Below are 57,671 nucleotides of genomic sequence, written 5' to 3'. Positions count from 1 at the left end.
ATAATAGGACAATGCATTTGCCATGCAGCCTATTAAATCTTCCCGTTTCTGGCTCAGGCAAGCCTCTACATAGGTATATTGGCTCTTGGGCAATATGGCTACAAAAACCTCAACCGGGATGATTTCTCCAGTTTCCTGATTAATAATTTGAAGTTTCTTGCCTGTAAAATCGATATAAACCTCATGCCCGGCCTTATGCTCGAGTTTCATGGAACCTTTTTCCTTGGGGAACTTTCGGTGGTAATGCTCCATGAATTGAGTGTAGCTGTAGGGCTCTTTTGATTGCTGTCGATACTCATTGTAGTGAAACAGAAACGTAAATCCCGGGTGATCAAGTTGCTGATTCATTTTTTCAAAGTAGCGCATTAATTCATCATAGCGCGGATTTTTAATGGTCGTATGCGAAGGGAAAAGTTTAAGTAGCTCTTCATTATCTTTGGCCAGAAGTTCTTCTTTTGTGTATTTGCTGGCATTAAATAGCTGCACATAACCGTTAATAGTATTTCGATGAATGCATAGCATATCGCCGATCTTGCGATTGCTCAATCCATCCAAATGAAGCGTCAGAATCTGTTTTAAATCCATAAGATCAAGTGTATTGGCCATAGCGCTTTTTTATTTGCGATATAGCAGTTTTAACCTGATCTCTCAAACTGGCACAAGTCGAACCGAAAAAGTTGGCACAAGTCGAACCGAAATTCTTTAGCCACGCCGTCCGATAATTTGGCACATTTTAAACCGAAATCACTGGCACAATAACTCCGAAATCGGTGGCACATTTTGAACCGTTATAACCAATAATATCCAGAAGCATATTACATTGCTTATTGTCAATTTTGCGCAATCCAAAATCATCTATAATCAACAGTTTTGCTTTTGAGATTGAATCAAGCATTTTAAAATACGTTCCATCAGCTTTCGCATATGTCATTTTATCCAATAGGTTATTGGCCGTATAATAAAGTGTTTTCAATTCGTTAATACATGCCTGCATACCAAAGGCACAGGCTAAGAAAGATTTTCCTGTACCAGTTGCTCCTGTTATTAATAAGTCCCTGGCTTTATTAATCCAGTCACAACTTTGAAGTCTGAGAACAATGTTTTTATCAAGCGTTCTTGGTAAATGATAGTCAACTTGTTCAATGCTTACCTGCTGCTTGAAATTAGCTGTTTTAATGAGTCGTTTTAATTTTCGATTGTATTTGTCATCAAACTCGGCATCAACCAGATGAGCAATCAGTTCATCCGGTGTGAATTTTTCTTGCACAGCGCTATCCAGTATGTTACGATAGGCTTGTTCAAACCCCTGCAAACGCATGGCGTTTAGTTTTTCTAAAGTTGCTGTAATGTTCATAGTTAGCGATTTATTAATTAAAATGTTCTTTTCCACGTAGATTTTCGTGCTCTGAAATTCTGAATAATTCCATTTGTTCTTCACCTGTCATATCGAAAGCCTTATTTTGCAAGACGTTTTTCACAAATTTGTACTGGATACAGTTTAGGATTAGAGCTTTTTTGCATGCCTTGATGAAATCATCGGTGTCATGTTTTTTCGCCAGAGACAATAGTCCCATGCAGCTTTTATAGGCTTGTTCGGGATGTTTTCTGCTGTCGAGGAGTGCCGTGACAAGCTCTTGTACTTCAGGGCCAATTTTAGCGGCCCAATTGATAAACCGTTGTGGAGTCCATTCTGCAACAAATTTATGCCCCGAGGGCCTATGCTCATCTTTGGTCGTATAGCGGTATTTTGTGGATTTTCTTGTGTGAAGGGCTACCCGTCGATTGTTAAAATAGACCTCTACATTGCGCGATGTATAAGTCACTAGCACCTTCTTACCGGTAAGCTGAAAAGGTGCACTGTAGTAGTGTTTATCGTCTTTCAGATAAATATGATGATTGTACTGGACGGTAAGACAACAAAAAGTTTTTAGGTCATATCTGGATGTGGTAAGTGGTTTTAAGGCATCTTTTTCTACATCGTCAAAAAGTTCTTGGCGTGAATAATCGCACTTTTGAAATTTCTTTCGGTTGTAAATGTCTAATTGCACCCATAAAGCAGCATTTAACTCTTCTATGGAAAAGAAGGTTTCATTACGCAATGGCGCGTAAATGGAATTGTAAGCATGTTTTACGAAGTTTTCAGCAAGGGATTTATCCTGTGGCTTGAGAGCACGGGCAGGCAGAATTGCTGTGTTGTAGTGACAAGCAAAATCATTATAGGTTGAATTGACCTGTGGCTCATATTTATCGGCCTTTGTAACGGCTGATTTTAAACAATCCGGAACTATAGCCCTGGGAGCGCCACCAAAGAAGTGAAGTGTATTTTCATTTACGGAAATAAAATTATGTTTCTCTTGTGTGGGCGTGGCTTCGATGTACGCCAATTGGCTGGAGCCCAAAACACCTACAAAAACTTCGCACTCGATAATTTCTCCGGTTGAAGAATCCGTGTAGCTCATTTTTTTCCCAGCATAGTCCACAAAAAGCTTATCACCTGCTTTATGCTCCATGTGCATGCTAACCTTACTTTCTTTCCGCCAGTTGTAATAATGGTGACAGAACTGGCTGTATCCGTAACAATCAGTATGCTTTTGTTTATATTCCTGCCAGAGCAATTGCAGGGTCACTCCCGTTCTTTGCAATTCCTTATAGTAGATTGGGAACTGCTCATAAAGTGTTTGATATCGGGGGTTTTCGGTCTTTTTCCGGCTGTGTATCGCGGCAATCAGGTCAGAATCGGACAAGTCCTTAATAAGTCGGTATTCAAGCCCGCTGGACTTAAATCCAGCTAAGTAGTCGCTGGCAGTACTTTTCCCCATACCCGCCAGTTTTGCTAGTTCTCTGGCACTGATGATGCCTTGTTCGTAATGAAGTCGTAATAACTCTCGTACTTTTCTCATATCGATTCGTCGTTTGGCCATTTTTTATGTTTTTAATTAATGGCCTAAAGTTGACGAGAAAAGTGTCCGGAATGAAACGGAACAACTGTCCGGAATACTCCGGAATAGGTGTCCGCAATAAAACGGAACGGGTGTCCGGATTAAAACGGAATGATTGTCCGCAATGAAACGGAATAGCTGTCCGCATTAAACCGGAATGGGTGTCCGGATTGCTCCGGAATATGCATTTTAGTATTGTTCGTGGTAATATCATCGTATTGCGCTTAATATTATTCTACTTCATTTTGATGGTTGTAAAATTATATTATAAATCACAAAACTAGCGACTTATAGCTATGCCAATTTGTGACACAACTTTGCCAAGTAACGACAATTTGAATTTTTTTTAGTTTCATGCACGACAGACCATACAATTCCCTATAAAGTGCTCAAAATGCACTCTTAAAAAACGAAGCATTTTCCTAATTCAACTTTGGTGCTGTTTTCATATTGGTGGAGATTTACACCAAGCACTATTGATAACGAGCAAAGCATCCTAAAGGTACTCTCATAAATTTTGAAAGCATTCAAAAAGCACGCTTAATATTCTCTGCAAAATACACAAAGTGCTCAAAAGCAAGTGAAATATACTCTAGATATGGTCTGTATATACTCTGAAAGTATTCAGAAGCATGAAAAAGCACTCAAAAGCTATCTAATTATTAGTGTAGATAGTGCTTTGGAGCTTGTTTTTGCTAGGTTTTCTTTAAGTTTTATCACGATTTTCCCCAAAGAAATCCTTATAACAACTCAAATTCTTGCTTACTAATGCAAAAATGATCCAGGATAACTTGTAATTCTTTGTGGGTATAGTAGTGGGCTCGTCTATTTCTTGTTAGCATATCGAGTTTGCTATTTAATTCCGGTGATAGTTTTATTTCTTTTCGGAGCAACTGCATCGCTGCATTTATATTTGAGCTTTGTGGATATAATTTAATGGCCAAATCTTGTTTCAATATCGTTCTTTTAAATATCATTTTAGTGAGTTCTTTTTGCGTTTTTCTAATTCAATTATAGAGAATTAGAATGCAATAAAAAAGCAATAGTAAAACATAGTAACATAAGGTAATATTAAGCAAATAGCTTGAAAACCAAAAGGTAATAAAACGAAATAAACGGATGAAAACGATTTTGTTAGACTGATTGAGAATATATCTTGTATTCAATACTATTTACTTGCGCTCAATTAAAAACCGCAAAAACGATAAAATACGATATAAAACAATTTTTTACTTGCTTTTACTCTCCTTTACTTTCCGTTACTATCTTTTACTAGGAAGTGAGTGTACCGTATTGCTTAGGTTTGACGAAATAAAATTTAATAACACGTTAAAATCGTATAAAAATGAGCAAGACAGTTGTAATTGTAGATGAGCATCTCTTTAATAAGTTAATGGGCAAGATCGACCATATTAACGATAAGATTGATAGTATCAATGTGGCCAAGAATGATGGCTTTAAAGATCGTTGGTATGTTACCGAAGAAGTATGCAAGTTGTTAAACGTCAGTAGGCGGACTTTGCAAACTATGGTACGCCTTGAAAAGCGTGCGTTAAATATATAAAACCCAGTGATATGAAAGGATTACACAGGCCAATTTGTCGTTCAGCCTGAAGCAGCCATGAGGTGCGTGCGGGAAACCAAACGTGCTAAGTTCGTGGTTTGCGTCCATGCAGGCCGTAATGGAAATGAACCCAGTCAGGCCTCGTTATGCAACTTTGCAGTGGTCAACCTCCCTTTGTTGGTGAAACCTGAAACATACCGGGAAGCAACGACAACAAGCACCGATATGGCTGCACGGGGTAGAATGGGATGGCATGCATGGAAAGGGAAACGCATGAACAAGGGAAGCCCTAACGGCTTACCAGCCGAGTAAGTGTCGAGGGTGGCGGATATGCCCGTAGTACTGAAGATAATCAGGACAACATAACCTGGAAGGAGGGAAGGGGCATTACTATAAACGAAAGAATCAGATAAGAGACACATTATCCAATTGAAGAAATGAGTACTCACGAAAAGATAGAGCGCGAAATAGCCCGGTTATCGCAAAAGAAGCGTAAAGAACGGACTACGCAGGAAAAAGTGCGTCTCTTACAACTGAAACTATATCTTAAGGCCAAGCAGGAGAAGAAGTATAAATTTTACATTCTCTATGACAAGATATTTCTACATTACGTATTAAAGGAAGCGTACAATCGCTGCAAAAGAAGTAGCGGGAACAGTCCGGGGATAGATCGTCAAACCTACACTGATATAAGACAGTATGGAGAGACCAAATTCCTGAGAGAAATAGAGGAAGAACTTCGGCAACGGAGTTACAAGCCTCAGGCTGTAAGGCGGGTAATGATAGAAAAAGAGAATGGTGGAGAACGCCCCTTAGGAATACCTACCATAAAAGACAGGGTTGTGCAACAAGCCTGTAAAATAGTGATAGAGCCTATATGGGAGGCAGACTTTGACAACTCTTCCCATGGATTTCGTCCGAAACGCTCGGCACATGGAGCAATAAGGGAGATCAGGGACAACCTGAAGTCAGGAAAACAAACAGTCTATGATGCAGACCTGAGTAAGTATTTTGACACAATTCCCCACGACAAGCTACTAATAGCCTTGAAAGAACGTATAGCCGATCCACGGGTACTTGATCTGATAAAAACATGGCTGAAAGTACCCATAGTGGAAAAAGACGGACGATATACAGGGGGGAGGAAAAACAGAAAAGGTACGCCACAGGGAGGGGTAATCTCGCCCCTGTTGGCCAATATCTATATGAATTTGTTAGACCGGCTGGTTAACAAGCCAGGCGGGTACTTTTCAGGAGAAGGGATTCGTATGATACGCTATGCCGATGATTTTATATTAATGGCAAAGCACATCAATCAAGAAACCCTCGTAAGGATGCACGGTTACCTGGCACGCATGGGACTTATTTTAAATACAGAAAAGAGTAAACTGGTAGAAGCCAGAGAAGAGTCATTTGATTTTCTGGGATTTACATTTCGATACGACCGAAGTATATTCAAAAACGGGACAAGGTTTTGGAATATAATGCCCAAGGCCAAATCACGGAAGAAAATACGACAAAAGGTCAATGAGATGCTGAAAAAGCGAGGACACTTCAATACACAAATGCTGGTATATGAGTTGAATCCCATGATAACAGGTTGGATGAATTATTATCGAGTAGAAAAAGTCAGTTATACACAGGTAGCGTTCAGGGAATTAGAAGAATACCTTCGTTATCGTCTGAATCGCTACTACAATCGTAAAAGCCAGCGCAAGTCCCGCTTGTTCGGCAAACAAGCATTTGAGATACTGGTCAGGGACTATGGATTAGTTCGACCATACAGGACTTCTGGCATACGACCTGTGAATGCCCGGAGATGAACGTTATAGGAAAGCCGTATGCGGGAAAACCGCACGTACGGTTTGACGAGGGGGCTACAAAGTCAACAAATGGTTGGCTTTGTACTCTACTCTACCGTGATAATAAGGTTATTGCATATAAAAAGACCGGGCGCAAAATTTACTATAAGGCTTCTGAAATAGAAGCTTACCTTGAAAGTATTAATGGATAATCCCTTTAAATCGTATGGAATCATTTGAAAATGAAAAAACGGAACTGGGGAAAGCGCATCTGAAATATGGAAAGATGTCGATCCATGAAGCCAACCTCAGACTTAAAATGGCAGAGGAGTCGGAATTTCCATTGACCATCTTTCCAAAGTTTATCCAGGATACTATTATTGAATTGCATGACCACGGGAATTATAACATCGACTATACATCGGTAAGTATTTTTACAGCATTGGCCGGCATTATAGGCAACTCGTATCATCTGCGTAAACATATTGAATGGGTAGAAAATCCATCTATGTGGGTAGTGTTGGTAGGTAAGTCAGGGCAGAATAAAAGTGCACCCTTAAAAACAGCTTTTAAAGCCATCAAAAACCTGCAGAAGCAATACGATCAGGAATATGAATCAGCCATTGCCAACTATGACCCAGATAGCGGAGAAAAGAAACCCAGTAAGAGAAAATTGTATTCCACTGATCCGACTTTTGAGGCTCTTATCAATATCCATAAGCAAAATCCAAATGGTATGATATTGATGCCCGATGAGTTTAAGAGCTTTATATTGAATTTGATTGGATATAGCGGAACCTCAAAACAAAGTCAGTTTTTATCCATATGGGATGGTGCACCTATTTCACTGGATCGTAAAGAGGTCGAAAGTTCGTCATTGAGTATGCCTTGTGTTTCAATCATTGGCAGTATTCAGGACGATGTGATTGCATCCTTTAAGGCCAAGGATATAAAAGACGGGTTCTTTGAGCGAATTCTATTTGCTATTCCGTTAAAAATGGAGAAGAAATTGATCGGAAGAAAAAATCCTGATGATTATATGGTTGAGAAATTTCATTCGAGGATGAAAGCATTAATGGATAAAGTCAATGAGAGCATTAATACGATAGAGTTACCATTATCTGAGAAGGCAGAGGACTTGTTTATTAATGAAGTAAACAAACACGTAAAGCCTTCCAATAAGGATGCTGCCATATCAGGAATCCTGTCAAAATTGGATAGGTATATATTGCGGTTTGCCCTGGTTCTTGAAGTCTCCAATAGCTTTTTTGAAGGGCAGGCGATCAAGCAGATAAGCGAAAGTTCAATGAAGAAATCCATTATGCTTAAGGATTATTTCTTTTCGAATGCATTAAAGCTAGATCACATGGTTTTAAATGTGTATGAAGACAACTCAAAGGAAGGTAAGGTATTTCAGGTTTTAAAGAAGATTGGTAAACGGGAATTCACCAATAAAGAGTTTATTGAAATGGCCAACAAACTCAATATCGCCAAAGAATCATACGCTTATCAATTGCTGAGCAATACCAAACTGGCGCATAAAAAGCAGAAAGGCGTGTACGAAACTGATGTACTCAATTAATCTTACTGCTGCCATAAAGGCTGAGAAAAATATGGAATACTGTAGAGTTTGCGGAGTTGTGGAGTTTGATTGATTCACAATGCTTTATGTGTGGAGTTTGAGTGGAGTAAGTGTGGAGTAGCGGAGTGATAATCCTCAGTCAATATTATATTCAATTTGCGAAAATGTATTAGAATTCAGGCCATTGGCTGAGTGTTATAGGGCAATTGTATCTATAAGTGCGATGTTCCAAGTCAAGTGTCCGACATCATCAACGCAGCTTGGGACCCACTTTCCTTATATTTTGATAAGACAGAAAGCTGTTTGAGCGATAGCGAGTTCTTTCTGTCTCAATATTAAGGAAATAGTGGGTAAGTGAGTGATGCCGTCGGCGGGCTTCTTTGTTTCCTTTCTTCGGCTGAAGGAAGAAAGGAAAAGCCCTTGCGGCTCGAGCAAAAGAAAGGCTTAATTAATATGGATTCAATCTTTAATAATGAGGTAATTTATCAAATAAATGATCTAATCGTGGAGTGAGTGGAGTTGTATGGAGTAGTAAGTGCCTGAAAAACAACAATCCTCCACAATTCCACAAACTCCACTAAAACAAAAAAATTTCCTTTATGTCAGATATCCGCTATTCATTGGAAAAATACAAAGGTCGATCAACCAGGTATCATTGTCCGCAATGTCATCAGAGGACTTTTACCAGGTATTTAGATAACCATAGCAAAAAGCATTTGTCTGATTATGCCGGAAGATGTAACCGGGTAGAAAAATGTGGCTATCATTTTACACCCAAGTTGTACTTTGAAAAGAATGGATACGAATCCGATGATTTTCATAAGCCTGCACCAAAAACCAAAATAATCATAAAACCTCCTTCTTGTATTGATAAGAAGTTAATGCAAGCGTCTCTTACCAGTTATCACCAAAATAACTTTGCTATTGGCTTGAGTAAATATTTTCCTGAAAGGATGGTTGTGGAGGTATTAAGGAAATATTACGTTGGAACTGCCAAAGGGAATAAAACCATATTTTGGCAAGTCAATCGATCGGGACAAGTAAGAACGGGTAAGGTAATGCAGTATAATTCAGCTACACTAAAGCGAGTCGGTTATATTAATTGGGTGCATTATATCACTAAACAAAAGGACTTCAATTTAAAGCAAGTATTCTTTGGTGCGCACCTGCTTATTGATAAAACAAGACCCGTTGCCGTTGCTGAAGGTGAAAAGAATGCCATATTCGGAGCATTGTATTATCCACAATACAATTGGATTGCCGTTGGTTCAATAGAAATGTTGAATGTAAAAAAGCTAAATGCCCTCAGAGATTATCAGGTGACTTTATTCCCTGATAAAGGCAAAGCATTTGATAAGTGGCGCAAGATTGCAGAAAACACTTGCTTTAATGTTCATGTAAATACTGTTTTGGAGAATACGAATTTAAATGAAGGCGATGATATTGCAGACTTGGTTATTTCTATCAAAAAGGAACAGTATCTGGCAGGTCCAGAAGCTATAATTGATAAGCTTAAAAGGAAAAATAAGCACCTGAACTTATTGATAGAGAAGTTTGATTTGTGCGTTACGCAATGCCCTGAATTGGATAGTTCCTGATTATAATAGTCGAAGACCCCATAATTTATTAAAAGGATTGACCCGCTATGAAGCTTATACTGGGAAAAATTTTGAGATTGAAGAATATAGTGATAAAATGAAGCAATCCAGACAGAATAGGTTGATAGAAAACAAGAAAAGGTTGTGTGCGATATGCTGATACAAAAAAAGGTAGCATTAAAATAAGAACTAACTACAATGGTCGTTCTCCTTTTAATAATGCACCGGAAAATTACAACAAGTTATCTATTAGGATGAAACAGTGGTTGTGTTGCAATATTGCAACACTTTATTCCAAGTTTACCGTGGGATTTCCTCTGCAGGCTTGTTAATTGACACTTAAAAAGTAAAATAATGCAACACTGAAGTGTTGAGGAATGTATACCTTTGATGCGTTTTTAACTATGCTATTATGAATTCAGATAAGAAAATATGGGATGATTTTAGGAATGGGGAGAATTATGCCCTTTCGCATATTTATTATCAGCATGTTCAAATTCTTTATCGTTATGGTAAAAAAATCAGTCATGATGAAGAACTCATAAAAGATACTATCCAGGATCTGTTTTATGATTTAATTCGTACCCGTGAGAATCTAGGAGAGACGGATAATATTAAGTTTTATCTCTTAAGATCTTTTCGAAGAAAACTGGCACGTGGCTCGCAATCTCCCAATGAGCGCCTCGAATTGGGACCTGTAGATGATTTAACTACCCGGATAGTGTTTTCTGCAGAACAAGAAATAATTGATAAGGAAGAATTGTCACATCGAGAAAAACAGGTGCAGGAAGGATTGAGAACCTTAAGTTCCAAACAACGCGAGATACTTTATTACCGTTATACATGCGAGATGGATTATGATGAGATTTGCGAATTGATGCAACTCAAATACGATTCAGCAAGGAAGTTGGTGTTTAGGTCGGTAAAGGCACTTAAAGACAACATGGGAGGAGCAAGCATGCTGTTGTTTTTCCTCAGTAATCTTTGGTGATTTCTAAAAAAACAAAAAACTTGCTATTTTTTGTCCACAAAAAACAAACTGCTGTCTTTCTATAATAAAGAGGCCTTAAAAACCATTTAATGAAAAGCGATTTTTTAAAATATAATCTTGAAAAACTCATTGAGGATAAATCCTTTGTTGATTGGGTCTTGAAAGGGGATAAAAACGATGTGTGGAATGCATTCATTGAAGAAAATCCGGGATTTAAGCCTTTGGTTGAAGAGGCGCGTGAGATTGTGTTGTTGATAAAAGATGACAGTGAAGGTTTGGATGAACAATCTGTATTGGGGATTTGGAGAAATATTGAGCAATTTGATGCTAATAATAAGAGACAAATAAAGAAGCTTAGGATTAGGAGAAGTATAAGTTGGGCAGCTTCAATATTATTGATTATTTCTTTAGGGATTTTAGGTTTGTACGAAATAACAAATGAGGAAGTTTATCATTTTGCAGAATCAGAGCTTAATATATCCAAAGATGCTCGTCTTGTACTTTCTACGGGAGAAGAGATTGCTTTAACTATGAATGAATCTTCCATTCTGTTAGATCAGAAAAACCAGCAATTGATCGTTAATGATAGTATTATTGATTTAAAAAGCAAAGATGGTCATAAGGTTAAGATGAATGAAGTGATTGTTCCTAAAGGAAAGCGTTCTGAATTACTTCTAGCAGATGGAACAAAAGTATGGCTTAATGCAGGTAGTAGATTGGCATTTCCTTCTAAATTCAGTGGCAAAAGAAGAGATGTATACCTTGAAGGGGAAGCTTGTTTTAAGGTTGCCAGAAACAAGCATAAACCTTTTATCGTTAATGCCGGAGATTTGGATGTTAAGGTGTTAGGTACATGGTTTGATGTGTCAGCTTATGGTTCTGACAATAAAATAGAAACCGTATTGTTAGAAGGTAGTGTTGCTGTATCAAGACCTACGTCGCTTGGAATTGGTAAAAAAGAATATCTTTTAAAGCCTAATCAGAGAGCATCCTTTCACAAGGAAAATAATATCATTGAAATAGAGGAAGAATATAATGTCCAAAAGGTTATTTCATGGACAAAAGGTTGGTACGAGTTTTCCGGTGAAAATGTAAGAACCATCCTTGAAAGAGTGGAGCGTTATTATAATGTAAGATTTATAGTGCCTGAAGGGCTAGTTTTTACAGAGACCATATCCGGTAAGTTAGATTTGAACGACTCTTTGAAAGATGTGATAGAGGTATTGGAAGATGTAGCTCAAATACAGTGCCGTGTTGAGGGTAATGACATATACATAGGAGGAGGAAAATAGGCTCAATTTAATAGTTTGAAAGTATTACCAGCCACAGGCAGCATGGGAGAGACATGTACTGTTGTTAAATAAATTGGCATAAAAAAAACCGAAGGCCTGGCCGCCCCCGGTTTAAACATTAAATATTATAAAATATTCAATCTAATTAAATCAAAAGTATGAAAAAAAATCGAGTAGTATGGAACTTTTCGAGTAGAAAAGTTCTCAGTTGGAGCTTGAAAAAGAAGGTCGCATTACTCTTGCTGGTGATGATAACAGCATTATCCTCTACGCAAAACTGTTATTCTCAGAAGACAAGTTTCAATTTAAAACTTGATAATGTATCTGTTAAGCAAGCTTTTCAGGAGATTGAAAAGAAAAGTGATTATATATTCATTTACAGCGATCAGGTTGTCGATTTAAACCGCAAAGTAATTGTAAATGTGCAGAATGGTGATGTAGGTGCTGTTTTACAGCAAGTCTTTAAGGGAACAAACAATACTTATAAGATTAACAAGCGACAAATTACTATTCTTGTAAAAAGTAAGGAGCAAATAGAGAGTGAAAAAAAAACAGCTAATGATCAAACAAAGAAAATTACCATCACAGGAACCATCACAGATGATACCGGAGAATCGCTACCGGGTGTTAGTGTGGTGATAAAAGGAACTACTAGTGGTACTATAACAGATATTAAAGGAAATTACTCCATTTCAAATGTGCCTGCTGATGGTGCTTTGCTTTTTTCCTTTATTGGTATGGCCGATCAAGAGATTGTAGTTGGAAAGGAATCCACCGTTAATGTAACTATGTTAGCAGATGTGTTTGGTGTTGATGAAGTTGTTGTGGTTGGATATCAAACGATTCAGAAAAGTGATCTAACGGGCTCTTTGGGATCAGTTAAAGCAGGTGACCTGACCAAAATTGCAAGTAGTTCTTTTGAATCTTCTTTAGCAGGTAGGGCAAGTGGCGTTCAGGTAACGTCAAGTGAGGGTGCGCCTGGAGCCGGAATGAATATAACCATCCGTGGAGCCAATTCAATTTCGGCAAGTAGTGCACCATTGTATGTAGTTGATGGTTTTCCTATTACGGTTAAAGAGTCTGAACTAGGAGGTTCTGGGGTTAGTTCTAATGCCGTGAATCCTCTTTCTGCTATCAATCAAGAAGATATCGAATCTATTGAGATATTAAAAGATGCATCAGCAACAGCCATTTATGGTTCTAGGGGAGCAAATGGTGTTGTTTTAATTACCACTAAGAAAGGAAAAAAAGGAGAACTGAAATTAAGTTATAGCGGGTATGCTGGTATACAAAATCTGCAAAATAGCAGAAAGATTGAATTGCTTAATGCACAACAATACCTCGATTATGTAGAAGAAATAGAGCCTGGCTCTTATCTTTTTTGGGAAGATGAAGATCAGACTATTCCCAGAGATAATTCTAATGCCGAAACAATAGATTGGCAAGATGAAATGTATAGAACGGCATTAATCCAAAACCATCATATTACATTAGGAGGAGGTAAAGGAGGTAGCTTTTTTAATGCATCTATTGGTTATTTTAATCAAGAAGGTATTTTAAAAGGGTCAGACTATGATCGATTTACCTCAAAGGTGGCATTTACTCATCAGTTTAATAAAAAACTTAAAATACAGAATGTGATGAGTTTTGCTAGTTCTGAAAACAATGGATTAGTAGCTGCAAATAAACAGGGTATATATTCAGGAATTGTTACGGCAACACTAAAATTCAGGCCTTATCTTCCTGATTTTGAAGATATTCCATTTGATCCAACCATAAATACAACCTCTCCAAAATCAATGGCGGAAAGGATTACAAAAAACCTTAGATATCATAATTTCAGTAATATGTTACAGCTGAATTACGATATATCTCCGTCGCTTAAGTTTACAGCGAGATTGATGCTGAACCTTCAAAATATCTCTTCCGAGGAGTTTTATCCTCCAGATGTTGCACAAGGTACTATTACTAATGGTCGTGCATTTAATAGTAACCGAGAGACAACCCGGTGGGTGAATGAGAATCTTTTGAATTATGTAAAAAAACGGGGTGACCATAAAATAAATGCAGTAGCTGGGTTTACTATAGAAAAGTATAATCTTAGTGAAGTATTAACATCAGTAACAGATTTTCCAATATATGATCTTGGGTCAGGAAAACTTAACGCTGGTCTTAATCCGGGTATACCTGATAGTAATATCCTCCAAACGAGTTTGGTAAGTTTTTTAGGTAGAGCTAATTATGTGTTTAAGGATCGCTATTATTTGACTGCAGGAATTAGAGCTGACGGTTCCTCTAAATTTACAGAAGGAAATAAATTTGGATATTTCCCTTCTTTAGCTCTGGCATATCGATTAAGCGAAGAAGATTTCATTAAGAATTTGAATTTTTTTGACAATCTAAAAATAAGAACAAGCTATGGTAAAACTGGAAACCAGTCAATACCTGCATATTCTAGTTTAGGTATTTTAAGAGATGCTAATTATAGCTACAATGGAAACTTAGTGTATGCTGTGTCTCCTTCTAAAATGCAGAATAATGATTTAACATGGGAAACAACTGATCAATTTGATGTTGGATTAGATTTTATGATTTTGAATAGAAGGCTTACCCTAACAACAGATGCCTATTATAAGAAGACATATGACTTGTTATTAAATTCGCCAGTACCTTATCATTCCGGTTATTCAACATATTTTAACAATATTGGAGAATTGGAGAATAAAGGTGTAGAATTTTCAATTGAAGGAACGATTGTAAGTAAACCTGATTTTCAATGGAAAGCGTCTTACAATATGACATTCAACCGTAATAAAATTATAAAGTTGGCTGACTCTGACTTTATAGATATTGATGTTCCAAGTGACACTAGGACTTTAAATGAGTACCGAATTATGGAAGGAGAATCCATTGGTTCTATGTGGGGACTAGTTTGGGATGGGGTTTATCAATATGATGATTTTACCAACTTTGATGAACTGTCAAGTGTTCAAGATAAAGCGGATCTTTACCAAGAAATTTTGGATGCTAATGGAACATTTAATTTAAGAGATGGTGTAGATTACCTAGTAGGTAATCAAACAACTACACGCCCGGGTGAAATAAAATATAGAAAGACAAATGATGATGGAACCAATGAAATAACTGAAGATGATAAAACCATCATTGGTGATGCAACACCTGACTTTTTTGGAGGGTTTACCAATGATTTTAAATGGAAAAACTGGGACCTAAGTGCATTAATTTCTTTTTCATATGGTGGTGATGTATATAATGCCAATCGATACAGTTTAGAGGCCATGGATGCCATATACGCCAATTTTAGTACCAGTATTCTCGATAGGTGGACTCCTGATAAACCAAGCGAAAAAATGCATAGTAGTTCTGGGTTTACGAAATATGTTTCAAGTAGTTATGCTGTAGAGGATGGGTCGTATATACGATTAAGTAATCTGACATTGGGGTATAATCTACCCAAAAAGGTGGTTAAAAAGTTAGGTATTGATAATTGCCGATTCACCCTAAGTGGAGACAATATATACGTATTAACTAATTATTCGGGATATGATCCTGAGGTAAGCGTTTCAAGAATTGGTCTTGCTCCCGGTTATGATAGTGGAGCATATCCAAGGCCTAGTGTTTATAAGTTGGGGCTAAAAGTAACATTTTAAAATTTTAAGTTATGTATAGTAAAAATATAGTAAATTTCGTTTTAATTCTCTTCTTAATATTATTTTCTTCATGTAGTGATTTCTTAGAAGAAGATCCTAAAAGCTTTTATAGTACAACAAACTTTTATAGCTCCGAGAAAAATATAGAGATAGCTGTAAGCGGATGTTACGATGCCTTGGGAGCTACTGGTCAGCCTACAGTGTACGGTAGTTATTTTCATGGTCTTCGTTTTGTTGGAGTAGTTGGTACAGATGAACTAATGACTAATGCTGGGCTTAAGAATGTAAATTTTATTGCGCCATCAAACTATAGCCATACCTCAGAATCCTTAATGATCAAAGAAATTTGGAAAAACCAATACCTTGGTATAGAAAGTTGTAATTTGGTGATTGATAAAATTGAGGGCGTCGCATTTGAGAGCCAAGAATTAAAAGAAAGGCTTTTAGGTGAAGCCTATTTTTTAAGGGGATTTTATTACCTACATCTGGTGAGGTTATATGGCCCTGTGCCACTTAATCTAACTCCTACCGTCTCGCTTGATCTGATTAATGTACCCCGTAGTTCGTTGCAGGAGGTATATACACAAATAGTTAGTGATATGGAAAAGGCAACTGAATTATTATGGGAAGATGTGCCTGAAGGTGATAATGGACGTATTAGTAAATATGCGGCAAAAGCAATTCTTTCGAATGTTTATTTAACGATGGCCTCTTTGGCAGAACATAAACCATACGAAGGGCTTGACCTTAATGGAGTGGACATGAGCTGGGTAAACACAAGTGAATTTTATCAAGAAGCTGCCGATCTAGCGATGGAGGTTATTAGCTCTACAAAATACGACCTATTAAGTGCATCTGTTTCCGAAGATTACGGACAGATATTTAGCCACAATAATGAGTATAACAAAGAAATATTGTTTGATGTTCAGTTTATAAGTGGCACAACAGAAGGTGGTGCTGTAGCCGGAAACTATGGATATGAAAACTCTTATGGTAATACGGCTCAAAATAGTGGTGCTTATCAAATAGCCAAACCGGTTGGTGATTTTGTATATCGTTTCCAACAAAAATCTTTACAAGATGGGGATATTCGTTACGCTTGGAACTGTGCATCCACCAGGATTGTTAAGAGTGGCGCTGTTGGCGGACAAAAAAGTTATCAGGATTTTGGAGCTACAAAATGGCAAAAGCCTGACGCACCGGGGTTCAATATATATGACAGTCCTATCAACTTTCCGTTAATGCGATATGCTGAAGTATTATTGACTTTTGCAGAAGCCAATGCCAGAGCAAAAGGAAGCGTTGATGCCGAAAGCCTTGAGATGATGAATAGGGTAAGAAGAAGAGCATTAGGTTTAGATTATACTATTGCTGATGTTAGTGCCGATTATACAAATACTGATTTAGATGCTTTTCTAGAACAGATATTTATTGAAAGATCTTTTGAATTATGCTGGGAAGGAAAAAGATGGTATGATTTAGTGCGAACAAACAAGCTTATTAGCACCATTAAGGAAACATCTACTTTTCATCAATATACATTAAAATCAGTGGATGATAAAATGTTGCTTGAAGCTCAGAAAAATATTCTTCCACACCATGTATTGTTTCCAATACCTAAAAATGAGCTTAGTACAAATCCTCTATTAACACAAAACCCTGGGTATTTATAAGGTTATATGATGCCCATGTGCTATATGAGTTTGATGACAACTTAGAAGGACGAGTATATCCCCTCCTTCTAAGTTAAATCGCTCCACAAAAACGTTTTGAAATTTGCTCTGCTTTTTGATTGTATCATTAAGATAGGAGAATGCTGTCCCGAATCTTCCATAATGGAGTGAAATGGACCTTGGGTTTTTAAAATGTGGCAATGAAAAACGATAACGAAAAATAGAATATAAACTATTGAAAGAGAATGGTCACGGGTTCAACTTCTGTTTCAATATTTAATAAATATAGGGGATCTGATTTTCTTTCGCTAAGTATTAATCAGTTCTTCAATTATAAATATGATAAGTTTAGGTTATGATATCTAATGCACATCAAATAAAAAGAGTTTCAAGTTTTGGAAAAATAGAAATATTACGAATTGAGTTTGTATCTATTTTTTATACTAACGGGCACTCCTCTCATGTGTTAAGAGATCAGATAAATCATAATCTTCTCCAAACTATTAATGATGCTCCTTTTCTTTATGCATTTGTTAATATGATAGGAGGCGAATTTATAATTGTGGATGGAAATATTTAGGAATGAACTTCTTTTTTTAGTTAAAGAAGTTGGTTAAACAATTCGCGGATAATGATTGAATACCTCATTTTAGTAAATAACAATAGAACCCAGTTAAAATTTTGTACAATGAAAAAAATATTATTATTAAGCGCAATTATACTAGTGACGGTATGCGCAACAGGTCAAGAAAAGAAAAGTGATTTAATGCGCAAGTGTTACGTAGAAACTGCTGCAGCCAGATACGATTTAGATGAAGCTCAACAAAAGACTCTAAGTGAGGCTTATGTTGCTCGTAAAAAAACTGCTAATGAGATTAATAAGAAGAAGAAGAGCGGAGAGGTATCTGCGGAGATGATTCAATCTCAAAAGCAAGCAAACTATTCAACGTTTATGGATGTTCTCAAGGCCCTTACCGGTAAAAAACAAAGAGAACTAACTGCATTTGATACCGAAACTTATAAAAAGTGCGCTCAGTAAATACTTTACTTGTATCTGCATTTATGAGTTAATCTTTTGTGTTTTAACGTACTATAAAAATTATTGAAATGAAAAAAATAGTGTTGATATCGTTTTTGATACAAACCTTTGTGTTTAGCTATGGAGCAACTGTAATAACAGGAGATGATTGTTTGCAAGATTGTGGCACTAAGGTGACGTTTAAAGAGTTGAAACCAGTTTCTGATATCGATGGAGATTGGGTGTTAGATCCTAATTACTCGGATGAATTTAATACTACAGTTCTAGACTCCGATAAATGGGATGATAATATTACTTCATGGGGGCTTTGGACCTGGAGGCCTGAGAATATTGTTGCAAATGGATCGTCATTAACGATAAGAATGGATTATGAACATCATTCAAGGGTTGGTTTTAATGGAGACTTATTGGAAGACCTATATTATTATAGTGGGGCTATTAGATCTAAGGCACCAAGTGTAAAATATGGCTACTTTGAGGCCAAAATTAAGGGTTCAGAAAAATATCCTGGAGTTTGCCCTGCTTTTTGGTTGTATCATAAAGAAGGTGGCTTAGCTAACAAGAATCCTACTTACTGGACTGAAATAGATATTGTTGAGCTTACTCAAAATGTTAATTATGGAGAAAATGCGATTGGTTTAAATATACATGCATTTAATCATCCTAATCTTGTTGATGAGATTCATGAAGGGTATGAGTGGCATGCACCGTGGAATCCAGATGACGAATACCATGTGTATGGAGTTGAGTGGGACGAAAATTCTATCAAGTGGTTTGTTGATGGTGTTTTACGTTTGGAGAGAGAGAATGATTACTGGGATCAGCCATTAGATGTTGTTCTCTCATTTGGTTTGCGTAAACCATTAAAAGATGTTCCAAGTCCTGAAGGATTTCCAGCCTCGTTCGATATCGATTATGTAAGAGTGTGGTCAAAGGTTGTAAAATAAGCATTAAAAAAATGAATAAACAATTTCGTATTATGTCATATTTGTATTGTTTACTTGGCTTTCTTTTTTTGAATTCATGTCAGCAAACGCAAAGTATACAGATAAAAAAGAATGTGCTATTTATTTTGGCAGATGATTTTGGGTACCATGATATGAGTGGTACAGGAAGTAAATATTATAGTACTCCTAATATCGATCGTATTGCTTCAGAAGGGGTAGCCTTCTCTAATGGATATGCTACGTGCCGGGTATGTAGTCCATCGAGGGTAAGTATAATGAGTGGAAAGTTTCCTGCCAGACATGGGGTAACCGATTGGATTGGGGCAAAAACGGGTGTAGATTGGCGCAAAGCGGGTCGGTACAATCAATTATTGCCACCTGCTTATGAACCCCATCTGTCACATGAGTATGTAACTCTGCCAGAGGCTATGCAAGAGGCAGGCTACAAAACTTTTTTTGCCGGAAAATGGCACATGGGAGACAAAGGGTCATGGCCTGAAGACCACGGATTTAATATAAATATTGGTGGTTATGATAGAGGTGGTCCTGTTGGCGGATATTTTTCTCCTTTTAAGAATCCTAAATTAACTGATGGAGCTGATGGTGAAAACTTATCAATGAGATTAGCCAAAGAAACCTCAAGTTTTATTGAAGAAAATAAGGACAAACCATTTTTTGCCTTTCTTTCCTTTTATGCTGTACACAGCCCAATTGAAACAACCAAAGAAAAATGGTTGAAATACCGAAACAAAGCTGAGCAGATGGGTATTGCTGAGGAAGGCTTTAAAATGGGGCATTTCCTCCCAATCCGACAGCATCAGGACAATCCTGTATATGCCGGATTAGTAGAATCTATGGATGATGCCGTAGGAGAAGTGCTTAAGTCGCTGGATAGGCTCGGTCTTGCTGATAATACGATAGTTGTTTTTACTTCTGATAACGGAGGTGTAGCAGCTGGAGATAATTATTCAACATCAAACCTGCCCTTACGTGGAGGAAAAGGCTATCAATATGAAGGCGGAATTCGGGAGCCTTATTTTATAAAGGTACCTGGAATTAAAGGAGGGAAAAAAGTGGATGTTCCAGTTACTGGCACCGATTTTTACCCAACATTATTGGAACTTATTGGAGTTAAACAGAAGCCCGAGGAACATCTTGACGGAGTTAGTTTAGTGCCATTGTTAAAAGGGAAAAGCATTAAACAACGCGAATTAATTTGGCATTATCCGCACTACGGAAACCAAGGTGGTGAACCTTCATCAATTATACGCGATGGTGACTGGAAACTGATACATTATTACGAAGATGAGCGCGAGGAATTGTATAATTTAAAAACAGATATTTCAGAGAGAGCTGACGTTTCAGAATTATATCCTGACATAAAGATCAATTTGCATAACAAGCTCTTTAATTATTTAAATGATGTAGGTGCAAAGTTTCCTGAAAAAGATCCGGAATATGATGCTGAAAAGGAAAAGGAATATTTAAAGAGTATTGCTACAAATAAGAAGCAAGCTCTTGATAAACAACGAAAAGAGTATTTGTCAAAAGAGTTTAATCCTGACAATAATTGGTGGGGTAGCGAACAAACAATTGACTAAAAGAATAGAATTTAATAAGTGAATTTTAATTTAAAAATCAAAAGTTATGAAACAGTTTTATGCAATACTAGTATTATTTATGTGTGTGGCTTTTAATACCTTAAATGCACAACCCCGTTATGTAGAAAATTTCGAATTATTCCCACAAGACTGGACCACCTTTAGTGATGGTAGTTTTGTTGGGAATAATGATGTGACTTGGACTTATAAAAGAGCTAGAAAGTCAGAGGTTATTGATGGAACAAAAGGTATTAATCTGAAGAATAATTATGGCGAAGTAAAATCTTCGACTCTAGGCAATGGATTAAAATCACTTTCATTTGTTGCCAAACCTGTTGATACTAACAGTACAGCCGATAGAACGATAATAGTCCGAATACTTGATGGTGCAGGCGTTACGAAAGTAACAAAGAATTATACCTATGTTTATGATGCGTCCCATAATGAAGTGCAATTTACTATTGATGATATTAATTTAACAGGTGATTGTGTAATTTGGATAATGAATACTTCAGCGACTAGCGCTGACGCAGAAATATCTATTAGTGATCTAGTTTATGTAGATAACTCTACACCAACTTATATGGCTAATTTTTTTGTAACTGTTGATGGTGTTGCTATAGGTGATGCTTCATTAGTATTGAATGGCTTTACATATTTCCCCAACGATTTTGGTGTAATTAAAGTGATTGGCTTAATTACAGATAATTATGCTTATACAGTATCTGCACCTGGTTGTTACGACTCACAAGGTTCTATTACCATTGTGGGAGAAGATATTAACGAAGGTGTGGAATTACAAGCTATTCCTACTGCTGCAAATGAATTAAGCACTGAACTTTCTAAGGCTAATGTGTTTGTAAAAGGGCGAACAATCACGGTTGATGTTAAAGAACAGGTAACTGGACATGTGTATGTATATTCTGTTTCGGGTAATCTTATTGCACATAGGCAATTGCATTCTAATAGTATAGATATTCCTTTATCGGAATCTGGCTTATATATAGTTAGGGTCGTTAGTGTTAATAATTTTCAACAAATAGATAAGGTTGTTATTAGGTAACTGCTAAGATATGGAATTGGATAGATTCCAGATCCTTTTTAGGCTCTATTACAATTAAGGTTCAATTCGATCTAGAATATCCATTCTTGGTAAGAATGTAAAATGGCTTAAGTAATTAGGACTTATTTGGTTAATAATAGCACGAATAGGACACATTACCTTTATCCTAACCCTCTCTTCATAGGGAGGGATCGCTTTCTGCTTGTTTAGTAAATGGTCATTAATTGCTTCAAATCTCACAGCACATATCTTTTTCATGAAGAGAGGGCAGAGGTGACGCGTTTTTTAAGATTCGAGCTATAATTGTGTCTGAGCCTTTTTGTTTTTTAGAGAAAAGATTTGGATGTAAGTGTCAAAGGGTAGAAGTGCTATGGAAAATAAAAAGTTTAACATGTTAAAATTAGCTGATCGTTATTTATGAAAACAATAATCTTAATAATAGCATTTGTTTGCAGTGTTGTGCTGCATGGCTATGCGCAAGGACGGATTGAAATTCCATATAATTCAGGCTGGGAATTTAAAATGTCAAAAGAAAGTAAAGAGGTGGTGCTTTCAGAAAAAAAAGCTTGGACTAAAATCAATATTCCACATGATTATAGCATGGAATTAGATTTTTATGCACCTGTTGAGGAGTCTGAGCATCCCGAAAATATTGGAGATTTAGGACTTATGCTGGGAAGCAGATCAACAGCATATTTGCCCTCAGGTATTGGGTGGTATAAAAAATCAATTGAATTGCCTGATGATTACAAGAACAAAAAAGTACAAATACTCTTTGATGGCGTTTACAGAATGTCGGATGTTTGGATTAATAATAAGTATCTAGGGCATCATAATAATGGATATACAGCATTCTACTATGACTTGACCCCTTATTTGAAAGAAGGAGATAATACCATCGTTGTCAAGACAAAGAATGAACTTAAGAGTCGTTGGTATTCAGGAAGCGGTATTTATAGAGATGTTAAATTACTTGTTACGGATAAAACGCACATCCCAATTTGGGGAAGATATGTTACAACACCTCAGGTCTCTCAAGAACAAGCCGAAGTGTTAATCGAAACTACACTGAAGAATGAGAAATTTTCTGATGTGGAGGTAACCTTAATACATAGGGTTGTTGATTCCAACGGAAAGGAAGTTGCCCAGGTAAAGGTTGTTCAGGAAATTAAAAAGGGAAGGGAAATAACCAGCGAATCATCACTTACCGTTAGTGATCCAAAGTTGTGGAGTTTAGAGTCGCCAAATTTATATGAGCTCGTTACCGATGTGTTTTCGGATGGGAAGCTTATAGATAATTTCTCTTCTCAGCTTGGAATCAGAAGCCTGGAATTTTCTGTCGAAAAAGGATTTCTTCTTAATGGGAAATTTACAAAATTGAAAGGCGCATGCATTCATCATGCAAATGGTCTTCTGGGCTCTGAATCTTATGTACGCTCTGAAGAAAGAAAAATACTTGCCTTAAAAGAGATGGGATGTAATGCCATTCGCTGTGCCCATAATCCACCTTCAAAAACATTTCTCGATTTATGTGATAAATATGGAATGCTTATTATTAATGAGGCTTTTGATGAATGGAAAAGGACCAAAACCGGAGGTGGCTATTCTGTATATTTCGAGGAGTGGTGGGAGAAAGATTTAACCGCTATGTTACTGCGCGATCGTAACCATCCGAGCATTATTATGTGGAGTATTGGTAATGAAATTCCAGAACAAGGTTATCCAGAGGAAGGGCCTGAAATTGCGAGAATGCTAGCTGCACATGTTAAAACTTTGGATGTAACAAGGCCTACTACATTAGCAGTTCAACCTGGTACTACTGAAATGTGGGCAAATAGATTTCCTCCTGAAGCCTTTTTTGATGCTGTTGATATATCTGGATATAACTATGAAGAATTCAGTATAAAAAAAGGGGGTGGTTTTGTCGAAAATCATGTGGAGTTTCCTGATAGGATAATGTACCATAGTGAATCGCGTGTTCCTAAATTTTATGACAATTGGCAAAAAATCAACAGCCTCAATTATGTGTTAGGCGATTTTATTTGGACTGGTATAGATTATTTGGGCGAAGTTGGATGTGGATATGATCGTAAAGATCAAAGTAAATTCCCTACCTATTTTGCTATGTGTGGTGACCTTGATATTTGTTTGAACCGCAAGCCACGTTCTTTTTATAGGAACATTGTATGGTCTAATGTTGATGATGTTTATATGCAAGTCCGTCAACCAAAAGGTACTGGTTATGACACCCCCCACAAATGGGCATTTACTCCAGGTTTGCACTCTTGGGAATGGAACTTGCCTGAGGGAAAAATGATGACTGTAGATGTTTTTAGTGCAGCCGATGAAATAGAGTTGTTTCTGAATGGAAAGTCAATTGGAAAGAAGAAACCTCTTGAAAAAATTGCAAGCTTTGAAGCGCCATATCTAGCAGGAGAATTAAAAGCAGTTTCTTATAAAAATGGAAAAAAATCAGGTGAAAATTTTTTAAAAACACCTGGTGCGTCCAAAGTGCTTGTTATAAAGGCTGAAAGAGAAAAAATAAAGGCTGACATATCAGAAGTTATATATGTGAATTTTGAAATTATAGGAGAAAATGGCACTCGAAATATTCTTAGTGATAGGGAAGTGACTTTTCAAATTGACGGTCCGGCAACAATTGCAGCTATTGGTACTGCTGATCCAAGTGCGCCTATTGGTTACCGTTTTCATGGCACAAAATGTAAAACATTTCAAGGCAGAGGGCAATTGGTTCTCAGGTCTAATGGCAAAGCGGGTGTGATTAAAATAAACGCAAAAGCAAAAGGCTTGAAAATTAAACCAGTTAGAGTAATTGCAGAATAAACATATTGGAGAATTAGAATTATGAAAAAACTTATATTTTTTACACTTTGTATTGTCTCGTTTAGCTTTATTAAAGCAGCGGATACAGATGATGAAAAGGACTCTTTTCAGTTTGCTAAACTTTCCAAGGACGTTAAGGATAATTTTATGAAAGGAAATGCTTCTGCAAATGTTTTAGTTGATCCTGATTATTATGTTTGGGGTCTTTCGGTCATAAAATGGAGCGATGGGAAATACCATTGTTATTATTCTCGTTGGCCTAAAAGTGTTGGTTTTAATGGCTGGCTTACTGATTGTGAAATAGCTCATGCCATTTCCGATCGGCCAGAAGGTCCGTTCCTGTTTGAAAGTGTTGTGCTAGAAAGTCGAAATAGTGCGGGCTGGGATGTACTTACGTCACATAATCCATCAGTCTGTATTGCTGGCGATAAGCTGTGCTTATATTATATTTCAAACGATATGGGACAGGATTTTGAGGATTTGAGTGCACCTATGAACCTTGATTTTCGCAAAGAAAATTGGAAGCTAATACGTAATAATCAACGCATTGGAGTTGCCATTGCCACTGATCCATCTGGGCCTTTTATACGTTCTGAAAACCCGGTTGTAGAACCGGACAACAAATTATTCAAAAATATAGCCGTAAACCCTGCAGTAACTTATGTAAATGGAAAGTTTACTATGATTATGAAGGGCGATGATGTAGGTGAAGATAAGTGGTTTCGAATTCAATTGGTAGGCCATGCTGATAACCCACAGGGGCCGTTTTATTTTGAAAATAAACCGGTATATGACAAAAAGCAAACGGAAGATGCCGGAATTTGGTATGATTCATCTCGACAAACATATTATATGACTTGCCATGTACTTGGTTTACCCGATTTAGCCTTGTTTACTTCAAAAAATAGTTACCAATGGCAACCTGCATCACAACCTGTGTTGATGAAGAAGGAATTCTTACTAGACAATGGAGAAATATGGAAGCCTAAAAGAGTGGAACGTCCTTTTGTATTAACCGATGACAATGGAAAACCTGTGATGTTATATGTTGCAGTGTCCGACAATGGTATAACTGGGAATATTGCCGTTCCATTTACTGATAATTAAACTAAATGGAGTTCAGTAGTTAACTACATATTAAATTTGACTGATAAATTTTATCGGCACGGATCATTCGGCCAATCAAATTATTGAAAATATTTTCTTTCATTTGAGAACGGTTGATCCGGAAACAAAACTCGCCCAAATATCGGTCTATATTGTAATCGCTTACCCATGAATACGTTGTTCGTATCCATGATTTCAGTTGATGTATCATGGTGTGTAAGGCTTTAAAGTTTAGCCCGCCATCACTTTCTGTTTGGGTTATGCTGTAGTCTTTCATCAATGGCCTATAGCCTTTCCATTTATCGGTAGTTACTAATGCTTCAGGCGAGATATGTTTATCGAACAAACGTTTCAGCTCTTTGGATGAATAGTTTTCAATTTTCATGGAGTACATGCGCTTCACCTTTCCCTCTTCTGTCAACTCAACAGCACAGATAACTTTCTTTTTCTTCCCTTCATAGCTTCTTCCAACCTTGCCTTCTTCTTTACCTCCAATAACAAATTCATCGATATGGACATCGCCTTTGATGGGATATTTGCCGCTAGATTTCATGGCCTCCCGCACTTTGTGCATGAAGAGTCTGGCCGTTTTTTCTGTGATACCAAACCTTTCAGCAACATAGTTTGCCGAAAGGCTTTTTGTTGAAGTGGACATTTCAAAACAAATGAAGAAGGCTTTACGAATACCAAACTTTACTTTGTGAAACAGCGTATTGGCCGTGGCCGATTCCGTGTGGCTACATTTGTTGCAAGTGCGAGAATGGTTGCTCCTTTTTTGGCTGCCAGTATGACCACATTTTCTGCAGAAATAACCTTCATCCCATTTGAAATGGGCCAAGTATTCTATGCAATCTTCACCGGTTTTAAACTGTTCAGCAAACTCTAAAAGGTTTTGTCCTTTGAATATTTTCATGAAACCCTAATTTTGTTGAAGTCAAAGATAATAAGAATATGCACGTATCTACTGAACTCTATAATATAATATGTCTGTCAAAATAAAGCAACGTGATATTACCGATTGTGGTGCTGCTTGTCTTGCCTCGGTAGCTGCCCATTATAAGTTAAAATTACCTGTTTCCCGCATCCGTCAAATGGCTGGAACAGATAAGAAGGGAACTAATGTATTGGGCCTTCTGAAAGCTTCTGAAAAGATGGGATTTACTGCAAAGGGGGTGAAAGGAGGCGTGGATGCCCTACCGAAGATCCCTGTGCCCGCTATAGCCCATGTCGTGGTAAATAAGGTTTTGCATCATTATGTGGTCATCTATAGAGTAAAGGATGATCATGTGGAATATATGGATCCGGGTAACGGACAGATGCATAAAGTTCCTGTTTCAGAATTTTCTGAAATGTGGACAGGGGTTTTATTGTTGATGGCACCAGGAGAGGATTTTACTCAGGGCGATCAGAAAGTTTCTAACCTTAAGAGATTCTTCTTTTTGCTGAGGCCGCACAAAAGCATATTGACGCAGGCTTTGCTTGGAGCTATAGTTTATACGATATTGGGTCTTTCAACTTCCATCTATATCCAGAAAATCACCGACCATGTTTTAGTGAATGGAAATACCAAATTGCTTAATATGTTAAGTGTTGGGATGGCGATTTTATTGCTTTTTCAGATTTTCATTGGCGCCTCCAAAAGTGTTTTAATGCTCCGGACCGGACAGAAAATTGATGCTCAGCTTATACTTGGGTATTACAAGCATCTTTTAAAGTTACCCCAGCGTTTTTTTGATACCATGCGGGTGGGTGAAATTATATCCCGGATTAATGATGCCGTTAAAATACGGGCCTTCATTAACGATACTGCTGTTTCGTTGATAGTGAATGTGTTCATTGTTATTTTTTCATTCACTCTCATGTTTATCTACAGTTGGAAGTTGGCACTGATAATGGCCATTGTAATTCCACTGTACTCTGTGGTTTATTATCTGGTGAATTATTTAAACAAAAAGCGTGAACGTAAGCTGATGGAACATGCCGCTGATCTTGAAAGTCAGCTGGTGGAGTCCCTTAACTCCCTGAAAACCATAAGGCAATTTGGCCTGGAAGATTTTGCCAATATCAAAACAGAAACCCGTTTTATTACACTCCTGAAAACCATCTATAAGTCCGGAATAAACTCTGTTTTTGCCGGTAATTCTTCTGAGTTTTTGAACCGGGCATTTGTTATTATCTTGTTGTGGACAGGTTCATACTTTGTCATAGATCAGTCGATAACTCCGGGAGAATTACTCTCTTTTTATGCCATTCTGGGGTATTTTACTTCACCGGCAGCACAATTGGTTGGTATGAACAAAACCATTCAGAATGCTCTCATAGCCTCCGATCGTCTATTCGAAATTATGGATTTGGAGAGAGAGGCCGATGATGATAAAATTGAACTTCGGGAGGATTTAATTGGCGATATACGTTTTGCAAATATAAAATTCAGCTATGGCACTCGTGTGGATGTCTTTGATAATTTCAGTTTGCTTATTCCCAAAGGAAAACTTACAGCAATTATAGGGGAGAGTGGCTCGGGGAAAACCACCCTGGCTTCCTTATTGCAAAAACTCTATCCCTTAAGTGACGGAAGTATATACATTGGAGAGCACAATATTAATTACTATACCAACCACAGTTTAAGGCGTTTGGTGGCCAGTGTTCCGCAAAAACTGGATTTGTTTGCCGGAAATGTTGTTGAAAATATTGCGGTTGGAGAGTTTCATCCGGACATGGAACGGATTTTAGCTATTTGTAAACAATTGGGGATATTTAAGTTTATAGAAAATCTTCCGGCTGGTTTTGACACTTACCTGGGGGAGAATGGAGCTTCTATCTCTGGAGGTCAAAAACAACGCCTTGCCATTGCCCGGGCATTATACAAGAATCCTGAAATCCTGTTGCTCGATGAGGCCACTTCTTCCCTTGATCCGGAATCGGAAAGTTATGTACAAAGTACCATCGATCAATTAAAAAACGAAGGCAAAACCATTATTGTAATTGCACACAGACTAAGTACAGTAATGGAAGCAGACAAAATTGTGGTGCTCGAAAATGGCCAATTGATCGAGGAGGGCACTCACTTTGAGTTGTATGAAGATCAGGGAAAATATTTTCAAATGTGGCAAAAGCAAATGCCGCCTGTTTTTTCTGAAGTTTAATTTTTTCCGTGCTTTTTTTGTGCACGGAGCAGAACTATTTTAGCACTATGATTAGAAACATTCAACATGCCGGCTAACAGAGTGTTTCTGAGATTGGGAAGTGGTCAACGCCCGGAAAAGGTTGATTTAATGATATTTTTAGTATTATGAATCTCGTTAATTTAGAATCAGGATTTGAATTTAAAGAACTGACTCAAAATGAACTTCAAGAAACTGATGGTGGTATTGTTGTCGCCCTTTGCTGTGTAGCTCTTGTATGCCTGGCAGGATGTACTGTCAATGTTAATACAGGTAGTGGAAATATCAATAACTCAACAGAAGCAAGCGCAGATAGCACAAATGTAAATGTTGGACATGGTTCGGGTAACAATCTATAAAATCATGCGTTCATTTCATGCTTCAATTGGGAAATTACCAATTGGAGTTTTTACTTTTATCTTATTGTTGTATCTTTTATTTATTGGTCTGGACATATTGACAACTTATTTGGCGTCGCCGGAATTAAGATATGAGTACAATCCTGTTATTATTTATTTTGAAATGATCTGGTGGGAAATTGTTACTGTTTCTATTCTAATTGCATTTCTAATATTTTTTTGTTTCCTCTTTTCCTTAAGTAAATTGATCAATAATCCTCAAATGGAATATTGGGGATTTTATATTTTAGGAGCTAGTATTTTTATAAGCCATTTTTGCTATACTTTTTTCACTATTGTAAATAATATCTTAAGTGGAGTTTATCTTGGAAACATAGACATTCAGTGGCTTAATTCAATTTCCAATTGGTATATTACAGAACTGGTTCAAATCCAGTATTTTTATGAGATAATTGTAAGTCTTTATTTTTTAAGTGGTTTTCTTATCCTCCATTTTGCCTTCAGGAAAGAATAAAGTGAAATGACTTTATCTTGGTATGAAGAAAACAGAAAAAATGCTCTGTTAACATTGCATCTGCTATTGTTGAATACTTTATCTTAAGCCAATGTTGAATATTGAGTTATTTAGGGGCTGCTGAAAAAGTCAGAAGCCTCATTTTTATTTTTTCATTGATTTTCTTTTTGGCATTGCCCCAAAAAGAAACAAAAAAGTCTAGTCCGTTTAAACCTATCCACCCGCATCAGGCTTAATTTCCGGCTAGCCCGCAAGGCCTGGAAGTCGCCCATTAAGCATTCTCGCCAACCGCCGGCCCGGAAAACGGACGGGCCCGCGCGCCTTTAAATACTAAGATGCGTAGCTGTTTTTAAACAATCTTTCAGAACAAAAACTACTAAATTTTTATCCTAAAGAATTTCCCAAGAGCAAAGCTAACTGTGATTTCAAACAAACATCCTTGCACCTCATTCTGGTTAAAGCACACTCAATATACTTATAAGCAGACACATAAGTGTTTATCAGCAAGCCCTATTTAATCCTTTGCTCACAATGAAACTTTGCCAAGCAGAAAAGAATATACCAATAAAAAAGCAAACATGGAAAGCATAATTGATAAGCAAAATCCAAAAGCCGAAGAACATACAATGGGATGTGCTTCTATCAAATGTAAGCCCCAATTTGAGTTCTGGATTTCGCATTGTTAATTTTTGCAAATCATCCACATTATTATAACGAATGCAAGTTCAATAAAGAAAAGCTTTTTTCTTTGAATGTTATTGTCTTTAGTTAGGGTCAGCTGAAAAAGTCAAAAGGGCAAAATTTACAAGCCGACCAATCGAAGGAGTATAAAAATACTTCGAGATTTGGGCGGTGAAGTAAATTTTGTCCTTTTGATTAGCCGTTTTCTTATATTCAAGTGCAAAGGAATACGAGTATGTTGTGAAATAACCTTGCACCTATTAACTCATTGATTTCCTATAAGTGTTTAATATTTAATAAAATTTGCGTTTTTCAGCGCGCCCTAGTTATGCAGATTTTCTGAATGTTACTCTCTAATAACATCCTTAAAACTCTAAAATTTAAAAGGATAAATGTGTAATGGCGTTCGCCTTAAATAATTGTATTCTGTTATGCTGTAGTTTCATTTTGAAAAGTTTAGTGTTCTGAACTATCTTGGTTTCTTCTTAACTCCCTGCTTTTTTGTGCACAGAGCAAGACTATTTTAGCCCTATGATCAGGAATAATCAAGATCCCGGCTTCTACATTATGTGTTGTGATGACCCCGTTTTTCTTTATATCTTATAACAATAGGACGTTATTGATGGTTAAATCCACTATACATACCCCACTCTTATGCTCAGGAAAAGCCCTGCAGGCTGCAGGGGCTTTTCAGTACTTAGGAATTGGCCGCTGCAGCCTGCAGCGCATTTTCTTAGTCTCCGGATAGGCCCTCGCAAGCTGCAGCACGATTTCCGGTGTCTATAATTGACTCCTGCAAGCTGCATTGGTCTGTAAAAATAATTTCGAAATGGTCCTTATTCTGCAACTAATAATCACCTATCCTGAATGTTTTCGAATGTCATCTCGTGTGGAGAATGCTGATAATAAATCAAAAAACAATAAATATGAAACTTCACTTACCTATTTTAGTAACTCTGACTTTGCTTTTTGTTGCAGGTTGCGGAACAAATAGTCAAAAACAATCTGATGAAGTATCTCAGAAAGAGACCAAAACAGAATTAAAAGAGGGTGAGGACCACCAGACGCAAGCCAATGATAAAAACAGTTCAGACGAGTTGCTGTCTGCTACTCAAGTCAAAGAAACAGGGTCCATTACCATCAGGGCGCAGTTTGAGATGATGGTGGCCAACACTGCCGGTACTTTCGTCGTTTTTAAGGCACCGGATGATGAAGAAGGCGTTTGGTACCGGATAGCTGATGAAACCAATGATCTGGATTTTGCCATGGGGCTCCGGCCGGGAGACAGCGACTCGGAATACAGTGGTAAGTGGTACGAAATCACCTATGAAATGCGTACTGAAAACAGGAAGGGCCGGGAACAGGAACGACCTTTCATTCTTTCTGCCAGGGAGGTGGGCAAAGGCGGAACGGATAACGCCCCGCAACCAGCCATTACTTTTGAAGACCTTAAGAATGCGATTTTCTTTGGAACTGAACCTTTCTGGTCCGTTGAGTTTAAAAACAGCCATATGTTTTATCAGGATGGCCCCGGCCAGGAAAAGAAGAGATATAACTATGTGGTTGAATCGGGTATCTCCTCTCCGGTGAAAGCCATATCGGAAAATGCTGTCCAGGTGAATGTCTGGCCCGCCATTAATGGCACCGATTCATACCAGAGGCATATAATCATTCGTAAAGAACCTTGTAGCGATGGCATGTCTGATAATACTTATCCCTATTCCATCGAGATAAACCGGGAAGATACTGAGGAGAATGGCTCGGGTGAGATTGGTAAGGGCTGCGGGAGAATAACAAACAATCTTGTGAAGATTGAAGACATCGAGCAATCCCAAAAGATTAAAAATTACACCGTAGCTGAAGTTACCTACGAGCCACAAAGCCACTTTAACATTGTCCTGGATGGGACATTTGACTTCAGAGGTCACTTTACAATCAATCCCATGTCTGATATGCTCGATTTTCATGTGGATGAAAATCAACGTCCCGGGATTGATCTTAAAATAGGAGATTTTTCCCGCCCCTTATTTGCCAGTTTTCATTTCACAAACGAGCCGCAGCTAAAAGCAGTCCTGGGAGATCGGAAGATGAAGCAAATACGCAACGGGGAGCAAGTGAAGGTGAACCTCGTTTTCCGCAATTATCAGGTTGGTGGGAAGATAGATGGATACGGTGGTGCCAGTGCAGAATTTGTGAAACTGTTTTAATAAACGGCCGGGCAAGGTCAGGGACAATAACCCGGGCTTGACAGCAATCTGTTGTTAAGATAATCTTACTAAGTAGAGCCCGTCTATAAATTAAGCAAAGTTTGTTCCTGGAGATGTGTCTGGTCAGTAAGTGGTACTTTATGGACAGGCACTAAGTAGATTTCTTTTGCCTATTTGGGTTTTTGGTGGATTGGGGAATTGAAGAAGAATAGATGTTGAGGCAATGTCCTTTACTGAGAAGTGATTTGGATAGAGATTGTATAACTTTGCCTTCGAAGATTACCTGATGACTTGAAACAAAAAACACCCCCCATGATAATAAGCGCCAGTAGACGTACCGATATTCCGGCTTACTTCACCGAGTGGTTTTTCAACCGGATAAAGGACGGCTTTGTGTATGTGCGAAATCCGATGCACCCCGGACGTATCAGTAAGGTTTCGTTATCAAAGGAGCATGTTGATTGTTTCGTTTTCTGGACCAAAAATCCCGGGCCTTTTATCAAAAGGTTGTCAGAGCTTTCCGAATATCACTATTATTTTCTGTTTACCGTTAATTCGTATGGCAGCGATCTGGAACCGGGAGTACCTCGAAAGAAAGATATTATTGAAACATTTACAGAGCTGTCCAAAAAAATTGGGAAAGAAAGAGTAATTTGGAGATACGACCCAATCTTGCTATCAGACAAATACACCATTGATTACCACATCAAATACTTCAGGTCAATTGCAGAACGCTTAAGCCCTTTTACTGAAAAATGCGTGATCAGTTTTATTGATCTTTACAAAAAGTGTAAGAGAAACCTCAAAGACACGACTGTCCGGGAGCTTTCTGCTGATGAAATTCATTTCTTATCGCCGGAATTGAAGAAAATAGCAGATGAGCAAAATTTATCTCTTCATACCTGTGCTGAAACCATGGACCTATCCACTTATGGAATGTGGCCTAACAGATGTGTTGACAATGTATTGATTGAAAGGTTGTTAAATGAGAAGATTAAATCGGCCAAAGATAAAAACCAAAGGAAAGAATGTGGCTGCATCGAAAGTATAGATATTGGTGCCTATAATACCTGTAAGCACGGGTGCCTGTATTGTTATGCCAATATTAACAATGGAGTGGTTTCTAAAAACTGTGAAAAACACTCGGTTGATTCACCCCTATTGTTTGGGGAGGTTGTTGAAAAGGATATCATTACGGAGAGGAAAGTCAAATCAATAGCAACTCATACCCTTTTTGGATAAGGTACTTCCCGAAAATCAGTTATTTCCTGAATCAAAACTTCGGTGTGTCTCTAAAAGCAACCCCAAAACAGCTTTTTTATTGAAGACGATCCCATATTGCAATTAAAGGCTTTGCGCATTTGCGTTTGAAATTTTTTTAACGGATTGTCCCTGAACAAAAAACCGCTGAAAATCATTACCCTTAAGTGAATAAAAAACTTATCACCATGGGAATTAATCGGCGCGAATTTATCAGAAGAACAGCAGCTACGGCAGCAGGATTGTCGATGGGTATGATGGCTCCGGGTATGACTGTTAAGAACGGATTGCCTTACCGCAAGCTTGGAAAAACCGGACTTGAAGTCTCACTGATCACCGTTGGGGGCTACCACATCGGAAAAGAAAGTCTGACCGAACAGGAATCCATCACCATGATTCGCACGGCCATTGACGAAGGTGTTAATTTCCTGGACAATGCCTGGGAATATCACGATGGACGGAGTGAGGAAAGAATGGGCAAAGCCCTGAGAGATGGTTACCGTGATAAGGCTATACTGATGACCAAGCATCATGGACGGGAACCCAAAAGGGCTCAGCAGCATTTAGAGGACAGTCTGAGAAGGCTCCAAACAGATGTGATTGATGTCTGGCAGTTTCATGAGTTGGATGAAATGAAAGAGGTTGAAGAAATCTATTCCTCAGGGGTATTGGATTTTGCACTGAAAGCCAAGGAGCAGGGAAAGATTAAGCACATTGGCTTCACGGGGCACCATCGTCCAAAGGTGCATCTGGAAATGATCAACCGGGGTTTTGACTGGGAGACAGTTCAAATGCCCATCAATCCCATGGACCACCATTATCTGAGTTTTACGCAAAATGTATTGCCCGTGGCAGTAGAGAAAAACATCGGTGTAATAGGCATGAAGTCGCTGGCCGGCAATGCCGTTTTGGTGAAAAAAGGGGCCGCCACAGTGGAAGAATGCCTGCGCTTCGCCATGAGTATGCCCATATCAACACTCTGCTCAGGTATGGATTCGCTCAAAATGCTGAAAGAGAATATTGAAACCGCCCGCCGCTTTAAGCCTTTGACGGAAGCAGAAATGACCGATCTGCTCAGCCGGTCTTACGATTATGCCCAGGGCGGTGAGAATGAGTGGTACAAATCGTATACTCCCGATCCGGATGATAACTGGTAAAATTTATTTTAGAGCTTGTTGAATAATGCTTTGTAATTTAAATATTAGCGAATTGTATTAAATGCTAACAGTAAAAAGTGAAAGGTTATTTCAGAATTTAAATTAATAATTTTGCACTCATAAATTTATCCAAACAAATTTTTAGAGATTTTTTGTTCTATAAGAATATTTCAAAACAGCTACAAATCTTAGTATTCAAACGGCGCGTTGGCTTGTCCGTTCTCCGGGCCAGCGGTTTGCGAAAAGCCAAAATGGGCGACTTTTAAGGCCTTGCGCAGGGGTCGGAAATTTTGGCTTTTGCGGGATGATAGGTTTTAACGGACTTCCCGAGGATAGTTTTTGTGGGTTTTTGGCCCACCAAAAACCTTACAAAACTTAATTCGGGATTTGGGTTCTTTTTGGGGCAATGCCAAAAAGAACATTGAAAAGAGAAAAAAAATGAGGCTGTTGACTTTTTCAGCAGCTTGCGCCAAGCAAAGCCCGTGAAAAGGGGATTAGCGCATAGTTCTTTGAAACTTTTCATTAGAAACCAGTAGGTAATCAATCCTACCCGGGAAAGCTTAACCAGCACCCGGAACCAAGTGTTGCGTCGTCGTCAGAAATGGCGGCACGAAGCGTACACAGGAAATGCAAAAGCCGTGTAACAAAGCCTCGAAAAGAAAGCTAATGTTAGGGTTTTCACATTGCTGCTTGTGGGAACAGAAGTGCAGGATCCGCCATGGTAAGGAGACTGTGCCCGACCGGGGTCGCCGAGCATGGCAAATGCAAAATAGGGTTTCTACGGGAACTTGGGAGAGCCTCCCACCTCCATGCGAAGGGCGGTCAATAAGGGCATACCGCACCCGAAAGGCCCTGGCCTGTCAGGTCTGTATTGTCATCTGATATGGCGCAAAGAAAGAGACAATACCGTAAATGGTATCCACCACCGAGGGAAACCGAAGGCGGGGAGACGGGTGAAGGCAGTCTTAGCATCTCCATAGTACCGGTTGAAATCTGGCGAATCAGTCCCATGAGAGCCAGAGAGTAGGGAAGGGAAAACTTATCCAAATATAGGATAAGGGATGCCTTAATATTGGGTTTGTAGTTTAGAAACATTAATTGTACCAGCGACATGGAAGAAATGTTAACTGTAGAACTGCAAATAGCAGAGCGGGCAAGGAAATTCAAGGAAGAACCATTGACCAACCTGAGCCAGTTCATTACCTGCGAAATGCTATACAAGGAGTTTATGAAACTCAACAAGTATAGTTCAGCAGGGACTGACGGACAGGATTGGTTTGATTATTCGCGGGTAACTGAAAAGCGCTTACCGGAATTATTATCTGAGTATAAATCGGGACGCTACAAAGCACCTTCCATCCGGAGGGTTTACATCCCGAAAGGAAAAACCGATAAGCGACCGTTAGGCATACCTAGGATAGAAGATAAGGTTCTTCAATCAGCAGTACGGCGGGTATTGGAACCCATCTATGAGGGAATATTTAAAGGTTTCTCGTATGGATTCCGCCCCAACCGTTCGTGTCACAAGGCTATAGAATACATGTTTCAGCAAGTTAGTTTTGGAGGAATGCGTTACATAATAGACGCAGACATCCAGGACTATTTCGGGAGCATCAACCATGGCCAGCTAAGGAATTTTCTTGACCAAAGGGTGAAGGATGGGAAAGTACGCAAAATGCTTGATAAATGGCTTAAAGCAGGAATTCTTGAGGATGAAATCCTAAGTTACCCTGAAGAAGGGACGCCGCAAGGCGGCATAGTATCTCCTTTGTTGAGTAACATTTATCTGCATTATGTGTTGGATGAATGGTTTTCAGAGGTTATCCAACCCAGATTGAAGGGCAGGAGTTTTATTGTTCGATATGCGGATGACTTTGTACTCGGGTTTGAGAGAGAAGAAGATGCAAACCGTGTAATGGGAGTGCTTTTCAAACGGTTTGAGAAATATTTTCTTCAATTACATCAGGGAAAGACCCGGATGGTAAATCTGAACAAACCAGACCGGGGAAACAGGAGTTTTGATTTTCTGGGCTTTACCCACTATTTAGGTAAAAGCAGAAAAGGAAACCCAATACTCAAACGCAAAACGAGCAAAAAGAAATACTCGGAGGCTCTAAACAAAACGGGGGAATGGTTGAAGCGAAACAGGCACAATAAAATCAGGGATATTATCCGGGATTTGAATGTCAAACTTCGTGGATACTACAATTATTATGGCATAACTTTCAATTCCCGAAGACTGGCCGGCTATTATCATCAGGTCAGACGCTTGATGCATAAATGGCTGAACAGACGAGGGGGGAAGCCAACATGGCAATGGGAGCGGTTCACCAAGCTGGTGACCCAATGGTGTCCATTGTTAAAACCCAGGATATATCATTCTTATCTTTCAGCGAAACCAAGTTGAGAGGAACCGTATGCGGGAAATCCGCTCGTACGGATCTGTGGGGGAGCGGCAAAGTAATGAGCCGCTCTACCCGGAGCCTGTTTTAAGCACAACTTGTTCCGCCCCATTCGGGATAAGACACAGATGAAATGGGTTTAACCATATAAGGCATATTAGATGAGAAAGCCATGCAAGTGACACGTACTCAAACCCAATAAATTTCACTTAAAACTCATATGCCCTTATATGTCTGATATGGTTCAAAAACCTCATGTTTCCTTATGTGCCTTCTGTGGTTTATTAAGTTCACAGATTCTAATCTAATATTTATCATATCCCGGTTTGAGCGGTAGCTGTATTTTTGTGTTGTTAAAATCACATACAGTTCTCCATGAGCCACCGCATAAAAGTCTTTGCTGCCCTCACAGCCACCATGCTCTTTTGGGCCTTTTCGTTTGTATGGACCAAAGTGGCCTTTACAGTGTGGAGCCCTATCTCCACCATCTGGCTGCGGCTGGTCATCAGCTCGGCTTTCATATTTGGCTATCTGGCGCTGACTAAAAGATTGGAGCCTCTGCGAAAACAAGATATTAAATGGTTGCTGGCGCTCTCCTTTTTTCAGCCGTTTTTGTATTTCATGGGTGAGAGCAACGGGTTGAACTACATCCCTTCCACCATGGGATCTGTGATCGTGAGCACCATTCCGCTTTTGGCTCCCATCCCCGGTGTGTTGTTTATGAATGAAAGGTTTTCGTGGCTAAATCTCCTGGGGATTGTGATTTCGTTTGCCGGAGTGGGAGTCATACTATTTGAGAACGGACTGGAATTAACCGCGCCCATTGAAGGTATCTTGTTTATGGCACTGGCTGTTTTTGCCGCTTTGGCCTATTCGGTTGTCATAAAACGGATGGGGAACCGCTATTCACCAGTAAATCTTACCGCCTGGCAGAACTTATTTGGGATCGGGTTTTTCTTCCCGTTTTTCTACATCAACGAATGGGACAGCTTTGTAACCACCTCTCCAACAGCTGAAGCGCTTGGGGCCTTACTCTTGCTGGCCATTTTTGCCTCTTCCTTTGCTTTTATCTTTTTTGCCTATGGCATTGCCCGCATTGGAGTTACCAGGGCCAATGTATTTGCGAATATGATTCCGGTTTTTACGGCCATTTTTGCCTGGTTTGTATTGGACGAAGCACTTACCGTTAAAAAAATGGCAGGAATTGCGATTGTGATTGGCGGCTTGTTTATTTCGCAATTACGGAAAAGGCGGTAAAGTCAAAGACAAGGTGGCGCAGAGAAAAAGTGAGCATTTCTCCCACTCGTTTGACATGAGAGGCTTACAGCCTGTCGTATGTGACGACAATTTTTTATATAGTTTATCACTATTGTCCGGTAAAAAAATAATATTCCTTTTTATGCGCTCAAGCCGCGTTGGCCTTTCCTTTTTTTCTTCAGCAAAATAAAGGAAACAAAAATTGCCGTCGCTTAAAGAATCCCGAAATAAGTTTTTGTTGCTTTTGCCTTTTGGGGCAAAAGCTTACAAAACAATAATCGGGAAAAAATCAGAACATTTCCCTAAAATCCGGAAACTCTCCCGATTTGAGTTTTGTAAGGATTTTGGAACTCAAAAACCAACAAAAACTAATCTCGGGATCTAACAGTCCGGATTTACCTCATTAACATGCTTGTTTCCAAAGGTATTCGATGAACTCGCAAGCTCGTTTCTTAACGGAGAACATTCTGATTTTCTAAACGAGATTGTCTTGATGCGAAATGTAAGCCCCAGCGTTTGCCAAACACACAGAAAAACATGCTATTCGGTCGATTGACCACCAGAATAAATATTTTCTCTGGACACCAGTGATAGTTTATAGGAAGCTTGGAAAGCTTAAATTTCCTCCTCAAAGACGAGAGCCTAATGAAGCTGACTTAAAAGTAAAATTTTTTAATGACTTGTCATGTGAAGCGTAGGTGAAACATCTGGATATAAAACCAAAAGATTCTTCGACAAGCTACCAATGACATCAAATCCGGACTATTGAGACACCTCGTGAAGGTAACCACCCATCGTCTGTGGCTATTTACAAAACAAAAGATTTACAGGTCTGACCTTTAGCTTCTGTTCCTTCAAAGTGCCGGGAAAGATGTTCTCTTGAAATACCCTCTACTCATTAAATATCTATCTTTGCGCCTTAGCGTCTTTGCGTTTAAATAATAAATATGGACTTAGAAAAATTCAAAGAGGAATCCCAAAATAAATCCAAAGAGAACAAAGCGTTTCTGGAGAAGGTGAGGCGACGTAGGCCCAAAAACCTGGATGATGTGGTGCATGGTCTGCACGAGGAATCTTTTGACCACATCGATTGTCTGACATGCGCCAATTGCTGTAAAACCACCAGTCCCATAGTCATTGACCGCGACATTGACCGTATTGCCAAACATTTAAAGATGAAGCCATCTGAAATGATTGAGCAGTACCTGAAACTGGACGATGACGGAGATTATGTGTTTCAGGAAACACCCTGTCCTTTTCTCATGGCGGATAACTACTGCATGATTTATGAAATAAGGCCACGCGCCTGCCGGGAATACCCGCATACCGACCGGCGACGCTTTCACCAGATATTAAAACTCACCTGGCGTAACACTCTTGTTTGTCCGGCTGTTTTAGAGATAGTGGAACGGTTAAAAGAGGAGTATGGTTGATTTTGCTAATTTTGTTGGCAATAAACCGGAACGACACATCGTTTGTTTGAGAGATATCACATTAAATCAGCTGATGCGACTAAAAAGAATTTCCCTTATAATATCTGTTTTGCTCATTCCTTTTTCATTGTTGGGCCAACATGGAGGAGAAACATTGTTTGGTGTTCTGCAACTGACACCATCTGCCCGCATTAATGCTTTAGGAGGCCATCAGGTTGGGCTTTATGACAATGATCCTTCTCTGGCATTGTTTAATCCGGCAATGGCGGATTCTTCTTTTCACAAGAATGTATCTGTTGGTTTCTCTCCCTACATAGCAGATATCAATTACGGCTATGGCAGTCTGGCCTGGAATCAGCCGGGATTGGGGACATTCTTTGCCGGTGTCAACCATCTTGGATATGGTGATATGATTATGGCCGATGTCAACGGCGAAATCCAGGGCAACTTTACTGCATCTGAAACTGTGGTGTTTCTTGGCTATTCTAAAAAATTATCTTCTCACTGGACCGCCGGAATAACCTTTAAACCGGTGATGAGTACTATTGAGAGTTACAACTCATGGGGAATTGCTGTTGATGCCGGAGTCCATTACCGGCATGCCAACGGACGTTTCCATGCCGGTGCTCTTTTGCGAAATGCCGGACGACAGATAAGCACTTATGCTGATGGAGATGCCGAATCTTTACCTCCCGATTTGCAGGTGGGCTTTTCTGTGAAGTTGGCACATGCTCCCTTCCGTTTTTCAGTGACTGGCCGTGACCTGCTCTCGGGATCTTTGGATTATGAGATTCCTGAAAATGATTTTGGCGTGAATGTTTCGCAACCCGAAAGTGCCAATGCCGGCTTTGGCAATTTACTCCTCAGACATATGGTCTTTGGGGTTGAATTTGTGCCTTCAAATAATTTTTATGTGGCAGCCGGACTCAATCCCCGTCGCCGACAGGAGTTGAAAGTGGATTCAAAGGTTTCTTCCGTTGGCTATTCCTGGGGGTTTGGATTCAGGATCTATAAATTCCATTTTTCTTACAGTTCAGCCCGTTATCACCTGGCATCTTCTTCCAATCATTTTTCTATCACCACCAATATCTCGGACTTTTAAGAAGTTGCCCGAAAAGTCCAATTTTGAATGTCATTGGTAGCTTGTCGAAGGATCTCTTTGTTTGAAAAAAGATGTTTTGATTATTCTCAAAATAACTCTGGTGTTTTATACTTTTTAGAAAACTACCTGTTATCAATACTCCGTTAAATTTTTATAAAAGTCTAAAGTTCAAGCTCTTGGGGATGAATAGTTTTTCGTCTTAAAGCCCAGATTATCAGTGTTATATGATCTATCTTAAATCTTATATCTATCCCGAAGCATCGGGACTAACGATCTATTGTGTTATCACATTATCATTTAAAAGCCTTAAATGACCTGATATGTCATATCCCGATTAGTCGGGACAAGTTATGGTTCAATCCCGATCTGCGGAAATTCTCGCTGAATCACTACCTTTGTGTATCAATCTCAATATAATTTTATGACTAAATATATTAACTCTCTTATTATTGCCATCGACGGGCATTCTTCATGTGGTAAAAGTACTGTAGCCAAAGATCTGGCCAGACTTTTGAAAATTGCTTACATCGATACCGGCGCCATGTACAGGGCTGTTACCCTGTATTCCCTTCAGAACAACCTTATTGCTGACGGGAGCATTGATGAAGAAAGCCTGAAGTCTTCACTTGATGATATTGATATTCGTTTTCGAACCAACCTGGGCAAAGGGACCAATGAAACCTGGCTCAATGGAGAAAATGTAGAGAACGAAATCCGCACTCTGGAGGTTAGTAACAATGTGAGTCAGGTAAGTGCTCTTGGTTTTGTGAGGAAAAGACTTGTGGAGCTTCAGCAAATAATGGGAGAAAAAGGCGGAGTAGTACTGGATGGACGCGACATTGGAACGGTGGTTTTCCCAAATGCCGATTTGAAAATCTTCATGACGGCCTCTCCCGAAATTCGGGCACAGCGACGTTATGATGAGATGAAAGCCAAAGGGGAAAATCCTTCGTTTGATGAGGTGTTGAAAAATGTGAAGGACCGTGATTTGATGGACAGTACCCGGAAGGAGAGTCCGCTGAAACAAGCCGATGATGCTGTTGTATTGGATAATTCAAATCTTGACCAGAAACAGCAATTGGACTGGATCCTTGACAAATTAACCGAAATGGGGGTGGTATAAGGGCCCTGGATTTTGAATTATAATGTAATTCTGGTATTTTAGGCCGGAATCAGGGTAGAGGTACTGTAAACCCGACGCCTGTTAATTGGGGTTTAAGGGGCAAAGCACCTCTATATTTTCAATTAGGTATATAACCGGATATTTATTATTTTTTTAAATAGCCGGTAGGGTGTTGTTTTTGGGTTGGTGGTTATAATATTGACTTGTGGATAGAAAATGCTTTGCGTCCTTGCGTCTCTGCGTTCAGACTTTTTTTAACAAACTATTGTAGTGTAATAGTCCGTTAAACTTTTGCAATAAATTTTAAATCAATTGGTTACAGATTAATAGTTTTCCTAGGCTAACATTTGGATTATCAATTGGTTATGATTTATCTTAAATCTAACATCTATCCCGAAGCATCGGGACTAACGATCTATTGGTAGTGGAAAACAACAATAAAAACCATATACCTCTCAGAGTTGAAATTGACGATCAATCCGGGTTTTGTTTTGGGGTGGTGCGTGCCATCAATAAAGCAGAAAATGAGATTGAGGCTACAGGCTGTGTTTATTCGTTGGGTGACATTGTTCACAATGACCTGGAGGTGGAACGCCTTTCCCAGAAAGGCATGGAGACGATCAATCACAATGATCTGGAAAAGATGGAGAAGGGAACCATTTTCTTCCGCGCTCACGGAGAGCCCCCTGAATCGTATTTGCAGATTAAGAAGAAAGGACTGAAACTCATTGATGCTACCTGTCCCGTTGTGCTGAAGCTTCAGAAAAAAGTAAAAGCTGCCTGGGAAGAGATGAAAAAGAAGGACGGGCAAATTGCTATCTACGGAAAAATAGGACATGCAGAAGTAAAAGGCCTGTCAGGTCAAACCAATCATGAGGCGATTGTGTTGGAGAAAGAGGAGGATGTAAGATTGATTGATCCGGCCAGGCCGGTGGTTTTGTTTTCACAAACTACCAAGTCGCCCGAGGTGTTTAAGAATATCGCAGAGGCACTGAAAAAAAGGGCATTGGATAAAGTCGAGGTGCGCATTCACGATACCATTTGCCGCCAGGTGTCCAATCGTGTCCCTCATCTTCAGGAGTTTGCCAAACAACATGAAGTGGTGATTTTTGTGGGTGGTGCCAAAAGCAGTAATGCAAGAGCACTTTACCGGGCATGCCTGGCTGTTAATTCTCAAACCCATTTTATTAGTAGCCCGGATGACCTGCAACCTTTGTGGTTTGCCTCCCGCCCTGAAAGTACAGGTGTTTGCGGAGCTACATCTACCCCGGCATGGCTAATGGAAGCAGTTGCCGAAGAAATTAAAAAATTGTAATATCAAAGTCTTAGGACCATAAAATATCTGGTATATGAGTTCAATAAAAAGCATTGGCGTATTGACGTCCGGAGGAGATGCTCCTGGTATGAATGCTGCCATTCGAGCAGTTGTAAGAGCCTGTATCTACAATGATTTAAGAGTTTTCGGTGTGATGCGGGGCTATCAGGGGCTTATCGACAATGATATTGAGGAGCTTCACTCCAACTCGGTAAGTAACATTATCCAGTCGGGCGGCACCATTCTCAAATCGGCCCGAAGTATGGAGTTTAAGACTCAGGAAGGCCGTGAAAAGGCCTATGACAATCTCCGGAAACGTGACATTGATGCCCTTGTGGTGATTGGCGGTGACGGAACATTTACGGGTGCCCGCATTTTTGGACAGGAGCATAACTTTCCGATTGTGGGAATTCCCGGAACCATTGACAATGACCTTTATGGAACCGACTACACCATTGGCTACGATACAGCACTCAATACCGTGGTGGAAGCAGTGGATAAGATCAGGGATACAGCTACGGCCCACAGCCGCTTGTTTTTTATTGAAGTTATGGGGCGCGATGCCGGATTTCTGGCGCTGAGAAGTGGAATAGCTTCCGGTGCTGAGGCGGTTTTGGTTCCTGAGGTAAGAACAGATTTCGACCAACTCGAACATTTTCTGCAAAATGGATTTAAGAAAAACAAGACCAGTAGCATTGTTTTGGTAGCTGAAGGTGATGAGATAGGCGGAGCCATTAAAATTGCCGACAAGGTAGGTAAAGAGCATCCGGAGTATGATGTACGGGTCACCATCCTTGGTCATATTCAGAGAGGTGGTTCGCCCTCTGCCTTTGACAGGGTAAGTGCCAGTCGTATGGGGTTGTCTGCTGTTGAGGCGCTTATGGATGATCAGAAAAGCATCATGATTGGTCTGGCCAATAATCAGATTGTACATACCCCTTTCAATCAGGCACTGAAAAACAAAAAGGCGCTAAATCCCCAATTGCTGGAGATGACCAAGATTTTGTCGATATAACAATAGACAATAGTTATAGTGCGTAGTGAAATAGCGGAAAGCTATTATGATATCTAATGGAACGCAGATGACGCAGATCAAACGGATTTTCACGAATAATATTCGCGTTAATCCTCTAAATCTGCGTCCTTCGCGTTCTATTAATGCAATGCTGGTTTAAAATCTGAAATTAACTGAATGGTCTTTTGAGACATCTTTCTTTTCAAACAATAATTCCTTCTACTCTGTTCCTATTTAACGAGAGAATGGTTGAAACATTTCACTATAACTAACCACTATAACTGTTGACTATAACTACTCACTAAAACACATGAACTACCTCGCACATTTATATCTATCGGGAGATGACCACAAAGTGATGGTGGGGAATTTCATTGGAGATCATGTGAAGGGAAGGCGGTTTACCCGTTTTGCCGGAGGTGTTCAAACAGGTATTCTTTTGCATCGGCATATTGATACATTTACCGATAATCATCCCGTGGTTCGTGAGAGCATGGCACTCTTTCGTGAAGGATACAGGCGTTATGCCGGGGTGGTTTGCGACATAATTTACGATCATTTTCTGGCGGCGCACTGGAAGGACTTTTCAGAAAAGAATTTGTCAGATTTTGTCAGTCATTCACACAGTGTGTTGATGCGTCATTACTTTGGGTTACCGCTCAGGGTAAAGCAATTTCTTCCATTTCTGATAAAAAGCAGGAGGCTGGAAAACTACCAGTACTTTGAAGGGATAGAAAAGACATTGCGAATAATGTCTGCCAATTCCTCATTGCCTGAGGAGACCAACTTTGCCATGAAACGACTGGAAAGTCATTACAATGAACTTTATGACCAGTTTTCCCGCTTTATGCCTGAAATAGCAGCTTCTGCAAAAGCATTTTTAGCTTCACCGTCAGCGTTTGTAAGCTTTGATCATGCGGTGATTTCCTGACAAGTCTTTACGAAGCTCGGTGTTTCTGAAACCATAGCTTTCTACCAGTTTTTTCGTGGCTTCACCAAAAGCCCGGTTGATCTCAAAAAACAGCATGCCTCCGGAAGAGAGTGACTCAGCGGCAAATTCTGTGATTTTGCGGTAAAACAAAAGGGCGTCATCATCTTCCACAAATAAAGCCAGATGAGGTTCATAATCTAAAACATTGTTGTGCATTTGCTCTTTTTCCGAGTTCATTACGTATGGGGGATTGCTGACGATAATGTCAAATCTGTTATTTTCTGAGGGGTTGGTTGTAAGAATGTTTTTTTGTTCAAAGTTAAGTTCAACCTGATTATGCCCGGCATTTCTTGCTGCTGTTTGAAGGGCCTCTTCCGAAATATCCCAAGCTGTTACTTTCGCCTGTGGCAGATTTTTAGCCAAAGAAATGGCGATGCATCCACTTCCTGTTCCTATATCCAAAATTTTCAATGGCTTGTTTGGATCAATACTATGAAGTATCCACTCCACCAGTTCTTCAGTCTCCGGACGCGGCACCAATACCGAGCTGTTTACATTGAAAGGCAATCCGTAAAACTCAGTTTTACCTATGATGTATTGAATGGGTTCGTGGTTTTTTAATCTTTCGAGGGCTTTTTGAACAAATAAGTGGTCCGAAACGGTTAATTTTGTATGATCATGAAGCATCAGGTCTGTTTTTGACCAGCCATGCAAATGCTCAAAGAGGAGCCATACAAACTGAAATGCTTCATGAATGGAATATATTTCTGCCAGTTCTGCTTTGAACTGGGCGATAACTTCTTTTACCGTTGGTTGCATGGCTGTTGTTTTTTGAAAGCGTAAAAATAGGAACATGGAAGCACAAAGCCAAGACCAAATATACATGCAGCGATGCATCCACCTGGCATCAAATGCTGAAGGCAATACATATCCCAATCCTATGGTGGGGTGCGTGATTGTTCATGAAGGACGCATTATTGGGGAAGGCTATCACCGCAAAGCGGGGGAGCCACATGCTGAGGTAAATGCCATCAATTCGGTAAAAGATGAATCGCTTTTGAAAAAATCCACGCTTTATGTGAATCTGGAACCCTGTGCGCATTATGGAAAAACGCCCCCTTGCTCGTTACTCATCAGGCAAAAGAAAATACCACGTGTGGTGGTGGGGTGTACCGATACCTTTTCGAAAGTGGCAGGTCGTGGTATTGAGATGCTCCGGTCGGCCGGGGTGGATGTGAAAGTGGGCGTACTTGAAGAGGAGAGCCGTGAGCTGAACCGTCGTTTCTTTACATTCCATGAACAACAACGTCCTTACATACTGCTGAAATGGGCACAGACCCGTGACGGCTTTCTGGACATTGATCGCACAGTTTTGGATGAGGCCCGTCCCACCTGGATTACAGATGACTGGGCCCGACGCATGGTGCACAAATGGCGTCGTGTCGAACCTTCAATATTGGTCGGAACAGTTACCGCTTTAAAAGACAATCCTTCGCTTACTGTGCGCGACTGGTCAGGACCGAATCCCCTGCGATTGGTGCTCGACCGATTCGGGAAGTTGCCTCATACGCTTACTCTTTTTAATGGCCAAACGCCCACTCTGGTTTTTACAGAGCAGGGGAGCCCCGTCTCTGAAAATGTGGAGACCGTCTATCTCGAGTCACCTGAAAATCCTCTGATAGCAGTGTTGGAGGAACTTTACCGCAGGGGTATCCAATCTGTGATGGTTGAGGGCGGCGGTATCCTGCTGAATGCTTTTACCGATGCCGGCTTATGGGATGAAGCCCGGGTCTTCGTTGGTGAGAAATGGTTTTTGTCGGGTGTGCAAGCGCCAAAAATTAAGCAAAAGCCCCAATCATGGGAGAAATTTGGAAACAGCCGTTTGTTTATTTATCGAAACAATTCCCTAACTTAGGGACTGATGAAAAAGTCAAAAAGGCAAAATTTTCAAGCTGCCCAATCGAAGGAGTATTGAAATACTTCGAGATTCGGGCGGTGCAGTAAATTTTGTTCTTTTGAGTAGCTGATTTATATGATTAAGTGCAAACAAATCCGGGTGTGGTGTGAAATCACCTTTCACTTAGGGGTTTGTTGATGTGATTTAAATTTTTAATAACACAGGCGTTTTTCAGCGCTCCCTAACTTAGGGGAAAAGTGAGAACTCTATTCATGATGAACCTTCTGAACGCATTTTTTACAAATAATATTCTTCCCTTTCTTCTGATCGGTTATGCAATCAGTATTTTGGTGGTTGTTATCCTTATCGTTCTTGAAAACCGGAGTCCTCTGAAAACCATCTCCTGGGTGCTGGTGCTATTATTGCTGCCGGGGTTAGGGTTTATTTTTTACATTTTTTTTGGTCAGAATTTCCGCAAAGAAAAAATAATTGCCCGTAAAGGATTGCGCAACCATCATCGCCTGAATTATCTGGCCCATTCCCAGATTAATCAATTGACGGATGGTAATCTGGGGGGCAACGAAATAGCCCGGGAGCCTACAGGGATTGTGAGGTTGTTACTCAATAACAGCAGTGCGGTGGTGACTACCGGGAATGAAGTTACTTTCCTGAACAACGGTCGTGATAAGTTTGAAGCTCTGATTAGGGAATTGCGCAAAGCCAAAGATTTTATCCATCTCGAATATTACATTTTTGCCGAGGATAATATCGGTAATCAGATTAAAGAAATTCTCAAAGATAAGGCACGCAGAGGTGTGGAAGTACGATTGATAGTGGATGATGTGGGTAGCTGGGAGCTGAAGGGGTCCTTTTTTGAGGAGATGCGTAAAGCCGGCATTGAAGTGTATTCCTTTCTTCAGGTACGATTCCCCTTACTTACCAGTAAAGTCAATTATCGCAATCACCGTAAAATTGTGGTCATCGACGGGCAGGTAGGATTTATTGGTGGATACAATATTGCCGACCGTTACAAAGATGGCGATGCCTCCACTTATGGCATTTGGCGGGATACACACATTATGATTGAAGGGGATGCCGTAAATTCCCTGCAATCGGTATTTCTGATGGACTGGTATTTTGTGAGTCAGACCGAATTGCAGGAGTCCCGATACTTTCCTCCCAGTAAGCCTGTTAGCAACAAGGTGATTCAGATAGTTGGCAGTGGGCCCGATTCCGATTGGCCGGGCATCATGATGGGAATTTTCCAGACCATCGTAACAGCCAAAGATTACGTATATATTGCAACGCCTTATTTTATGCCCAGTGAGGGGGTTTTGCTGGCTCTTAAAATGGCGGCGCTCAGCGGGGTCGATGTCCGTATTCTTATCCCTGAAAAGAGTGATGCCTTTATTACCTTTCTTTGTTCAAAATCTTATATCCGTGAGATGCTCGAAGCGGGTGTCCAGATCTATTTCTATCAGAAAGGATTTCTGCATTCCAAAACCGTGGTGGCCGATGATAAAATCAGCATAGTAGGCTCGGCCAATATGGACTTCCGGAGTTTCGAGCAGAATTTTGAATCTACAGCATTCATTTATGATAAATCCACTGCTCAGGAAATGAAAGAGTCCTTCCTTGAAGACCAGGCAGACAGTGAAATTATTTTACTCCCCGAGTGGATGGACCGGCCACATATAGAAAAGGTGAAAGAGTCTTTTGCCCGGTTGTTTAGTCCGTTGCTGTAGAATCGTAATTCCCCATTGTTGTCTCAATAGGCCTGTTTAGATGTCATTCTGAGCTAGTCGAAGAATTTTTTCACCTGACAAACAGATGTTTCGCTTCCACTCAACATGACATTCTTTTGGTGTTTTAATCTTTTGAGGCAATCCCATTGAGCCTTAGTCCCAAAGGGGGCCCAATTACTAAATTGCTGATATTTTGGATTGAACAAAAATCAGTCATTGGAACGCAATGAAGAAATATCAATTTTTCCCTGATAAAAGTGTTAAGTATTAAATTGATATTCATACCCCTGACAGGGTTCCAAACCCTGTCAGGGGGTAGAGAAACTCTCATCAAAGAATCCGGTTTAAAAGTTCTCTTTGCGTCATCGCGTCTTTGCGTTTAATCATTCTGGTAATATGTCAGCATGCTGAAAGTTTCTTCACTGATGTTGCCGCCACTGATGATAACTCCGATTCTTTTTCCCCGGAAGTACTCTTTATTTTCGGCCATGGCGGCCAGAGGTACAGCAGAAGAGGGTTCCGCAAATATGCCTGCCTGCTTTCTGAGTAAGACCATGGCGGCACGGATAGATTCTTCTTTGGCAGTGAAGATGTGATCTACAAATTCATGAATGATTTTGAAGTTGTTTTCTCCCAAGGATGTTTTTAGACCATCGGCAATAGTGTCCGGATTATTAGAAGGGATAATTTTACCCGCTTTCAGAGATCGGCAGGCGTCGTCTGCATTGGCCGGTTCTCCGGCAATGATTTGTGCATTGGGGAGCAATTTTCTGGTAGCAATGGCACTGCCACTTAACAAACCGCCGCCACCCACGGGGGCCATGACGATGTCAAAAGGGCCGGCCTGTTCGATGAGCTCCAGTGCTGCTGTTCCCTGTCCGCAAATGACATCGTAATAATCGTAAGGAGGAATAAAAATTGCACCGGTCTTTTCAATCACCTGTTTTAATTCCTCTTCTCTGGCCTCCAGCGTCGGCTTGCAGAATGTTATTTGACCACCAAACCGCTTCACGTTTTCCACTTTTATCTGCGGGGTATTTTCCGGCATTACGATATAGGCAGGAATGCCCCTGTTTTTGGCAGCCAGGGCCAAAGCTGCTGCATGATTGCCTGAGGAGTGTGTGGCAACACCTTTGGCGGCTTCCTCTTCGCTGAGATTCTGAACGGCATTGGTGGCGCCTCTGAATTTAAAGGCACCCGCTTCCTGCTTATTTTCAAGCTTAAAGAAGATTTCGGCACCAAACATGCTGTTAAGGGCATTGCTGGTAACCACCGGCGTTTCGGTGACGAATGGCTCGATGCGTTTTTGTGCGTTGAGAATATCCTGGAAATAATTCATGTTGATAGATGATTAGATTGTTAGATCAAAGATTTAAGTATTCGTCAGGCTGGATTTCAACAGGCAAAAGGCAGAAACAGGACAATTGGTTTTGCGAGGCTGTCTTCTATGTTGAATGTTATTCTGAGCTTGTCGAAGAATCTTTTTGTTTTATGTACAGATGTTTCGATTACACTTTGCTACGCCTCGTTTGCAACGAGGCGTTTTTAGAAACTGTTTAAGTTTTTCCTTTGGGATGTTTTCTGGTCTTGAGCTCTTATACTTCATCAAAATTTCCTTAAATAGTGTTTGTCTATAAAGTCCAACTTCTGCGTTGTTGCTTAAAATCTAAATCCTCAAATACATTAGTATTCTGCGGTTTAGATTTTTCACACGCCTTGAATTTGAACTTTCTAGTTCAAACACCTGAAAAACGCTTAGTTTATGGACAGGCTCTAAATAGCGTTGCTATTCGTGTCAATTTTGACTTGTCTAAGAACTCAATTCTTCAAAAACATCTCCCAAAAACAAAATTTTAACAGTTTCTTAGCCTCTCGTCTTTGACGAGGAAATTTTACAAGCCTCCTGCAAACTGTATATATATCGGTGCATTGTCTTCGCGAACCCTCATAAAAAAAGGTACACCCTTAAAAGATGTACCTTTCAAATTTAAGCAAAAATATTATCAGTCACTAAAACAACGAGAATGCCACTGTTAATCCGGCCATTACAACTGATACCATGGTCATCAATTTGATCAGGATATTCAATGAAGGTCCGGAAGTATCTTTAAACGGGTCACCAACTGTATCACCCACAACACCTGCGTGGTGCGCTTCACTGTTTTTCCCGCCGTAGTTTCCTTTTTCGATAAATTTCTTGGCATTATCCCAGGCACCTCCTGAGTTGTTCAACATTACTGCCAGGGTAAACCCGGCGGTAAGACCGCCTGCCAACAGACCAACAACTCCGGGAACACCCAACACAACTCCAACAATTACCGGCACAATGATGGCCAGGAGTGAGGGGAATACCATCTCGCGCTGAGCACCTTTGGTGGAAATCTCGACACAACGTGCATAATCGGGCTTGGTCTTACGCTCCATAATGCCAGGCATTTCTTTAAACTGGCGACGCACTTCATCAACCATTTTACCGGCTGCACGACCGACTGCTTTCATAGTCAATGAGCTGAAAACGAAAGCCATCATGGCACCGATAAAGAGTCCGCTGAGCAACATGGGGTTGAATAAAGAAAGGTCATAAGCCGCAGAAAAGTCACGAATACCGGCTTCTGAAATTTCAATGGCTTTCTGTCCTTTAGCTACTGTTGGTTCGGGGTTTTCAGCAAGATAAAAAATGTAGTCATTCACCTGCTGAACACCATCTGCAGATGCTTTGGCCAGTTTGCCCAACCAGAGGCGAACTTCTTCGATATATGCAGCAAGAAGGGCCATGGCAGTCAGTGCTGCAGACCCAATGGCAAAACCTTTACCGGTTGCAGCCGTCGTGTTTCCGAGCATATCGAGGGCATCGGTACGTTCACGTACTTCAGGGGGAAGTTCCGACATCTCTGCGTTACCACCTGCGTTGTCGGCAATTGGTCCAAACGCATCAGTAGCAAGTGTAATACCAAGCGTAGAGAGCATTCCCACAGCGGCAAAGCCGATACCATATACACCCATTGCGAAGTTGGTGAATCCTCCGGCAAAACCAAAGGCACCAACAATACCAATCGTAATGGTAACTACAGGAACCCAGGTAGAGAACATACCCACTGCAATACCTTCAATAATGATGGTCGCAGGACCTTGTAAGCCTTGTTTGGCAATTCCTTTGGTAGGTTTGTATTCATCAGAGGTGAAGTACTCGGTACCTTGCCCGATAATTACACCTGCCAGCAAACCAACCACAACAGATCCGAATATACCCCAGGTAATCCACTCTAAATAGACCAGAGCGGCTAGGGCCAGAAGGATGAGGAACGAACTGCCCCCGGTTCCCAGAAGCAATGAAGTCAGAAGGTTTTTCTGAGTGGCTGACTCTTTGGTGCGTACCATAAATATTCCTAAAATGGAGAGTAGAATACCTACGGCAGCCACAATCATAGGAGCCATGACTACCTGCATTTGTTCTGCTCCCGTGAGTGCCGGAATAGCTGCACCCAATGCGGCTGTTGCCAGAATAGATCCGCAATACGATTCGTAAAGGTCGGCACCCATACCTGCTACGTCACCAACGTTATCACCCACGTTATCAGCAATGGTAGCCGGGTTGCGGGGATCATCTTCCGGAATACCGGCTTCTACTTTTCCTACAAGGTCGGCTCCCACATCGGCAGCCTTGGTAAAGATACCACCACCTACACGGGCAAATAGGGCCTGAGTAGATGCACCCATACCAAAGGTCAGCATGGTAACGGTAATTTCTACCATTTTTTCTTTTTCACTGATACCCGGATGCACAAAGGTCAAACCGGCAAATTCAAGACCATTGGTCATGTTTTCAGGTGTGAATACCACTTCATTGAGGAACCAGAACCACATGGCGATGTCGAGCAAGCCGAAACCTACCACTACAAGTCCCATAACGGCTCCGCTTCGGAAGGCTATCTTCAGTCCCTGGTTAAGCGACTGAGAAGCTCCCTGGGCCGTACGACCGGAGGCATAAGTAGCTGTTTTCATACCCAGGTAACCACACAAACCGGAAAAGAAACCTCCGGTGAGGAAGGCAATTGGTACAAATGGGTTTTGAACTTTAAGGAAGGCCAGAATGGCCAATAAAATAACAAGTACCAGAAAGACAAGAGCCACCACTCGGTACTGGCTGCGGAGGTAAGCCATAGCTCCATTGCGGACGTCAAGGGCTATCTCTTTCATGGTATCGTTGCCTTCAGAATTTTTCATCATTTGTTTGAAGAAAAACCAGGCAAAGAACAGCGCTATTAAAGAAGCGACAGGAACAAGCCAAAATACTGGATTTAACATAGTAGTTTAGATTTATGGATTTATAATTGTTCTGAATGAATTTTCAGTATATATTTTATTCACTGCATTCTAAGCTATCCAATTCTGTTTTTTTGATTGCATTTCCAGATGTCTTGACCAATTAACCCATCGGAATCCAGCGATGTAATGAAGGCCTGGTTCGGGGCAATTGCCGGAAAATCAATATTTTAATTATTACGCCTCTGCATTGGACCCTTTTCATGGGTTGATTAATTCTGCTTTGACGATTCAAGATGCATTCTAACAGGCTGAAAGCCTGACTTAAAATAGCCCGGGGCAACGCCCCGGGATGATAAAACCAATATTCCTCCCCCCGTTTTGTTGGCCGCTTTGCGGCCAACAAAACGGGGGATGAATATTATCCTTTCCCCGGGGCGTTGCCCCGGGCTGGGATTAGTCAGGCCTTCAGCCTGTTTTTATCAAAGGCTTTTATGTGCCGTTGTAAAACTTATAAAATCTGTCAAAAAAGCCAAAACTTTCACAAGATAAAAAATTTATCGGCTTCTGATAACGGGATAAAGGTTGTTTTTTAACAGTAAAATCACCAGCCTGGGAAGACATTGAAACCAAACTGACCCTTAAAAATTCGATTTTGATGGATGGGAAAGGCCCAATAGGGTTCAAGGACAATTACGCCAAACAGACTGAACCGCACTGACATGCCGGCGCTGAATACTGGAATGCGCCGGGAGTCGCTGTTGGTGGTGAGCGATAATACGGGGTGACTGTTGTCGTCCCAGGCCAGGCCTGCATCCATGAAAAGAACCATCTCGGAGAAAATTACAGAGGAGCGCAACGGAGCGATGTCTATTGGGCCGGAAAGGGGCATGCGCCATTCCAGATTGGAGATCATTATGCTGCTGCCAATCAGGTGTTTGATGCCTATGTTGCGGCTGTTGTGAGTGGAATCGGCATAGAAGGTTCCTGTGTCGTAGCCCCTGATTAGCCAGGGGTAACCGGCAAAGAGTCGGGTGAGCCTGTTCGTGTTGCGGTCGGAACCATAACGGCCGTAATGATAGAGGCGGAATGCAAAACTGAAGGGGCGAATGAATTTGTATTTCCGGTAATCAAATAAAATGGCGTGTGCATCTACTCCGTTGTAGAACTGCTCAAACTGAAAGCGGGCGCGTGTGCCATCAACAGGAGAGGCAATGCCGAAACGGGAGTTGTCGAAAACATAGGCCACATCACTTCTTCCCACCCAGAAACCTTCGGGGGCATCAATTTTTTTGCCTGAATTATGATAGGTTGGATAGTAATTTTCGATGTCGTCTATTTTTTCGTACCGGTAATTGTAATGGGCCATGGAGAGCCCTGCCTCCACACGGTTGTACCGGTTGAGGGGAAGAAAAGAAAACACCGAGGCTTTGTCCTCAAAAATGCGGCGGCTGTAGTACACCAGGTTATCTTCTGCGCCATTGTCTTCATACGTGTAATACCCCATTCTGTAGGGGATGTGAGAAACGCTAACCCCTAATTTGATTCTTCGCTTTTGGTTCAGCAAAGCTACCTGGCCCCCAAAATCGTAAATTCGCCCATTTATACTGGCTCCTCCATACAAAAGGTGATGACCCAGTACATCGCTGAAAAGCGCCTCAATGCTGCCGGCCATTCCGGTGCCAAAGCGACCGGTCATTACACCCGCTGCCATGTTGCCGATGTAATCGAGCTTAAACTGGTTGCGTGGTTCGGCCGGTTTAAGGCTCACCTCTCTATCTGCATTGATGACCCCACGGAAAATCAGATTTTGGTCAACGACCGAGAAATGTTCGGAATACGGTGTTAACCTGGCGGCACGATAATCGAAGGGTTGATGATTAACAGGAGTGGCGTTTTCAAGAAGCTTGTGAGCCGGTGCTTTTATGATCTGAAACTTACCATTCTGAAGTATGGAATAATAAAGTGTGTGGCCGCCAATACTCAAAGCCGGGGACATTTCGGTCATGCCCATGATGCCTGTGCCGTAATCGGTGGCCCTTTTCATTTGTCCGGTTTCAGTATTCAGACTGAACAAATCACGACGCCCGTTTACATTGGACAGAAAAAATACATATGGCGTGCCGGCAAGCGGCATGGGATTGAGATTTCCGGCACCCGGGAAGGTGTTGAAAACCCGGTATGTGGATGAGGTGAGATTGTACCGCGCCAGATTGAAGTTCCCTGGAAAAAATATGGACTGACCGGGTGCAGCTTCATCAGTAATGTACCAGATGTAGTTGCCGTCCTTTGTCCAGACGGGTTGCATACAGGCATGATTATTATGAGTAAGTTGGGAAACGCTGTCGGTTTTAAGATCGGTGTAAAAAAGGTTGCTGACACCATTGTTCATCCCACTAAATACCATGCCTTGTCCGTCCGGAGCCCAAGTAGGTGAAGAAAGGGCATCTACTTCATCGGGTGATATTGAACTGTGTGGTTTGTTTTTTTTAACATCTTGTATGAGAATGACCGTTTTGCCTTTTTGATATGCCACATAGGCAAAGTAGCGGCTGTCGGGTGACCATGCGCCGGCTGTTTCGGTAAATTCCAGTGCATCAATTTCACTGTTGCGGGTGCTGGTGTATATCTTGTCAATAATCTCGCCGGTTTGGGCATCGGCCAAAAACAAGTCGAGCGAGTAAACATCACGTTCCGACAGAAATACCAGGTGTTTTCCGTCGCTGCTAACCGATGGGGAAAGATTGTAGCGTCCGGAGTTTCTGGTGGACAGCAGCCGTTCACCAATGATGGTATAGGTGGAATCTCCGGGCGACAAAAGCTGGCGGCTAAGGGTTTTCCGCCACTCCGCCGAGAGGGAATCTACAGTAATACCCAACACATCTTCCGTGGCATAGTAAAAGCCCTGTCTGGCACTGGCCGAAAACAACCTTCGGATGTATTGTTCGCCATACCGTGAAGCGATGTAAGACCAAAAGGCCTGTCCAAAACGGTAGGGTGAATAATGGCCACGTCCCATATCTTCCAGCCTGGGAAAATCGTCGTGCAACAAAGCATCGCGCATCCATGCAGCGGTAAAGGCATCAATATTACCCACCGACAAGTACTCGGCCATCCCTTCAATCATCCACAACGGCACTTTTGAAATGGCTCCCAGGTTCAGGTCTTCACTCTCTTCTATAATGTGGTACTGAAAGGCATGTACCAATTCGTGCCCCAGCACATGCGACGTCTGGTAATCCGAAAAAGAGAAGGGCATCACCACCCGGCGCTTAAGTCCTTCAGTTACGCCGCCGGTACCCACGCCAATGGAACTCATGATGGCGGTGGTTTGCTGAAAATCGGGGTGATTACGGTAAAAGATGATGGGGTTTCGGTTGTTGAAAGTTTCCATCAGAATTTGCCGGTGGTAATTGTACCATTGCTCGGCCAGACTGCCAATGAATTTCACCCTCGATGAATCTTCCAGATAATGGTAAATGTTGAAATGCGGGGTTTGCGAAAGTTCAAAGTCAAAGGTGCGGTACGAGGGTTTGTTTTTGCCAAAGTACTGGGCCAGCCCGTCGGTGGCCGGGAGGCACACCAGCATTATCCATAATATGACCACAGAAATCTTTGGCATTTTCAGAGGTTTATTGAAATAAAGTTACGAAGAATTGGGGGTTTTGGTTTAGAATTTTTATCTGAGATTGGGAGGGAGTGCAAGTGAACAGAGGGAACGGATAGAACACAGATAAACACAGATTTTACAGATTGGCGCAGATGAGGGAGGATATGGCATTATACTTTTCGGGCGGGCTAATAACGGAAACTCAGGATTAAACCTAAATTACATTAATAGATTTCAGAGCATCAACAATGAGATTCTTCACTGCGTTCAGAATGATAGAGTTCTGTAAAAATCAAAATATCAGCAAATTGAAAGTTGGCCCCCATTCGGGGACCCGGTTCATTTATTATGCCGACCCCGGGTTTTGCACCCGGGGTTATCCAGATTTGCCCCCTCTGGGGCATAGCCGTCAGGCTAAGCAGATTGATGCAGTGGAATATTCACAAAATCAAAGGTTTGGTTTATCATTTCTAATATGTGGATACTCGAAAATGTTTTATTTTTTGGTTCTACATTCTGTTCC

At 40.4% G+C, this 57,671-nt stretch carries 41 protein-coding genes (1 of these 41 running past the window's edge); 31 read left to right on the top strand and 10 right to left on the bottom strand.

Features of this window, described 5'->3' with window-relative positions; genetic code table 11:
* The 4 genes from istA (DDZ16_RS10125) to DDZ16_RS21105 all read right to left on the bottom strand — a co-directional run.
* Window positions 1-606, bottom strand: partial view of an IS21 family transposase gene (istA, locus tag DDZ16_RS10125; protein ID WP_109264347.1) — the beginning only. The gene continues 942 nt to the left of window position 1, outside the view; the window shows 606 of its 1,548 coding nt (coding positions 1-606); its start codon is at window positions 604-606; its stop codon lies off the left edge, out of view.
* A 127-nt stretch (window positions 607-733) separates the two neighbouring features.
* On the bottom strand, window positions 734-1,354 hold the full coding sequence (locus DDZ16_RS10120; protein WP_109264346.1) for an ATP-binding protein: 621 nt from the start codon (window positions 1,352-1,354) through the stop codon (window positions 734-736).
* A gap of 13 nt (window positions 1,355-1,367) precedes the next feature.
* Window positions 1,368-2,921, bottom strand: coding sequence for an IS21 family transposase (istA, locus tag DDZ16_RS10115; protein WP_109264345.1), 1,554 nt, complete (start codon window positions 2,919-2,921; stop codon window positions 1,368-1,370).
* A 758-nt stretch (window positions 2,922-3,679) separates the two neighbouring features.
* Window positions 3,680-3,916 carry a DUF4248 domain-containing protein gene (locus DDZ16_RS21105; RefSeq protein ID WP_109264344.1) on the bottom strand — a complete coding sequence of 79 codons (237 nt, stop codon included), beginning with the start codon at window positions 3,914-3,916 and terminating at the stop codon, window positions 3,680-3,682.
* A 368-nt stretch (window positions 3,917-4,284) separates the two neighbouring features.
* On the opposite strand from DDZ16_RS21105, the gene DDZ16_RS10105 reads away from it, so the two are divergent.
* The 15 genes from DDZ16_RS10105 (at window position 4,285) to DDZ16_RS10020 (ending at window position 25,713) form a co-directional block, all read left to right on the top strand.
* Window positions 4,285-4,503 carry a MerR family transcriptional regulator gene (locus DDZ16_RS10105; RefSeq protein ID WP_109264343.1) on the top strand — a complete coding sequence of 73 codons (219 nt, stop codon included), beginning with the start codon at window positions 4,285-4,287 and terminating at the stop codon, window positions 4,501-4,503.
* Between the two features lie 57 nt (window positions 4,504-4,560).
* Complete coding sequence (locus DDZ16_RS10100; RefSeq protein ID WP_146192227.1) at window positions 4,561-4,815, top strand: hypothetical protein; 255 nt, start codon at window positions 4,561-4,563, stop codon at window positions 4,813-4,815.
* 125 nt (window positions 4,816-4,940) lie between these two features.
* A complete protein-coding gene (gene ltrA / locus DDZ16_RS10095) occupies window positions 4,941-6,326 on the top strand; it encodes a group II intron reverse transcriptase/maturase (RefSeq protein WP_109264341.1) in 1,386 nt (461 codons plus the stop codon).
* Between the two features lie 205 nt (window positions 6,327-6,531).
* On the top strand, window positions 6,532-7,887 hold the full coding sequence (locus tag DDZ16_RS10085; protein WP_109264339.1) for a DUF3987 domain-containing protein: 1,356 nt from the start codon (window positions 6,532-6,534) through the stop codon (window positions 7,885-7,887).
* 599 nt (window positions 7,888-8,486) lie between these two features.
* Window positions 8,487-9,485: a DUF6371 domain-containing protein gene (locus tag DDZ16_RS10080; RefSeq protein ID WP_109264338.1), complete on the top strand. Its 999-nt coding sequence runs from the start codon at window positions 8,487-8,489 to the stop codon at window positions 9,483-9,485.
* 412 nt (window positions 9,486-9,897) lie between these two features.
* Window positions 9,898-10,476 (top strand): RNA polymerase sigma factor, encoded by a 579-nt coding sequence (locus tag DDZ16_RS10075; protein WP_109264337.1) that lies wholly within the window; start codon window positions 9,898-9,900, stop codon window positions 10,474-10,476.
* Between the two features lie 89 nt (window positions 10,477-10,565).
* A complete protein-coding gene (locus DDZ16_RS10070) occupies window positions 10,566-11,768 on the top strand; it encodes a FecR family protein (protein ID WP_109264336.1) in 1,203 nt (400 codons plus the stop codon).
* A gap of 158 nt (window positions 11,769-11,926) precedes the next feature.
* Window positions 11,927-15,439, top strand: a complete 3,513-nt coding sequence (locus DDZ16_RS10065; RefSeq protein ID WP_109264335.1) for a TonB-dependent receptor — start codon at window positions 11,927-11,929, stop codon at window positions 15,437-15,439.
* Window positions 15,440-15,450: 11 nt separating this feature from the next.
* Window positions 15,451-17,112 carry a RagB/SusD family nutrient uptake outer membrane protein gene (locus tag DDZ16_RS10060; RefSeq protein WP_109264334.1) on the top strand — a complete coding sequence of 554 codons (1,662 nt, stop codon included), beginning with the start codon at window positions 15,451-15,453 and terminating at the stop codon, window positions 17,110-17,112.
* Between the two features lie 688 nt (window positions 17,113-17,800).
* Window positions 17,801-18,151 carry a hypothetical protein gene (locus DDZ16_RS10050; RefSeq protein WP_109264332.1) on the top strand — a complete coding sequence of 117 codons (351 nt, stop codon included), beginning with the start codon at window positions 17,801-17,803 and terminating at the stop codon, window positions 18,149-18,151.
* A gap of 68 nt (window positions 18,152-18,219) precedes the next feature.
* Window positions 18,220-19,098 carry a family 16 glycosylhydrolase gene (locus tag DDZ16_RS10045; protein WP_109264331.1) on the top strand — a complete coding sequence of 293 codons (879 nt, stop codon included), beginning with the start codon at window positions 18,220-18,222 and terminating at the stop codon, window positions 19,096-19,098.
* An 11-nt stretch (window positions 19,099-19,109) separates the two neighbouring features.
* A complete protein-coding gene (locus tag DDZ16_RS10040) occupies window positions 19,110-20,699 on the top strand; it encodes a sulfatase (RefSeq protein ID WP_232526604.1) in 1,590 nt (529 codons plus the stop codon).
* 46 nt (window positions 20,700-20,745) lie between these two features.
* Window positions 20,746-21,762 carry a T9SS type A sorting domain-containing protein gene (locus DDZ16_RS10035; protein WP_109264329.1) on the top strand — a complete coding sequence of 339 codons (1,017 nt, stop codon included), beginning with the start codon at window positions 20,746-20,748 and terminating at the stop codon, window positions 21,760-21,762.
* A gap of 417 nt (window positions 21,763-22,179) precedes the next feature.
* Window positions 22,180-24,606 carry a sugar-binding domain-containing protein gene (locus DDZ16_RS10025; protein ID WP_109264327.1) on the top strand — a complete coding sequence of 809 codons (2,427 nt, stop codon included), beginning with the start codon at window positions 22,180-22,182 and terminating at the stop codon, window positions 24,604-24,606.
* Window positions 24,607-24,627: 21 nt separating this feature from the next.
* Window positions 24,628-25,713 (top strand): glycoside hydrolase family protein, encoded by a 1,086-nt coding sequence (locus tag DDZ16_RS10020; protein ID WP_109264326.1) that lies wholly within the window; start codon window positions 24,628-24,630, stop codon window positions 25,711-25,713.
* Window positions 25,714-25,732: 19 nt separating this feature from the next.
* Here the strand turns inward: DDZ16_RS10020 and DDZ16_RS10015 are convergent, their stop codons facing one another.
* Window positions 25,733-26,626, bottom strand: a complete 894-nt coding sequence (locus tag DDZ16_RS10015) for an IS1595 family transposase (RefSeq protein ID WP_109264325.1) — start codon at window positions 26,624-26,626, stop codon at window positions 25,733-25,735.
* A gap of 70 nt (window positions 26,627-26,696) precedes the next feature.
* Here DDZ16_RS10015 and DDZ16_RS10010 point away from each other — a divergent pair, with 70 nt between their 5' ends.
* The 6 genes from DDZ16_RS10010 (at window position 26,697) to DDZ16_RS09980 (ending at window position 35,055) form a co-directional block, all read left to right on the top strand.
* Complete coding sequence (locus tag DDZ16_RS10010; RefSeq protein ID WP_109264324.1) at window positions 26,697-28,859, top strand: peptidase domain-containing ABC transporter; 2,163 nt, start codon at window positions 26,697-26,699, stop codon at window positions 28,857-28,859.
* Between the two features lie 146 nt (window positions 28,860-29,005).
* On the top strand, window positions 29,006-29,236 hold the full coding sequence (locus DDZ16_RS10005; protein WP_109264323.1) for a class IIb bacteriocin, lactobin A/cerein 7B family: 231 nt from the start codon (window positions 29,006-29,008) through the stop codon (window positions 29,234-29,236).
* Between the two features lie 4 nt (window positions 29,237-29,240).
* On the top strand, window positions 29,241-29,750 hold the full coding sequence (locus DDZ16_RS10000; protein WP_109264322.1) for a hypothetical protein: 510 nt from the start codon (window positions 29,241-29,243) through the stop codon (window positions 29,748-29,750).
* Between the two features lie 1,607 nt (window positions 29,751-31,357).
* The gene (locus tag DDZ16_RS09990; RefSeq protein WP_109264321.1) at window positions 31,358-32,638 is read left to right on the top strand and encodes a hypothetical protein; all 1,281 of its coding nucleotides are present in this window, start codon (window positions 31,358-31,360) and stop codon (window positions 32,636-32,638) included.
* A gap of 312 nt (window positions 32,639-32,950) precedes the next feature.
* Entirely contained in the window at window positions 32,951-33,880 is a 930-nt protein-coding gene (locus tag DDZ16_RS09985) for a DUF1848 domain-containing protein (protein ID WP_109264320.1), read from the top strand.
* Window positions 33,881-34,086: 206 nt separating this feature from the next.
* Window positions 34,087-35,055 carry an aldo/keto reductase gene (locus tag DDZ16_RS09980; protein WP_109264319.1) on the top strand — a complete coding sequence of 323 codons (969 nt, stop codon included), beginning with the start codon at window positions 34,087-34,089 and terminating at the stop codon, window positions 35,053-35,055.
* 822 nt (window positions 35,056-35,877) lie between these two features.
* Here DDZ16_RS09980 and DDZ16_RS09975 read toward each other — a convergent pair.
* Complete coding sequence (locus DDZ16_RS09975; RefSeq protein ID WP_109264318.1) at window positions 35,878-36,168, bottom strand: hypothetical protein; 291 nt, start codon at window positions 36,166-36,168, stop codon at window positions 35,878-35,880.
* Between DDZ16_RS09975 and ltrA (DDZ16_RS09970) the strand changes: the two genes are divergently transcribed.
* The 8 genes from ltrA (DDZ16_RS09970) (at window position 36,167) to DDZ16_RS09935 (ending at window position 45,633) form a co-directional block, all read left to right on the top strand.
* Window positions 36,167-37,462: a group II intron reverse transcriptase/maturase gene (ltrA, locus tag DDZ16_RS09970; protein ID WP_109264317.1), complete on the top strand. Its 1,296-nt coding sequence runs from the start codon at window positions 36,167-36,169 to the stop codon at window positions 37,460-37,462. The genes DDZ16_RS09975 and ltrA (DDZ16_RS09970) overlap by 2 nt on opposite strands.
* A 370-nt stretch (window positions 37,463-37,832) precedes the next feature.
* Window positions 37,833-38,714: a DMT family transporter gene (locus tag DDZ16_RS09965; protein WP_109264316.1), complete on the top strand. Its 882-nt coding sequence runs from the start codon at window positions 37,833-37,835 to the stop codon at window positions 38,712-38,714.
* Window positions 38,715-39,661: 947 nt separating this feature from the next.
* A complete protein-coding gene (locus DDZ16_RS09960; protein WP_198416698.1) occupies window positions 39,662-40,147 on the top strand; it encodes a YkgJ family cysteine cluster protein in 486 nt (161 codons plus the stop codon).
* Window positions 40,140-41,249 (top strand): type IX secretion system protein PorQ, encoded by a 1,110-nt coding sequence (gene porQ, locus DDZ16_RS09955; protein WP_232526603.1) that lies wholly within the window; start codon window positions 40,140-40,142, stop codon window positions 41,247-41,249. The genes DDZ16_RS09960 and porQ overlap by 8 nt, the downstream gene beginning before the upstream one ends.
* A 421-nt stretch (window positions 41,250-41,670) precedes the next feature.
* Window positions 41,671-42,372, top strand: coding sequence for a (d)CMP kinase (gene cmk / locus DDZ16_RS09950; RefSeq protein ID WP_109264314.1), 702 nt, complete (start codon window positions 41,671-41,673; stop codon window positions 42,370-42,372).
* Window positions 42,373-42,796: 424 nt separating this feature from the next.
* Window positions 42,797-43,687 carry a 4-hydroxy-3-methylbut-2-enyl diphosphate reductase gene (locus tag DDZ16_RS09945; RefSeq protein ID WP_109264520.1) on the top strand — a complete coding sequence of 297 codons (891 nt, stop codon included), beginning with the start codon at window positions 42,797-42,799 and terminating at the stop codon, window positions 43,685-43,687.
* A 34-nt stretch (window positions 43,688-43,721) separates the two neighbouring features.
* Window positions 43,722-44,702 (top strand): 6-phosphofructokinase, encoded by a 981-nt coding sequence (gene pfkA, locus DDZ16_RS09940; protein ID WP_109264313.1) that lies wholly within the window; start codon window positions 43,722-43,724, stop codon window positions 44,700-44,702.
* A gap of 310 nt (window positions 44,703-45,012) precedes the next feature.
* The gene (locus DDZ16_RS09935) at window positions 45,013-45,633 is read left to right on the top strand and encodes an acyl carrier protein phosphodiesterase (protein WP_109264312.1); all 621 of its coding nucleotides are present in this window, start codon (window positions 45,013-45,015) and stop codon (window positions 45,631-45,633) included.
* Here DDZ16_RS09935 and prmC read toward each other — a convergent pair.
* Window positions 45,595-46,452, bottom strand: a complete 858-nt coding sequence (prmC, locus tag DDZ16_RS09930; RefSeq protein ID WP_109264311.1) for a peptide chain release factor N(5)-glutamine methyltransferase — start codon at window positions 46,450-46,452, stop codon at window positions 45,595-45,597. The two genes, DDZ16_RS09935 and prmC, sit on opposite strands and share 39 nt — an antisense overlap.
* Window positions 46,453-46,486: 34 nt before the next feature.
* Here prmC and ribD point away from each other — a divergent pair, with 34 nt between their 5' ends.
* Together ribD and cls are read left to right on the top strand one after the other, a co-directional pair.
* Window positions 46,487-47,548 (top strand): bifunctional diaminohydroxyphosphoribosylaminopyrimidine deaminase/5-amino-6-(5-phosphoribosylamino)uracil reductase RibD, encoded by a 1,062-nt coding sequence (gene ribD / locus DDZ16_RS09925; RefSeq protein WP_109264310.1) that lies wholly within the window; start codon window positions 46,487-46,489, stop codon window positions 47,546-47,548.
* Between the two features lie 254 nt (window positions 47,549-47,802).
* On the top strand, window positions 47,803-49,275 hold the full coding sequence (gene cls, locus DDZ16_RS09920; RefSeq protein ID WP_232526602.1) for a cardiolipin synthase: 1,473 nt from the start codon (window positions 47,803-47,805) through the stop codon (window positions 49,273-49,275).
* A gap of 379 nt (window positions 49,276-49,654) precedes the next feature.
* On the opposite strand, the gene DDZ16_RS09915 is transcribed toward cls, so the two are convergent.
* The 3 genes from DDZ16_RS09915 to DDZ16_RS09905 form a co-directional block, all read right to left on the bottom strand.
* Window positions 49,655-50,614, bottom strand: a complete 960-nt coding sequence (locus tag DDZ16_RS09915) for a pyridoxal-phosphate dependent enzyme (RefSeq protein WP_109264309.1) — start codon at window positions 50,612-50,614, stop codon at window positions 49,655-49,657.
* Between the two features lie 671 nt (window positions 50,615-51,285).
* Window positions 51,286-53,580, bottom strand: a complete 2,295-nt coding sequence (locus DDZ16_RS09910; RefSeq protein ID WP_109264308.1) for a sodium-translocating pyrophosphatase — start codon at window positions 53,578-53,580, stop codon at window positions 51,286-51,288.
* Window positions 53,581-54,142: 562 nt separating this feature from the next.
* Window positions 54,143-57,160, bottom strand: a complete 3,018-nt coding sequence (locus tag DDZ16_RS09905; protein ID WP_109264307.1) for a basic secretory protein-like protein — start codon at window positions 57,158-57,160, stop codon at window positions 54,143-54,145.
* Between the last annotated feature and the right edge of the window lie 511 nt (window positions 57,161-57,671).

The sequence above is a fragment of the Marinilabilia rubra genome (assembly GCF_003121985.1).
Lineage (GTDB): Bacteria > Bacteroidota > Bacteroidia > Bacteroidales > Marinilabiliaceae > Marinilabilia > Marinilabilia rubra.
The sequence above is the reverse complement of the archived record's forward strand: the minus strand, read 5'-3'. Positions and strand labels throughout refer to the sequence as shown.

Bases quoted from the DNA above. Each gene is read 5' to 3' on its own strand.
- DDZ16_RS10120 (WP_109264346.1), bottom strand. From the start codon at position 1,354: ATGAACATTACAGCAACTTTAGAAAAACTAAACGCCATGCGTTTGCAG.
- istA (WP_109264345.1), bottom strand. From the start codon at position 2,921: ATGGCCAAACGACGAATCGATATGAGAAAAGTACGAGAGTTATTACGA.
- DDZ16_RS21105 (WP_109264344.1), bottom strand. From the start codon at position 3,916: ATGATATTTAAAAGAACGATATTGAAACAAGATTTGGCCATTAAATTA.
- DDZ16_RS10105 (WP_109264343.1), top strand. From the start codon at position 4,285: ATGAGCAAGACAGTTGTAATTGTAGATGAGCATCTCTTTAATAAGTTA.
- DDZ16_RS10100 (WP_146192227.1), top strand. From the start codon at position 4,561: ATGAGGTGCGTGCGGGAAACCAAACGTGCTAAGTTCGTGGTTTGCGTC.
- ltrA (WP_109264341.1), top strand. From the start codon at position 4,941: ATGAGTACTCACGAAAAGATAGAGCGCGAAATAGCCCGGTTATCGCAA.
- DDZ16_RS10085 (WP_109264339.1), top strand. From the start codon at position 6,532: ATGGAATCATTTGAAAATGAAAAAACGGAACTGGGGAAAGCGCATCTG.
- DDZ16_RS10080 (WP_109264338.1), top strand. From the start codon at position 8,487: ATGTCAGATATCCGCTATTCATTGGAAAAATACAAAGGTCGATCAACC.
- DDZ16_RS10075 (WP_109264337.1), top strand. From the start codon at position 9,898: ATGAATTCAGATAAGAAAATATGGGATGATTTTAGGAATGGGGAGAAT.
- DDZ16_RS10070 (WP_109264336.1), top strand. From the start codon at position 10,566: ATGAAAAGCGATTTTTTAAAATATAATCTTGAAAAACTCATTGAGGAT.
- DDZ16_RS10065 (WP_109264335.1), top strand. From the start codon at position 11,927: ATGAAAAAAAATCGAGTAGTATGGAACTTTTCGAGTAGAAAAGTTCTC.
- DDZ16_RS10060 (WP_109264334.1), top strand. From the start codon at position 15,451: ATGTATAGTAAAAATATAGTAAATTTCGTTTTAATTCTCTTCTTAATA.
- DDZ16_RS10050 (WP_109264332.1), top strand. From the start codon at position 17,801: ATGAAAAAAATATTATTATTAAGCGCAATTATACTAGTGACGGTATGC.
- DDZ16_RS10045 (WP_109264331.1), top strand. From the start codon at position 18,220: ATGAAAAAAATAGTGTTGATATCGTTTTTGATACAAACCTTTGTGTTT.
- DDZ16_RS10040 (WP_232526604.1), top strand. From the start codon at position 19,110: ATGAATAAACAATTTCGTATTATGTCATATTTGTATTGTTTACTTGGC.
- DDZ16_RS10035 (WP_109264329.1), top strand. From the start codon at position 20,746: ATGAAACAGTTTTATGCAATACTAGTATTATTTATGTGTGTGGCTTTT.
- DDZ16_RS10025 (WP_109264327.1), top strand. From the start codon at position 22,180: ATGAAAACAATAATCTTAATAATAGCATTTGTTTGCAGTGTTGTGCTG.
- DDZ16_RS10020 (WP_109264326.1), top strand. From the start codon at position 24,628: ATGAAAAAACTTATATTTTTTACACTTTGTATTGTCTCGTTTAGCTTT.
- DDZ16_RS10015 (WP_109264325.1), bottom strand. From the start codon at position 26,626: ATGAAAATATTCAAAGGACAAAACCTTTTAGAGTTTGCTGAACAGTTT.
- DDZ16_RS10010 (WP_109264324.1), top strand. From the start codon at position 26,697: ATGTCTGTCAAAATAAAGCAACGTGATATTACCGATTGTGGTGCTGCT.
- DDZ16_RS10005 (WP_109264323.1), top strand. From the start codon at position 29,006: ATGAATCTCGTTAATTTAGAATCAGGATTTGAATTTAAAGAACTGACT.
- DDZ16_RS10000 (WP_109264322.1), top strand. From the start codon at position 29,241: ATGCGTTCATTTCATGCTTCAATTGGGAAATTACCAATTGGAGTTTTT.
- DDZ16_RS09990 (WP_109264321.1), top strand. From the start codon at position 31,358: ATGAAACTTCACTTACCTATTTTAGTAACTCTGACTTTGCTTTTTGTT.
- DDZ16_RS09985 (WP_109264320.1), top strand. From the start codon at position 32,951: ATGATAATAAGCGCCAGTAGACGTACCGATATTCCGGCTTACTTCACC.
- DDZ16_RS09980 (WP_109264319.1), top strand. From the start codon at position 34,087: ATGGGAATTAATCGGCGCGAATTTATCAGAAGAACAGCAGCTACGGCA.
- ltrA (WP_109264317.1), top strand. From the start codon at position 36,167: ATGGAAGAAATGTTAACTGTAGAACTGCAAATAGCAGAGCGGGCAAGG.
- DDZ16_RS09975 (WP_109264318.1), bottom strand. From the start codon at position 36,168: ATGTCGCTGGTACAATTAATGTTTCTAAACTACAAACCCAATATTAAG.
- DDZ16_RS09965 (WP_109264316.1), top strand. From the start codon at position 37,833: ATGAGCCACCGCATAAAAGTCTTTGCTGCCCTCACAGCCACCATGCTC.
- DDZ16_RS09960 (WP_198416698.1), top strand. From the start codon at position 39,662: ATGGACTTAGAAAAATTCAAAGAGGAATCCCAAAATAAATCCAAAGAG.
- porQ (WP_232526603.1), top strand. From the start codon at position 40,140: ATGGTTGATTTTGCTAATTTTGTTGGCAATAAACCGGAACGACACATC.
- cmk (WP_109264314.1), top strand. From the start codon at position 41,671: ATGACTAAATATATTAACTCTCTTATTATTGCCATCGACGGGCATTCT.
- pfkA (WP_109264313.1), top strand. From the start codon at position 43,722: ATGAGTTCAATAAAAAGCATTGGCGTATTGACGTCCGGAGGAGATGCT.
- DDZ16_RS09935 (WP_109264312.1), top strand. From the start codon at position 45,013: ATGAACTACCTCGCACATTTATATCTATCGGGAGATGACCACAAAGTG.
- prmC (WP_109264311.1), bottom strand. From the start codon at position 46,452: ATGCAACCAACGGTAAAAGAAGTTATCGCCCAGTTCAAAGCAGAACTG.
- ribD (WP_109264310.1), top strand. From the start codon at position 46,487: ATGGAAGCACAAAGCCAAGACCAAATATACATGCAGCGATGCATCCAC.
- cls (WP_232526602.1), top strand. From the start codon at position 47,803: ATGATGAACCTTCTGAACGCATTTTTTACAAATAATATTCTTCCCTTT.
- DDZ16_RS09915 (WP_109264309.1), bottom strand. From the start codon at position 50,614: ATGAATTATTTCCAGGATATTCTCAACGCACAAAAACGCATCGAGCCA.
- DDZ16_RS09910 (WP_109264308.1), bottom strand. From the start codon at position 53,580: ATGTTAAATCCAGTATTTTGGCTTGTTCCTGTCGCTTCTTTAATAGCG.
- DDZ16_RS09905 (WP_109264307.1), bottom strand. From the start codon at position 57,160: ATGCCAAAGATTTCTGTGGTCATATTATGGATAATGCTGGTGTGCCTC.